Origin of the sequence: Saccharibacillus kuerlensis DSM 22868 (assembly GCF_000378145.1) — a bacterium.
Lineage (GTDB): Bacteria > Bacillota > Bacilli > Paenibacillales > Paenibacillaceae > Saccharibacillus > Saccharibacillus kuerlensis.
The window spans coordinates 1-57,671 of sequence record NZ_KB899294.1 but is presented as its reverse complement, the minus strand read 5'-3'; the positions used below and the strand labels follow the sequence as shown (position 1 = coordinate 57,671).

Sequence of the window (57,671 nt, the reverse complement as noted above, 5' to 3'; positions counted from 1 at the left end):
CCTCCTCTTTTCATATAACGTCGAGATTTTAAATGCTTCGCCTGATATACTTTATAACCTAAAAAGCATGATATAAAGCACGGCTGAAATCAAAAAAAACCGCCACAAAAATTCGTGGCGGTCGGACAGTACGAGCAAGCGGGGGCTTGCCGTAAAGTCCATACTTTGCAGCCCAACTTGACGATGGGTGCGAAGTTCTCGGGGAGAGAGATGTGGGGCCGCTGCAGGGTGGGGGGGAGGGGTTCTGCAGACGCGAAAAGACCGCCACATAGATTTGCGGCGGTCGGACGATCATGGCGAACTTGTCGCTTTAGATTCCTGACTTTGCGTCCCGGTCTTTCGGCCGGTTTGCGTTTCTCATAAGTCGGTTATTTAGTTACCTTGATTATAATGGAATATCCGATTTTCTGTCAATACCTTTATTTTCCGGTAAGCCGTTCAAATGCTTCTTCTACAGAAATCGTTTCTTTGTCCGCTGCTGTCCGGGCTTTGAATTCTACCCGGCCTTCTGCTGCTTCACGGCCGACTACAACGCGGTAAGGAATACCCAATAGATCGGAATCTTTGAACTTCACGCCTGCTCGTTCGTCGCGGTCATCCAGCATAACTTCGATACCTGCAGCCATAAAGCGTGCATAAAGTTCGTTCGCCAGATTCATCTGCGTTTCATCTTTGGCAGAAGCCGGAATAATGTGCACCTTCGCCGGCGCAATCTCTTCAGGCCATACAATGCCGTTATCATCGTAGTGCTGTTCGACCACTGCGGACAGAATACGCGAGATACCGATACCGTAGCATCCCATGATTGCATCCTGACGACGACCTGTTTCGTCAAGGTAAGCCGCACCGAGCTTCTCGCTGTATTTGGTACCCAGCTTGAATACATGCCCAACTTCAATACCTCGGTAGAACTTCAGCGGTCCGCTGCCGTCCGGGCTCATATCGCCTTCCGCCGCATTGCGGAAGTCGCCTACCAGATCCGCTTCGAAATCGCGGCCAGGCTTGACGTTCGCCAGATGGTAATCCGTTTCGTTAGCGCCCGCAATACCGGATTCCATAGCCTGTACTTCGCGGTCAACAAGCAGCTTCACTTTTGCCAATCCAGCCGGTCCCGCAAAACCTACCTCAGCTCCGGTCAGACGTTCGACAGCCGCATTGTCTGCCAATTCGATTCGCTCGCCTCCGAGCGCATTCAGTACTTTCGTTTCATTAAGCTCGCGATCTCCGCGCACGACTACGGCAACCGGCTGATCGTCGACCAGTACCAGCAGCGTCTTCATGAACGCCGATGCTTCGGCTCCGAAATGTGCACACAGCTGATCAATTGTGTGTACGCCCGGTGTATGAACACGGTCCATTGGAGCGATTTCCGCGTCGGATGCAGCAGGAGCTTCCCACCACATTTCGGCTTTCTCCAGGTTGGCTGCGTAAGTGCCGTTCTCGCTTACAACGATCGTATCTTCCCCGATATCAGCCAGTGCCATAAATTCATGGGTCTCCCCTTCGCCGCCGATTGCGCCCGCATCCGCCTGTACCGGACGGAAGTTCAGACCTACGCGCGTGAAAATACGGGTATAGGCATCGTACATCGCACGATACGTTTCATCGAGTTCTTCCCAGCTGCGATCGAAAGAATAAGCATCTTTCATCAGAAATTCGCGGCCCCGCAGCAGTCCGAAGCGCGGACGACGCTCATCCCGGTACTTGGTCTGGATCTGATACAACGTCATTGGAAGCTGTCGGTAAGAGTTGACCTCATCCGCGATCAGCGACGTGATGACCTCTTCATGCGTAGGACCAAGTGCGAATTCACGGCCGTGACGGTCCTTAAGACGAATCAACTCCGGACCGTATACATCGTAGCGGCCCGATTCCTGCCACAGTTCGGCTGGCTGCATGGCTGGCATCAGCAGCTCCTGTGCACCTGCACGATCCATCTCTTCGCGTACGATATCCTGTACCTTTTTCAGCACCCGGAATCCGAGCGGCAGATACGTGTACACGCCGGAAGCGAGCTGACGGATCAGACCCGCGCGCAGCATCAGCTTATGGCTGATCGCCTCGGCATCCGCCGGCGCTTCTCGCAGTGTAGGGATAAGCAGTTTGCTTTGTTTCATGGGAATCTCTCCTCTGAATGAATGGAATGAACAGACGAACCAGGAACGCAAATAAAGACGCATTCGTTAGGGACGAATGCGTCTTCGCGGTACCACCCTGGTTCCCCCGATGCGCCGAATACGAATATCCGGTTCATCAAGGCTCAAAGTCCGTTAACGGGGACGTCCGGCGGCGTATGGAGCGCCGCAGCTCGCGGGATAGGACTTCGCGCGTCTGCCGGAAATCCTCACAGCTCAAGGGATTTCTCTCTGACGGCAGCGTATGCACCGGAAGCTGCTGGCTTCGGCGCTCGCGAGGCATGGCCCCGGTCGTTGCTGTTGATCATTGTCGTTGTGAATCTGTGAGACTGTTGTAACATTGAAAGGCCGGTTTCGTCAAGTTATAGAAGAAAATATAACACTGTATGCTGACCGAATTCTGGTCCATTTACGGGCTCTTAATCGATACCATGCCAGTATCCTTGTCGACACTGAACGGCGCACCTACAGCCTGAGTGAGCAGCCTTACAGGTATATAGCCGATACCTTCATGCAGACGCGGAGCCGCATTTGATGTCACCGTTTGCCCATTAAGCTCAGCTTCTTTTTTCCCCAGGGTAAAGCGGAAGGTACCCTGCGGACCATTCGCTGTGACAGACTTCGACGTTCCGTCCCAGGCCAACTTGTAACCGAGCGAGGTTAGCAGCGGCTTATAAGAGACGTACGTGGTGCCGCTTTCGTTGAATGCCGCCGGGTCGCCTTCGACCCGCTTTCCGTCGAGGAAGAGAGATACCGGATTGATCCGGTTCTGGGGCTTCGCCGCCCAGAGCGCGTAGCCTTCTTCAGCAATCCATAGACCGATTTTCTTGTTGCGGCGCCATTCTTCGGGGAAGGCAGACACTGGAAGATGCGTCTCTCCCCGTTTAATGCCGATCTCCGGCGTGAAGGCCGGACGTCCGAGCCTTTGAATAAACCAGTCCGTATAGCCGCCTCCGCCGTTTGAGTTAAAAGCAGGACTGACCTGTCTATAACCCGTAAAACGGGTAAAAATGTCCGCCAAACGTTTGTCCCGCGAATAGTTGACGGCTGGTGTACGGAAATTCCAAAACAGAATTCGGCCTGCCGAATGATAGGACACTGCGATCTCCGGATCGATTTCGTAGGTGAATGTAACCATCGCTTTATTTTCCAATGTCGTAACCGGAGCCGTTCCTTTATGTCCCATCCAGCGCGGAGAGTAATAGTTATTGACCAGATTGGCCCAATTCGTATCATACTGGCGGTTGGGATCGATTCCCTGCGCATTCGCTTTCCAACGTTTGAAATTGCGGCTGCCTTCATTCATCCGAATCAGCGCTTGATGCACACTGGCCGGAAAACTCTTCAATCCCGTCTGCTGCAGCGTAACACCATCCGGATTCACCATCGGGACGAACCAGATCTTCGTTTTGTCCAAAATGCCCCGGACATCATATCCTTCAAATCGGCGCCCTTCCGTATAAGCGGCGGCGTACTGTTCGATCATATACATATTCAGCGTGGTAGTCAGCCATTCACGTCCATGATGCGAGCCGTTGAAAAAGACGGTGGCACGGCCGGTGCCGAGCCCTACTGCCCAAATCTCGCGTCCGTACAGCGTTCTGCCAATCGACTTGTATTCGACAATATCGGGATACTTGGCCGCAAGCTCGCGGATGTCACGAGTCAGCACTCCATACGAGTACGTTACCGACGGATCGACAATCGTTTTCACAGCTGCCTGAGATTGCCCTGCAGGCCCCAACGTCAGTACGACGAGAATCACGGCCAGCAGCATTATTCCGAACTTTTTCATTACAGCCCCCTGTAAAAATGATGATTGACCTTTGCCCTCTTAATGTTTCCCCTCTCATACTATCATTCTCGTCCCTTCACACCAACTCCTTTTCTTTCTCATTTTTCCCAAAAACTTGACATATCCCAAAGCCTAGTATTACGATACATAGTAATTCTAGGTATAGATAAAAGGAGGACGTTCCAAGGTGAAAGTAAGCAAAGAACTGCTGAAAGGCTCAACCGGCGCGCTGGTGCTGACCGTTCTGTCGAGCAAAAGTATGTACGGTTACGAACTGATCAAGGAGTTGGATAGTCGTTCGGATGGCGTATTCGCGCTTAAAGAAGGCACACTTTACCCTATTCTGCACGCGATGGAGGCCGAGCGTTGGGTAGAATCGCACTGGGAAGAAAGCGGCGGCCGCAAACGCAAATATTACACGGTGACCGACGCCGGACTGAAGCAGCTCAAACAGAAGAAGGAAGAATGGCGGGTTTTCAGCGGCGCGGTTAATTCGGTGCTCGGGGAGGGTCGGGCATGAGCGGATTCGATCGGGAAAAGGACAACCTGGAAGGCTTGGCCGACATACCAGCATCTGACGGCGGCGCAAAAGTCTCCAGCCGCGAGGCGCAGTTGAGCGATACGCAGTCGGAAGATTTGCGGTCAGGAGATCTGCGGTCAAACGATACGCAGGAACGCCGCGAAGCCGACCTTCTCGTCGACGCTTATCTGGACCGCATGTGCGCCCGTGTCAAAGCGAAAGAGCTGCATTCGGAGCTGCGGGAAGAGATGCGCGGGCATATCGAGGAGCTGGCGGCAGGACGGGAAGACTCCGGCGCTTCGCCACTTGAATCCGCATCCTGGGCGCTTGCGCAGATGGGCGATGCAGACGAAGTCGGCGGGACGCTGGGGCAGATTCATCGGCCGAAGTTTAACTGGAAGCTGTTGGTGCCGCTCTCGGCGATTGTAGCGATTGGACTTGCAGTGATTTTCTCTATCGGAACCGCCAGCTGGTACACCTTCTACTCGGATGGAGAAGGCTTGAAATCCCGCCCCCTTTCTTATCTGCATCTGGCGCATGAGCAGCTTTTGTACATATTGATGGGAGCAGCGGTGTGTACCGCATTGATCTTTTTCGATTACAAACGGCTGCAGAAATACTCGCTCGCTCTATACGTAATCACGCTGGGGCTCACACTATTGACTGCGGCTCAAGGATGGACCGATGGAGCCGACGGCCAGGCAGGTTATGGTTACCTGAATCTGGCTGCTTGGAGGATCGAGTGGACAACTCCTTCGCTATATTTGTTCGTCCTGTCGCTGACAGGTCTGCTGACTCGCCAGGATTGGCGCAGCCAATCTCCTTACGCACCGTCCGTGATGCTTCTGATAGGGCTTCTGATTGTACCGGTGCTGCCTTATATCGGGATGCACAAGACCTTGACGGCTGTTTTTTACCTGATGCTTGCTCTGCCCCTGTATGTGAAATTCTGCGGGAGAAGAGAGCATCTGCGGACCTTTCTCCCTGCATCGGCTGTTCTGTCTGCGGGGATTGGCCTGTACCTGCTTCAATCCCATTATTGGGCCGATTGGGCTGCAAGGCGCATCGGTCTGTTCCAATCGGTGTATGCCCCTCAATCGGTCAATCCGGATGTACGTTTCTTGAATGATCGGATCAGCGAAGTCTTGAATGCCTCTGGTCTATGGGGCCATGGCTTCGGTTCATCTTTTGCTCCGATGGCCGATATCTATTCCGATATGGTTTTCATTTATTTTATCTACAGTTTCGGTTGGATCGGCGCCGCCGTTTTTCTAGGCATCTTAAGTTATCTGATCGTTCAGCTGCTTCGGTCAATTCGGCAGGTACGTGACTTGTACGGCAAAACGCTGATCGTTCTATTCTCATCTGCTTTTATCGTTCAAACCCTTTATACGATCGGCGCATCCCTGAACTTACTGCCGTATATCGATGTGCATCTACCTTTTCTCAGTTACGGCAGCTCTTCTATTGTCTACTTCGCCCTCTTCGGCTTGATGCTGGGCATTCATCGGCGCAGAGACATCGTACCGAAGGAACGATTGTCTAACACCAAGAACACTGGAGCTAAAGCGAAAGGAGTGCCTTCATGAGTTCAGATCACACAAAAGCACATAACGAATCGTCCAAGGTCTCATCGGCAGGAAAAGGATTCGAGTTCGAAGCGGACGTCCAGAGTCAGGAACGCCCGGACGCCGATCTCCTCGTCGACGCTTATCTGGATCGCATGTGCGCCCGTATCAAAGCCAAGGAGCTGCATCCCGAGCTGCGGGAAGAGATGCGCGCGCATATCGACGAGCTGGCGGCAGGGCGCGAAGACTCCGGCGCTTCGCCGCTCGAAGCTGCATCCTGGGCGCTTGCGCAGATGGGCGACGCGGACGAAGTCGGCGGGACGCTGGGGCAGGTTCATCGGCCGAAATTCAACTGGAAGCTGCTAGTGCCGCTGACGGCGATTGTGGCGATCGGACTGTTAGCCCTGTTCTCGCTGGCGGCCTCGGGTGATGGCATATTCCAATTCATCAATTTCGGCGAGCAGCAGAGTGTATATTACGGGATGGGGATTGCAGCGCTTATTCTCTTTACCTTTTTCGACTATCGTCTGCTGAAAAAGCATGCGGTTTGGTTGTATACGATCACGATCCTTCTTACAATTCTGTTCTTCACGTTCGGCTCAACTATGATCAATGGAACGCTCGGTTGGGTGAATATCGGTGGCATTACGCTGAACTGGACCTTATGCATGTTCATCCTGTTTTTGCTCGCGTTACCCGGACTATTCGAACGGCTGACTTTAAAAGATGAAAAATGGAACAGCGGACGTCAATGGGTCGCAATCGCTCTAATACTGCTGCCTGTCGCGCTGTATATCTATTTCTCTCTGCTGGCGTGGCTGCTATTATCCCTGTATCTTATCGCCTCTTTGCTGCTTTTTTCGCGAGCTGGAGGTTCCCGAATCTATTTGTACGCGTTGCCTGCCGCGGCAGCGGCTTCGGCGGTAAGCCTTTATTTACGAAATGAATACTGGCAGGATCGAATAATGGCGGTCTTTGCCCCTCATCCTCTGACGCCGGACGCTAATTACGCAAATACCACCATGGCAGCAGCAATCCGGGAAGGCGGCTGGTTGGGACAGGGCTTTGGTTCTTCCGGACAATCGATCACTTATCCCTATGCCGATGCCATTTTCCCTTACCTGACCTACAGCTTCGGATGGATCGCGGCAGGTATCCTGGTGGTCTGCATCGTATGGCTGGTTGTTCTGCTTCTGGGTGCGGTCCGGGCCATTACGGATTATTACGGACGCTCCCTTGCGGCCGGGCTGTCGATTCTGCTGGCCGGGCAATGGATCTACGGAATCGGAGCGTCGCTTGGTCTGCTGCCGTTCACGAAGATCGCGATGCCATTTATCGGCTACGGCGGCAGCACAGCGATCATCAACTGTGCGATCTTCGGCTTGATTCTCGGCATTTACCGGCGTAAGGATATAATTTGGGTTCATAGAGCGGCAGCAGGAACTCAAAGCACGCGCAGCCTGTAAGATTTCTTAATGTCACCTGCGCTTTAACGATTATAAGATTTTCTCTTGAGCTCTGAGCATCTGTATTTGCATAACAAAAGACTCCTCGATATGAGGAGTCTTTTGTTATGTTTATCTAATTCAACACATGTTCTATGTACAGCCACTTCAAGATAAAACTTAAGTGCATAATGCTGAATCCGTACGGCTGCAGATTATCGATCCCGGATAAATACCGCCCGTGTACTTACAAAGAACATTATTCAGTTAACTGCCGGCTTATTATTCGAATCGGCCTGCTCGTTCAGCTTGGCGTACGCTTCCTGACTGATCTCCATGCTGACCTTATGAAGTTCCGATCTCCATTCGACCTTCATGGATATGCCGTCGGTAATCATCGACTGCTCGATCGAGCGCTCCGCCATCGCTTTCGCTGTGGCTTTGAGCTTTTCAGGCGAGACTTCAATCTTGGCTCGCTCCGCATAGAACATCTGCAGCAGCTTCTGCTGCGCCAGTCGTTCTTCCGCCTGTTTCTCGGCCCGACGAGCTTCCAGCTTTCGCTGCTCTGCTTCGCCAAACCGCTCAAGCGCCCCGGCCGGTTCGCCGCTTTGTCCGGATTTACCGACTCTTGGCGCCGGCGCCGCAGATCCGCTCTGCGGAACTGCACGCGCAAGATCCGGATTTATAATATTCGAAGGTCTATAGTTAACCGTCCAGTTCCCCAGATCTCCCTTTGCAAAAGATATTTTTTCCACTTTTAACACCCCTCCCTGTATCAAAATCAACTTGATTACTCTTTATACGTATAACTTCTATTCTGATGACTCTCTATTCTTATAACTTCTATTCTGATAACTCTCTATCTTATACTCTCTATTTTACTACGTAATTAGTCCCAAAATACATACGTCCATCATCCTGTTTAGCTCTCTTTTTCCATCTATTACATCCCCTGCGTAAGTCCGGGTTTTATAGCTGGTTGTGAAGAAGCGGCTCCCCCGTTCCGGGTGCATAGGAATCTTCAGCAGCTTTCCCAAAGAAGTCTGTCAGTCGTCTTGACACCTCTTCCGCCTCGTCATGCTGCACCCAATGAGCTGCCTGTGGATAATGATGAACTTCCACATTCGGCACCAGTTCCGCTGACGGACGTGCCAGTTCCTTCGACAAGTGCGGATCGCGGTCGCCGAACAACACCAGCACCGGCGCCATAACGATCTGCATATCGCTCTTTTTCAGCTCGGAAGGATACCGCATAATTGCCCGATAATAATGAATAGCGGATTCGATAGTACGCGGTCCTTCAAAGGCTTTCACATAATGCTGCAGTTCTTCTTCGGTAAAAGGTTCATTAGGTTCGCTTCGCAAAAGGCCGCGCAGCATGCTAAAACCGCCCGCTCTCATCATCCATTCTGGCAGATTCGGAAGTTGGAAGAAGAAGATATACCAGCTTTTTCGCAGTTGACGAAGCGTCCGCATTCCTTCCAGCATACGTTGGGGATGCGGCATATTGAGTACGGCAAGCCGGCGCACCCGATGCGGATAGCGCATAGCGAAGAACCAAGACACATTTCCTCCCCAATCATGACCCGCCAGCAGAATTTTTTCTTCGCCAAAATGCTCAATCAGTCCGTCAACATCGGCGCACAATTCCTCGATCCGGTAACTCGATATGCCGCTCGGCTTCGACGACTCGTTGTAACCGCGGAGATCCGGTGCCACCACTCGGTAACCCGCATCGATCAATGCCGGAATCTGATTCCGCCATGTATACCAGAAATCCGGAAATCCGTGCAGCAGCAGGACCAGCGGTCCTTCTCCACCTTCCACGTAATGCAGCAGCACTCCGTTCACATCGGCATAACCATGCTTAATTCGGGCTTCCAGCTCGCGTTCTGCCTGCACCTTCATGCGTTCTCCTCCTTTGTCCGAATCGGGATCGTTTCCTTTTATAATCTATAGACGTTCAAGGAAGTTTTTAACCTCTCTTTTCCCTTTATAAGCCTGAATTCTCCTTTTCATTACAATATTGTTACTCTCTAATCCTTGGCGAAAGCTTGTTACCCTGTCCAAAAACCGATATATTCAGAACATGCGTCTGCAAAAAAACCTCATGTAAATCAAGCGGCTTCGCCGGATTTCAGAAAGGAATTCTACATCAATGCGTTTGAAAAACTGGAAAAAAACCGTCGCTCTTTCTCTTGCCGTCGTATGCGTGCTGGGTATCGCAGCTCTTCTGCTCTTCCGGCAGTTGGAACAGAGCCGACTCGTTAACCACGGCGTTCCCGAAGCGCTTATCCCTGTCGTCTCGGCCGACACCATTTCGGAACAGTACGATGTAATTGTTGCCGGCACTGATCCGGAAGGGATCGCTGCCGCTATCTCTGCCGCGCGCAACGGGCTGAACGTACTGCTGGTCGACGGACATGATCGGACCATGCTGGGCGGGCTGATGACAGTCGGCGGACTGAATACGATCGACCTTAACTATTCACCGAAGCAGCCGTTTTTCTTCCCGCAATTTCGACCGGCGAATTATTTAAATAAAGGCCTTTTTCAAGAATGGTACGATCAAGTCGAAGGCTCTTCATTTGATGTAAATGTCGCGGCCAATGTATTTTATAAAATGGTCAAAGCCGAACCCAATATTGATCTGGTAATGGGAACGCGCGCTATGACTCCGATTACCGGTACGCTCGACGGCCGTACGGTCGTCACCGGTATGAACATTACGCTGCAGGATGGAACCGAGCAGAGAGTGCTTGCTTCCGCCCTGATCGATGCAACGCAGAATGCCGATGTGGCCGCCGAAGCGGGAGCCCAGTTTACGCTCGGGCGCGAAGATATCGGCGACACGGACAGCCTTATGGCTTCCACGCTCGTGTTTCGTATGAAAGGCATGACTCAAGAAATCTGGAATAAGCTTGCCAAGCACAATGACACCGGTATTGACCAGATGAGCGTGTGGGGCTATAAGGAAGCCGCGGAATATCCGTCAAGCGATCCGACAAAAGTGAAGATGCGCGGATTGAATATCGGTCGGCAAAATGACGGGACCATCTTGATCAATGCCCTGCTGCTGTTCGGCGTAGACCCGCTTGATCCGGAATCGGTGAAGCGGGGGATGGAAATCGGTACGGCGGAAGCGCCAAAAATCGTCGACTTCCTAAAGCAGCGCTTCCCGGAAATGGCTGCGCTGGAGTATGACGGCGTGGCCAGCGAATTGTACCTGCGGGAATCCCGCCATCTTAAAGCCGAGTACCGCCTGAATCTGGCAGACGTGATGGAGAATCGTTCCCACTGGGACGATATCGCCTACGGTTCGTATCCGGTCGATATTCAGAGCACAAGCGACGGACGAATCGGTACGGTGCTTATGAAGCCGAGCCAGTATGGTGTTCCATTCCGTACGCTCGTGCCGAAGACCGTTGACGGCCTGCTCGTCGTCGGACGTTCGGCCGGGTTCGATACCGTGCCGCACGGCAGTGCACGGACGATTCCCATTGGCATGGCGACTGCCGAAGCGGCCGGAGCCGCAGTCAAGCTCGCGCTGGACTCCGATATGAGTCTGCGCGAATTATCCGGTTCGGAAGAGCGAATCGAAGCGCTCAAGAAGCAGCTCCGTAAGCAGGGCGTGGACTTGTCACGGCCTGATCTTCCGCAGCCGGAATACACGAAGCATAAGCATTATCCCGGTATGCTGATCGCCGCCAATATGTATTTGACGTCCGGCGGATACGAGAACGACGGCTGGGGACTCGACAATGAAGCTAACGTACAGCGCTTCTTCAACGCTGTACGAGCCGTGCGCCTGCTGCACCGGGATTTCTTCCCGGGCGAAATGGAAGGCGTACTGGCCGGCTACGCCGATCCCGCCAAAGAGGATTTGACTCTGGAAATCGCCGCCGGATTGATTGCCAGCGCCATGGACCTGTCTGTACCTGAAGGCAGCGCCTTGGAAACGCTGCTTGCCGACGGCTGGCTGCAGCAGGAGACGCTGAACCTGATCAGCGATCCGAACAAGTTAACGAATGGCGACTATTACTCGCTGTTCGGGGATCTGTCGCGGCATTTCCTGCCGGACGAAACCGCAGAGAACCCGGTTCGATAGAAGCTGCACTTCCTTGAATCCAATCATAAGAAAAAGCTTGGCTCAGTCCTCTTTCGGACTAGGCCAAGCTTTTTTGTGTACCTATTGAATTACAGCTGAATTACAGCTGAATTACAGCGAATCCAGCAGCTGTTTGAAATCGGGATCGAGCTCCAGGGCATTCCAGAGCATTTGCAGCATCTCGGCACGTGTCGCTTCGGCCGTAGGGCGGAATGTTCCGCCTTTGATCAGCCCATACTGCGCCGCTGTATTGATCGCGTCAGCAGCAAAACTTCCTGCCCGATCGAGATCGGTTACCGAAGGCGGGTTTGTCGTAACTGCAGCATTCTGCAGCTCCAGAATACGGGACAAGATCACAACCGCTTCCTGACGGCTTAGGCTTTTGCCCGGCTTGAAGCTGCCGTCGCCGTAACCGTTCAAGATACCGAGTGAAGCGAGCTTACGGATCGAATTGCCGCCCCAATGTCCGTTAATGTCTGTAAATTCAGCCGATTGCGAAGTGTCGGCTTGGAGTCCGAACAGCCTGTCCAGCAGGACCGCAAATTCGGCGCGGCTTACGGCCGCGTTCGGTTTCACCGTTCCGTCTGCGTAACCTTCAATCACACCGAGCTTGGCGAAGCCGTTCAGCACACGCGCTGCCCAGTGACCGTTGGCATCGGAGAAGACGCGCGGAGCCGTGTTACCGGCATTTCCCTGACGCTCCTGCAGATTCTGCAGCAGTCTACCCGCATCTATCGCACGGGAGTTGAATACGCTCGGTGCAGGCGCTGGTTGAGGCACTGCCGGCGCAGGTGCAGGTGTTGAAGGTGCCGGCTGTCCATTTGAAGCCGGCGGGGTCACCGGTGTCGAAGGCGCCGGAGCTGACGGAGCCGGGTTCGACGGTACCGGGAATGTCGGCGCCGGATTCGTCGGCGTAGGCGTCGGATTCGTCGGTTCGGACAACTGGGCTTCCTGCAGCATCGCTGTCAGATAAATCAGCGGCGAATTGTAATTCAGCGCCTGTTCGTTGGTCTCCCAATCGATTGTAGATTCGTTGTAGGCTTTGGCCGGGAATTTGGCCTTGGAGCTGTTCGGCCCGCCTGCCATATAGCCGTTCGGCATTTCGATAATAAAGTCGCGCATGTAAATTTCATGGTGCGTGCTGCGAATACGGTTTTCTCCGTGGCCGGTAATATAGCTGAGCTGAAGCGGATTGATGCCCAGCAGATAATTCAGGTTGCTGGCTGCCGCCTGGATATTGGCTTCGTCGAACGTGCCCAGAATTCGGCTGCCGATCGCCAGACTTACCGGTACGCTTGCCACATTGGAGTTGGCACCCCAATAGAAGTTGTCCTGCGTCGAATTGCGCCATACCGCGTCGTTCAGCGTGGCATCCAGTACTTTGTCCCGCCAAACTTCATATTTCGGAGCAAACCAATCGCGGATTTCCGGATCAACCTGCGATGCACTCAGATAATGGTAGTAGCCGATCATTTCCATACCATTGATCCCGTGCGAGAAGTTTGTCGATTCGAACACGTTTTCGAAATTCTGGTAGTGAGCTTTGACATAATCGCCGTACTTCGCTTCTCCCGTTGCCCGATACAACGCGGCCGCAGCGTAGAAGCGGTCGTTTTTATCGTTGTTGTCATTGTAAGGACCGTCCGGCTGCGCAATGTATTCCGGATGATTCTCCAGAAACGTCCATCCGTCGACCGCCGATTTCAGCAGCGTATTCGAATAGTCTTCAAGTGCCGGGTCCGATTTGAATACGAGCGAAGCGTGAGCAAGAGCACCGACCGTATTGGCGGTCTGAGCGGTTGGAATCACACTCTTATCTCCGGTTCCGTCCATGATGAAACGCTTCGGTTCAGGCTCGCGAATGACGTAAGCGTAAAATCCGCCCGTCTCGGGATCTTGCATTTTCAGGAAGAAGTCCGTCTCGAACTTGATCTCGTCCAGCAGGTCGGAGATCCCGTTCCCGCTTTCCGGGATGTTGAGCTGTCTGTCCGGGAAAGCTGTCGGATACGCCTCGTACGCCCAGAGCAGGTCCGATACCGCGGTTGCCGCGGCCGTCACGTATTTGCCGGTGTCGCCCGCATCCCACCATCCGCCGGATACGTCTTTGGTAATCGAAGGATTGGATTGAAGCGGAAGATTGCTGTCAATCTTGTGCAGGCCTTCGCGCGCAAATTCTCCTGCATGTTCAGCGTCCAGATCGTCGTTGGCACGCTGGTAATAGAAGAATTTCTGGACGTCTGTAAGCAGATCGCCGTATACGTCCGTACCTAATCTGAATGGAACGGACGGTGCAGCAATTCCATCTACGACGATCTCGTATTCGCCCGGTTCCCGCAGCGGCGTAAAGTCGGCTTTCAGTACTTTTTCGCCCGAGGAGGGATCGTAAGCTTTGATCAGAGACAGTGTTCCGTTGTACATGGTCGTACCGTCGGAAGTACGCTTGACCTCGAACGGCGTGCCGACTGTAGCGTTCAGCTCATTGTAATAGCCGCTGACCAGTGCATACTTCTCGCCCTCGTTCAAATAACCGACTTGGTTAACTTTGATCGGTGCAGCCGATATTTCGGTATCCGGCGATACGACTTTGATGTTGGCGATACGGAATGTGACCGAGCTGTCCCCGGCAAGTTTCAAAAGCTGAACCTGACTCGGGTCAAAGAGTGGATCCGAGCCAAAAAGATCTTTGAGCGGAATCGAGTAATGCTGCCATTCCGTCGTAAGAGGCTTGTATTCGCTTACATCTTTGGAGAAGACATCGATATTTGTTTCTTCCGGATTATTGTCGTTGTCTATGTAGAATTCGCCGTTGGCTTGCAGACGTTCATGCACGCCGTCCCGGAAACCGATACGGAACGATTCTCCGCCTTCTATACCGACCGCATCAAATTCCAGCGTACCGTTGGCACCATAACGTGAGAAATCGAAGGTCTGCCAACCGTTGGTCGTGTAATGTGCAATCCAGTTACCGGAAGTCTCGATCTTTTTCCCGGTTTGCTCCTGATACACGTCATCGGTTACGGTAACTTTGTCGCCCCATCCGTAATCGGCGATTACAATATCACGCAGTTTGTTCCAGTCGGGCCCTCCCGGCGGCGCGTACTCTATGGCTTCCTCGGCATGAATCGTCGCGACTGGTCCTACGGCCGGAAAAGCTAGAGAAACCGCCAGCAGTCCACCGACAACTTTAAACAACGTGCGCTTGGTACCGAGAGTCTTGGTTCGTTGATACATGAATGAACATCCCTCCGTTTTATAAGTAAACGCTTTCAATTAACAGCATAGGGGATTTTTCCGATGAATTATACCCCTTAAATCCGAGTTTTTTCACCCTATTTATTAGTCATTCACCAACAGGTTTATTCAGCAAAGGCTTAAAATCCACTAGGGCGTGTACGCAATCTCATCAACTTTTTCGAATAGAAGATGCTTTTAACGCCCAGGTCCGGTTTCCAAGTTTGAATAAAGCCTTTGAACGTAATACGAAGCCGATTATTGGTTCCCATATATGCCGTAATGGGACGCGTTCCAGTAAGGCCCAATAAGTGCTTATATGCAATTATTTTCCGTAAAAGCTCGCCAAATCGTACAATAAGTGCGTAGATGCAACTATTTCACATAAAAGTAAGGTTAGAAACGCGAAAACGCTGAAATAAGTGTATAGGAGCACTTATTTCAGCGAAAGTTAAAAATGTGGAAAAAATAAGTGTACAGGCGCACTTATTTTCTTTTTCCCCTATTACATCTTCAATAAATTCTTTCGGATTTTGCTGAAGCAGCTTTGCATACAGATCCTAAAAAAGCGGTGTCCGGTTTTAAACCGAACCCCGCTTTTCCCGTTCTTCACTTTTCATGATCGAGCCAGCGCCGCCTTCAAATCTTCAAGCAGCTTCCCCGCTCCTACTATTGCGGAGTCGCTGTTGTTGTAAAAAATAGCCGTTCTGACTCCGTCCTGTTCCAGCTTGGGCAGAATTTTCTCCATAAAGGCGTGCAGGTCGAGCGGACGGCTGGTATAACCGTTCCATTCGTCAATCGCGCAGTGCAGCGCAAACTCGTCTTCGGGCCATAAAGGCAGCAGCGCAGATCCGTCCGGCGCCGTGGTCATGGCCCAGCCTTCGTTGTAAAGCCCCCACAGCATCTGCGTATTTGCGGTTTTTTTTACGAAATAGTCGTATCGCAAATCGGCAGGCCGGCTGACGATTGCATTGAATTGTTTTAGATTCATAGGTCCTCCCGTATGGCCGAGTCGCCGGAAATGGTCCGGTTTTCTAATCTATTTACCCATCGCAGGAAAAGTTGACTTTACACGGGCGTCTGATGCCTTAATATTTACATTCCGCTTGTCCAACGGTTAGTTAAATCTCCGGACCTCTTGAAAAATATTAAATATGCTCTTTTTTATTTTTCAATACGAAATGATATTTTTTTGAAAGATTCTGCATGAATTGAAACATGTACTTCCCTACGTAACAACCAACTACAAATCCTAATGTATTTAATATGATATCATCAATATCTACACTTCTTCCCGCTGCAGTAAAAATATCCTCTAATAATTGAATAGATTCTATCGTCAAAGAAATAATCATACCCACTACTATACTTTTTTTCACTTTTCTTAGCTTTCCCCAAATCGCACTTATATAAAGTCCAAAAGGAAGCAAAAGCAAAAAGTTTCCTATTAAAGCTGCTGACAAACTCTTGTAATAACCATGGTTTAGACCAAAAGAAAAAGTATCGTATATCGATTTAAATGGAACTAAGTTAAAAGGGATGTCCTCACCTATAGATTCTTTTCTAGCCAATATTGCTTGTTGATCTACTAAAATAGGGAAAAATACAACACTTATTAAAAGGCATATGTATAAAACAAATACAAATTTAAAAATAAAATGAATCAAGTTAAATTCTTTTTTTAATAAGAAACGAATCAGTTGATAGATACAAAAGATAATTGATACTGCCACATAATTCATAATGTCGAACTCAAGCATTTTCCAACCTCTTTTTAATTCAACTTTTTTTGGAATTCATATCAGGTTTACAATATAGATAATTCTAAATAAGTTGTCAAGACACGTTTTATCCTTTTATTTACTAAGTAGAACAATAAGCAGCGAAGCTGCCTCCGATCCGATCAACGAATCCAAATACTTCGTATAGACTGCAATCCGAGGCAGATATGGCTCTTCCCTATCTATTTCCTGCTCCTCTCTCATACATCAAGTTCCACCAGAATGCGATCGATCCCCTGTTTGTCGTCGTCCGGCGGTATTGGAACCCGTTGACTCATCTCTGCTCCTCCTCTTTATTCACTTCTGCCGGTTCAAACTGTCCATACACCAGCTTCCGGTAAAAAGCGTGCGAAGATAGCAGCTCCGCATGCGTGCCTTCTCCTGTAGCCTGCCCCTTCTCGATGACGACCAGCTTATCCGCTCCACGCACGGTAGAGAGCCGATGCGCGATAACCAGCGTTGTCCGGCTGCGCATTAAGGTATCGAGTGCCTGCTGCACCAGCGCTTCCGATGCGCTGTCCAGATGCGCGGTCGCTTCGTCCAGCAGCAGAATGTCCGGATCGCGCAGAATGGCCCTGGCGATCGCCAATCGCTGCCGCTGACCGCCGGACAGCTTGACGCCGCGTTCGCCGGCCTGTGTTTCCAGACCCTGCGGCAGCGAAGCGATAAACTCTGTCAGATTCGCCAGACGCACCGCTTCTTCTACAGCCGCGTCGTCTGCGTCATCCGTACCGGATAAGCCGTAGATCAGATTCTCGCGGATCGTCCCCACCATAACCGGACTTTCCTGCGAGACATAGGCAATTCGTCCGCGCCATTGACGCAGCGGTATGCCTGATACATGCTCCTCGCCGTACAGCAGGCGGCCCTCTATCGGTTCATAGAAGCGTTCGATCAGCGAGAAGATCGTCGTCTTGCCCGCTCCGCTCGGGCCGACGAATGCCGTTGTCTGTCCGGCTTCGGCCGTGAAGCTCAAGTCCTGCAGAATCGGCTTGTCGGCTGAGTAGCCGAAGCTCACTTTGTCGAACGTTAGCGGGAGTTGGGCGGTACTGCGTTCCAGCACACCTGCCAACACTTCCTCTGCCCTCGCTTCCGATAGCGCTTCGTCGCCAGATTCATGCTTCGCAAGCTCACTGTTCCGGAGAGCAGCTTTCTCGTCATACTTGACTGACGGCCCAGCATCCTGTTTGTGAGGAAGGACGGCCGCTTTTCCTCCGATCCTCTCATCTGTCTCCGCAAGCTCCCGCTCCTCCGGCGTAAGCTCCATAATTTCCTGAATCCGTTCCGTCGCGCCAAGCGCTTTCTGGAATTGGGTGAAGAACGTCGCCAGCTGCGTGAACGGCACAACGATCTGGAACATATACAAAATGATCGCGACCAGTGCACCGGCCGTCAGCGCTCCGCGCGCTACTTGTGCACCTCCATAGCCGATCAGCGCAACGAGAATCAGCAGCATAATCGTCATCATCAGCGGTGACACGATCGACTGAATACGCGCTTCCCGCAGGCCGAATCGCAGCAGCCCAGTGATTCGTTTCTCGCCTTGTTCCATTTCCGCCGGCTCGGCCAGCAAAGCTTTCACCAGCCTAATATCCGCAAGCACCCGGCCCAGATCACCCTGGAACTCGGCTGTTTCCTTCTGCATATCGCGCGAGATCGCGTACATACGGCGGCCTACAGGCCACAGCAGCAGCATCGCCCCCGGAATAGCGAGCAGCGCAAACAGCGTCATTTTCCAATCGATCGTAAGCAGGATAATGACGGCGCCAACAATCGACACGATTCCGGACAGGAACGAAATCACCTGTCCCGTAATAAAGTCGCGCACAATATTCGTATCGTTCGTAACGCGGCTCATCGTCTCGCCCGACGTATTCCGGTCGAAGAACGAGACGGGAAGCTTGAGCACCCGTTTCCACAGGTCCCGCCGCAGTCCCGAGACAATAAACTGTCCTACATAGGACATCGTATACATGGCAAAGCCCGCCATCAGAGCCTGCCCGAGAAACGCCGCCGCCAGCAGCGCAACGGTCCGGCCGGTCAGATTGGCTGCCGAAAACCCGTCAACCATCCGGCTGGTCAGCAGCGGAATCGCCAATGTCACCAGAGTCTCGAACAGCCCCAGAATGACGGCAGCGGCAATCAGCCATCCCTTGGGGCGGTACCGTGCAATCAGCCGCCAAAACGTCCCCCAGCCAGGCGAGGACGCTCCGTTCACTCCTTCGCCGGTCGTCCCTTCGCTGTCCGCTTCCCCCTTCTTTCCGTTTCCCTCTTTTCGCAGTAGGTCAGTGTCCGTTCGTTCTGGCAGTGCCGACTTCGGCTTGACGGGCGCTGTCTTTCCGCTTGTGCTCACCGCGTTCTCCTGCGCTTCCCCGCTTCTACTCATGCATTTCGTCCCCCTTTATCCCTTGATTCATTCCGTCATTCTCCGTCTGTGCCCACATACGCTCCAGATAATGCTCCTCCTCATTCGTGAATAACAGCGGAACATGCAGCGGAGTCTCCGCTTTCATGAATGCCTCCAGTTCCTCCAACTCTTCCGGAGACAGCGGACGGCCCAGCTGTTCCAGCAGCTTGCTCGCCTGTCGATTCAGTCCCGAGGCGATCTTCTGCACTTCCGGGTCTTCAGGCGGGCGGCCCGATTGCATCAATTTTTTTAGGTGTACAACTTGATTCATCATCTCCCGCTCCCTTTTTCTCCGTTCGGATTTCGGGATGCCGTCCATCCAGAATAGGTTAGCAAGCTCCTCCGGCAGACGCTCTTCCATCCGGCGGCGCTGCTCCGCTTCCAACGAGATTGAACGGATCATGAGCAGCAGAATGTCTGTTTCCCAGACTTTCCCTTCCTCGACCTCTGCCAGGTTGAGCGTATCGTCCAGAGCGTCCAGCATCCGGTCGAGCTGCTCCCTTTTCTGCCGCAGCAGCTGCCTTTGGCGTTCAAGCGAGCGCTTGAGCGCTTCGCCCTCCACTTCCAGTTCGCCGGCAATCCGGTCCAGCGGGTAGTCCAGAAATTTGAGCGTCAAAATCTGCTGAAGTCGGATCAGATCGCGTTCGGTATACAGCCTGTGGCCGAGATCGTTGTAGCCCGAAGGCGCAAGCAGTCCTTTTTTGTGATAAAAACGCAGCGTCCGCTCCGTCACTCCCGTCAGTTTGGCGAAAGCGCCGATCGTATAGACGGTCTGCGCTTCGTTCGATACTTTTGGCGAAGATGCTCCGCTATGTTCCATGTTCCACCCACCTTTTCCCATTTATTCTTGGCCTCAGTATAGGGGTTGACGTAACGACATGCACAAGAGGGAATTTGAATGTTCGAAAACTTTTTCTAAACTTTCGCGTCGACTTTGAGCATTCCCTCTATCGTTTGCTGTCATTACGGTTAAAGGTTATCGTTTCGAACTTTTGATACTGATCCGGAAGAGGGCAAGTCCGGAATCGACCAAGGAGGCGTAAGCAGACCATGAGCATGAACTACAGAACGCTTGGTAAAACGGGATTGGACGTATCGGAGATCGGCTACGGAGCATGGGGAATCGGCAATACGGGTTGGCGCGGCGCCGACGACCAAGAATCGTTGAAAGCGCTGCATCGTTCGATTGAGCTGGGACTGAATTTTATCGACACGGCGCTCGGTTACGGAGACGGCCACAGTGAGAAACTGGTTGGACAAGTGGTACGCGAGCGCTCGGAAACGATCTACGTGGCTTCGAAAATTCCGCCAAAAAACGGTCAGTGGCCGGCACAGGCAGGTGTACCGTCGAACGAAGCATTCACCGCCGAACATGTCATTTCTTCAACGGAAACCAGCCTGCGCAATCTGGGCCTGGATGTCATCGACGTCCAGCAGTTCCATGTCTGGTCGGACGAATGGGTCGGACAAGGCGATTGGCTGGAAGGCGTGCAGAAATTGAAGGAGCAGGGCAAAATCCGCCATTTTGGCGTCTCGATCAATGACTACCAGCCCGCCAACGCCATTAAGCTGATCGAGAGCGGTGTCGTCGATACGGTGCAGGTGATTTACAACATTTTCGAACAAACACCGGAAGACGAGCTGCTCCCTGCCTGCCTAGAACATAACGTCGGCGTGATCGTACGCGTGGCGCTCGACGAAGGCGGCCTGACGGGCAGCATTACGCCGGAGACGGAATTTGACGAAGACGATTTCCGCAGCCGTTATTTCCGCGGCGACCGCAAACGCGAGGTGTACGAGCGGGTACAGAAGATCACGCAGGACCTGGGCATCGGAAACGACGAGATCGCCGAGACCGCGCTGCGCTACGTACTGAGCCACCCGGCCGTCTCCACCGTAATCCCTGGCATGCGGTCGATCCGCAACGTTGAGCGCAACATGAAAATTGGCGATGGACAGGGACTGCCGAAGGAGCAGATCGAGAAGCTCAAAGCTCACCGCTGGACCCGAAACTTCTATAGTTAAACGAATGCGCAGTTAAACGAATGTGCAGCAAAACATACGAACACATAAGCCCGCTCTCCGACTGAAGGATTCTCTTCGCGGACAGTGGGCTTTGCTGATTTTCCGGTTCATTCCGCTTTTCCATTCGTTACCTTTTCATCCCCTAAATATTCCATTAGTATTGAATTTAATTAACCAAGAGAGGACTGATGAACATGAAAAACACAACTTCGAACACGACGCATGAGGTGATCGACAACTAAATTCGCGAAAAGAGGAATAGAATGATTTCGGATCAAGAACTGACTATCCGCCCGCTGCAAGAGAAAGACCTGCCTCGCGTGTGGGAGCTTGTCTATAAGGAAGAACAGCCCGAATGGAAAAAGTGGGACGCGCCCTATTATCCGCATGAGTCCATTTCTTACGCAGATTTCCTGCCGACGGGGCAGAAATGGATCGGCAATGACGACTTTTGGGTAATCGAGGTGCAGGGTACGGTGCGCGGCACGGTATCCTATTATTGGGAACACGAGCCTTCCCGCTGGCTGGAGGTCGGCATCGTCTTCCACGAAGCAGGCAGTTGGGGCAGAGGTCTGGGCACGCGCGCTCTGAAGCTGTGGGTCGAGCACTTGTTCAGGACAATGCCGCTGGTGCGAATCGGATACAGCACCTGGTCGGGCAATGCACGCATGATCCGGATTGGCGAGAAGCTGGGTATGCAGATGGAGGCCAGAATTCGTAAAGCACGTTATTACAACGGGCAGTATTACGACTCGATCCGTATGGGCATCTTGAGAGAAGAATGGGAGCAGGCGAACTGAGGCTGAATCCCAGATCCTATAAAAAAGGAGCGAGCCGGAATTCCATTCGGCTTCGCTCCTTTTTTGTATATGCGGATTCGTCGCTCCCTATATCATGTTGTCGACAATTCGGACAATCTTATTCAACGTCAGCAGTCCCTCTGTATCTTCCAGCCGGGCAAAGGTTGTCTCGCCTATACGGCTTGCCGCGTCGAATTCGCCGATCAGACTGTCCAGCAGAATAAAGTAGGCGTTGACGAAGCGCAGGTCAGCCGGATCGAAATGACGGATATACACTTTCAAATCGATCAGTTGGTCCTTCAACTCCCAACTGAAATAAATGTCGGCGCAGGACAGTTCCAGCTCTTCCATCCGAATCACAAATCCTGCAGCCGCTTCCATTCGGGGACGGAATGCAACGATTTTCCAGCGTTCAAGCTTGGGCGCCGCCTCATACAACGAGATTACACTGCCGAACGAATCGACGATCCCGTTGGCTGACAGTACCAATTGCCTTTGTCCGTCTTCGACGCCTTCCGAGATCCCGAACGCCAGATTGTCATCGATCGCCTGCAGCATTCTGCCCAATTCCTCGAATACGCCTTCCTGGTCCTCTTCCAACCGATCGAACCAATCCCGTTCTTTGCTCTCGAATACTCTCCAGAAGCGGTCGGCCGGATCGAGACGGTTCAGCGCAATAATACGGCTGCCGGCCATAGCCTTCGCCTCCCTTCCATACCTGCATTTTATACTCTGTTCCTTTTACATGGCAATCCGGGGACGGCAATACTTCAATCATTTAACGATAAAATGAACCGGTTTCCCTTCCCAATCCACGTAGCCGTAGGCGCCCGTGTCCCGATGCTTCACCAGCATGGTCCGATTCTCGCTGCCGTAAGCTACCTCGAACCGGGGTTGAATTCGATAACTCCCGCCGGCTCCGATATATCCCCATAAGCCATTATTTGCCCGGACCGCGGCCAGACCTTCCGAGTAGTCCCGAGCATCTGTAAATGTCGGATCGATCTTCACCCTGCCGGAAGCATCGATGAATCCCCATAATCCATTCAAACGGAACTTGGCCAACCCTTCACTGAATCGACCGACTTCCTCGTAGCGGGGCTCCACAACTTTATTTCCTTGCTTGTCGATAAATCCCCATTTTTCCCCAAGCAGTACAGCTGCCAGTCCCTCGCTGAAATTCCGTGCGGCATCGTAGACGAATTGAGGCGGCAAAGTCTTTCCCTGCTTATCGACAAATCCCCATTTCCCGCCTTTGGCTGCAACGGCCAGTCCTTCGCTGAAACTGCCACCGTAGCTGAAGCCTCCATCAAGTACCACTGTCCCCTTGGGATCGATAAAGACTGCCCCGCTCTTCTCGTCCGGCCAGACGGAAGCAAGTCCTTCCGAGAACGAGTTGGCCCGATAATAGCCGGCTCCGAGAACGACATCGCCCTGCTTATCGATATAATTCCAATGTTCGCCTATTCCCCCGGCATTCTTGGCATCGTGGTCCATCACAACAGCCAGTCCGCTGCGAAAATCTCCTCCTCCTTTTCCTTCAATCACCATTTGTCCCGTTGCGTCGATATAGCCGGCCTGTTCTCCGATTCTGACAAAGGCCAATCCTTCCGAGAAATGCCGGGCTTCATGATAAGCGGGCTTGAGAACGAGGCGATTGGAGGAATCCGCATAACCGTACTTGCTGCCGACTAGAACGGGACGCCAATCTTGGGTCCGGAAAATATCGGCTGTGCTGGGCCCCTGCTGCGCTGTATCGCTTCTGCAGCCAGCGGCGAGAATCAGCATGAGCGTCAATATCCACAGAAATGTTTTGCATATGGATCGTGCGGGCTGCTTCACTCAAACACCTCCCACGAAAAGTAAAAAATAACCCATTCACTCCTACATGATTCGCTTACTTATTCATACATACCCATTGAGCCAAAAAAAGTTAATCCATAAAAAAGATAGAATAGAAACAGGATTTATTTTTGTCGAATTATGGTACAAAATAGAATTAAACGATAATAAATCGCTTTTTTTCTCTCTTGATACCTAAATAAATAATTCTTTCGACTCTTTTTATAGTAAAATATACTTAACTAACGCAACTTGAGAACCACTTCAAGTAGATAGGAGAGCTTGACAGCATGACAGATCAAAACAAAACCACCGTTCTTTTCCCCTTTATCTCTTTATTCACTCTCGCCTATTTTGCTTGGATTTCAATATGGAAACACAACCCTGATTTATCCAGTTGGGGAGGGACCGTCTTTACCACAGCCGCATGCCTAATTACCCTTGCATGGCTGGCACGCGCTGCAAAACGAAGTTCGGGTGAACGAAGAACCTTTTGGATCTTATTGACCCTCGGCAGCTTCAGCTATTCGTTCGCCGAAATGATATGGCTTTATGAGGACGTTGTACTCGGTACCAAATTACCCTCTCCTGGCTGGACAGACTTTTTTTTCATCCTGCAAATTGTCTGCTATCTGGCCGCTTTTATCTATCCTTTCACTCAATTTGAACGGAGCTACCGGGCTTTCAAACTGCTGTTTGACGTTCTGATCATTATGACGGCAGCAACTGCATTCAGCTGGCACTACCTTATTGGTCCGCTGCTTCAGCCCGGGAAAGCGAGCATTCTGGAGCTTTCCGTTTCTCTGTTTTATCCAATTGGTAACCTCGGCTTGTTGTTTGGAGCAGTCAGCCTATATTGGGGTTCACGTCAGGTCGTCTCGGACAAGCCAATGCTGCTCGTTGTCGGAGGTCTGATCATTCAGGCTATCAGCAATTCCATTTATCTTTACCAGGTTTCCGCAGACAGTTATTTCATGGGCAATCTGGTCGATCCGCTGTTTACGTTAAGCCTCCTGCTGATTGGAGGCGCCGGAGCTCTTCAGACAACCGAGAAAAATGAAAAACCTGCAGGAAAAGAAGAGGAAGATCCGCGGCGGTTTGACCTTGTTCGCCTGTCTCTTCCTTACGTAAACGTCATCGTACTGTTTATCTTCATGATTACCGGCCCCGGCAAATTTGACGCGCTTACAGTTGGCTGCGCGATCTCCATTATGCTCGTGATTACGCGGCAGATGTTTATTCTATTGGAGAACCGGCGTCTGTTGAACAAATTGTACGACAAGACGGAAGAGCTGGAGATTAGCGAGCAGCGCTACCGCTCCTTATTCGATTATCATCCTGATGCCGCCTACTCGCTGGACATGAATGGAAAGTTCGACAGTGTGAATACGACCTGCGCGAATCTGCTCGGCTACAATGCTCGTGAACTGATCGGCTTATCTTACTCCTCGTTTATACAAAAGCAGGACTTTCCGGGATTATCGGACGACTTGAAGCAGCTTCGGGAAGGAATCCCTCTACGGCAGGAGTTTACTGTCAAGAACCGAGCCGGTTTATCGTACGAAGTCAGTATTATCAGCGTTCCGATTCGAGTGAAAGACAAGATCGTCGGTATTTTCGGAATTGGCAGAGATATTACGGAAAACAAGAAGAACGAAGAGCGAATTCGTCATCTGGCGTATCACGATCCGCTTACTGACCTGACCAACCGAGCTGCCTTCGACGAACTGCTGAAAAAAGCTTTGTTCGATGCCCAGCTCTATCAAGAGCAGCTGGCGGTGGCCTTTATCGATCTGGACCGATTCAAGTCCGTCAACGATACACTTGGCCATGATGTCGGCGACAGTCTGCTGCTATCGGTAGCAAACCGACTGAAGGCATGTATGCGTGAAGGCGACACGGTCGCCCGTCAGGGCGGAGACGAGTTCACCCTTATCCTGCGCGAAGTATCCGGTCTCGAAGATGTCAAAGAGCGGGCTCGCCGTATTCTTGAAGAACTCAGCCGCCCGCATAATCTGAACGGCCGCGTGCTGAACAGTACGCCAAGTATCGGGATCGCCCTCTACCCGTCCGATGATAATACTGCTGTCGGCTTGATGAAGAAAGCCGATATCGCCCTGTATCAGGCCAAGGAAGGCGGAAGAGGATGCTACAAGCTGTTCGGAGAATCGGCCCCTTCCATCTTCGACAAGATTTCGTTGGAGAATGATATTGTTGAAGCGATCGCCCGGAATGAGCTTCTGCTCCATTACCAGCCGCAGGTCGATGCGGATACCAACTCGCTGATTGGTGCTGAAGCCTGTCTTCGCTGGAACCGCCCCGGTTTCGGGCTGCTGAAGCCGGACGTATTCATGCAGGCTGCGGAAGCCACAGGCATGAATCTTGCAATCGACGAATGGACGCTGCGTGAAGCCTGCAGACAGGCCAAGATCTGGAGCGACGAAGGGATGCCGGTCAAGATCACAATTAATCTGTCGCCGCACCAGTTCGAACAGGACAGTCTGGCCATGCAGTTACAGCAGATCTTGGAGGAAAGCGGAACAAGTCCTGAACTGATTCAGTTAGAATTGTCCGTATCCGCGATCATCGCTCAGCCCAAAATGCTCGCACCCAAGCTTCAAGAAATCAAAATGCTGGGTATCTCGGTCTCGGTCGATGGCTGCGGAGAAAATTATGCTGCGCTGTCCGCTCTGGAGAATATCCCTATCGATACCCTTAAGCTGGATTCCTCGTTGACTGTGAACCTCGAAAGCGGCCCGGTCAGACAGTCGATCACCGCCTCGATCGCCGGACTCGCCAAGACGCTGCAGCTCCATATTGCGGCCGAAGGGATTGAAAACGAAGAGCAGGCCCTGCTGCTCCGCAGCCTGGCCCGCTTCGGCATGCAGGGTCCCTTGTTCGGAGAAGCCGTACCTCCGGCAGAGATCGCCAGCCTGGCACGACATGCGCTGGGTTCATAAAAAAAGCCTAAACGTCGTCTGCCTAAAAGGCGGATAACGTTTAGGCTTTTTGTGATTTTGAGGGGCTCAAATGATTCGCAGCCATAACGGCATAGTGGTTCCTCCGTTCAATTATGATACCGCCTGTCGCTTTGCTTAATCATTTTCAGGAAAACGTATACAATCGACAATGAAAATAAAGCAACAAACCATTTAAATAGCAAACCCTGATTTTCTAAGTAGAAAGCATTTGCAACATTCATACAAGATACAATAAGACCGATTATAGCCGTTATCATTTGCTTAACAAAGGCTCCAGAATTTCTACCTTTGACAGAATCATAAACTAGTATGCATACCGCGTAGACAAGCAGACTGAAGCCGGCGGCCGAAAAATGAGATAGAAGTCCGAACAAAGCGATTATAATAATCCAAATAATAAGCGCGCTAATCGGGAAAAGGTATTTCGACTTCGTTATGTTCATTGTATAAGCGGCCTCCCTTTTGTTCCTGCTCTCCCTACACCTTATCACCCTTCAGGCATCGGCTTAAATTCCACATCATTTCCCTGCCGGTCGATATAAGAACGTTCTCCAATCTGCTCCCGGATCACATGCATAAGACCATGTCGGGTAGGGAATGCCTCCACGTATTTAAGCTTAATCATCATTTTCTTTTTTTGTCGATAAATTAATTCTACAACCTTAATTCCGTTTAGATCCCTTACTTAATTTGTAATCATAAATATATTTTACTATACTTATGATCACACAGCCTCCTATACCTCTTGAAAAAAGCATATAACACCAAAAAGCCCAACCGGACAGGCTTATGCCTGAACCCGATTGGGCTTCATTTTCGTTTATTCCCCTGCCGAATCTGTACGAACCGCGTAACTCTCGCCATCGACGGTTACTCGTTCGATCGGAGAGTTCTCAGCCGTGACCGACTCTGCGATCTGGAACACCGCTGTGTACAGGTAGTTTGCAGGGTTCGCCGCTTCATACGCGGATCCACTTCCGACTTCAGTGTTTTCGCCTGCTGAAGGATCGGCACTTGAACCGGACGTATCCGTACCGGTTACGGATTCTGTAACGGAATCTGCTTCTCCGGCGGCATCGGTTCCGTTCTCCGAACCGAAAGGCTGATCTCCAGAGAGGCCCCCAGCGGCATCCGGGACAATGCCTGTGCCGGTCAGATCTCCAGCTTCAGCTCCGGGCTCTTCATCGGATGTGCCGACGGTACCCGAATCGGTCTCTGTACCAGAAGCTTCGCCAGTTCCGGCTTCCGCCTCCGCTCCCGCCGGGCTGCCTGTTTCTTCGCCTGCATTTTGGCCAGCTGTTCCCGTGCCATCGCTTGCGCTTGACTCGCCATCGGCTGCGCCGCTATCTGCACCGGTTCCGGCATCCGGACCTTCAATGGAAGAGCCGTCCGTGCCAGTCGAGCCTTCGCCCGGTTCCAGATCGACTGACTGCAGCTCCGGACTTGGTACAGTCTCACTGCCGCCGTTCAACAACTCCAATGTCAGACTGGGCGGTGCTTGCACAAAAGCATTCCGCTCTGCTGCCGTGCGGAAACGGAACTCGATTGTCCCGCTTCCGGATGGCGCAAACACCAGCATTGCAGGATCTGCGCTCTCGACTGTTCCAGGCGTATCCGTTCCATTCTCGGAAGAAGGATCGACTGCCGGAGCAGCCGGTGTCTGAGCCGCCTGCTCCTGTCCGCCTAGAACGCCTGTTGCGTACAGCACGCCGACGGTTCCGCCGCCAACGATCAGCAGAGCGAGCACGCCCATCAGCATCAGCGCCAGTCTGCGGTTTTTGCGCATCCAGCGCACAAGAGGCGGTGCCTGCTGCGCCTGGACTTTGCGGTATACACTGGCCAGAGGAGGCGGCGCGTTATCGAAGTATTCGCGTCGATTGTTCTTATCCCGGAATGCTTCCCGGTCATGAGCCGCAAAATAACGGATAATTTCTGCTTCGTATGCCGGGTCGAACCGTTTCCCTTGAACATACGGCTCCTGCCGGGCCGACCAAGCGAAGAAACGATACACTTCTTCGCGTCCGCCGGACTTCACAGAGTTGATCCGCACCGCATCGACCAAGCGGCGGTAATCGACGTCTTCGCCGCCTCCACTCAGACTGCGTGAGAAAGCCGGCAGCAGACGACTGTAACGTCCTGCCGCAATTTCCGCCGGCAGCAGACGCTTGCCCAGCATCTGGACTTCGTCCATTTCTCTCAGTTCAAGTCCTTCCAGCAGGCCGGCGTCCGGCCGTTCCTGAGTAAACCATAGGTATGCGGCGCGCAGTGCGGCGTATTTGCCGGTGCCGCGAGGGCCGCGGACTTTCCGCTTACGTTCTTCTTCGGTCTCGCCCTCGTACAGGAAGCCGAGTCCCGTCACCTGCTGCAGCGTAACCTTGTTCCATTCCCATTCGTCCAGCAGATACTGGATCGCTTCGTCGGCAAGCGTCACGCACAGCGGGTGCTTCATCAGCTCCTCGCCTGTGCCGTCCATCAGGCCGGCCGTCGGATTGCCGTCGCCGCGCAGCGTCTCTACGACGCTGCGCACAGCGGATACCGGGTCGGCGGAACGGCGCAGCTTGCCGCCGAGCGTTCTCCGCGATACGTCACAGAAATGTTCGTTCTGCAGCAGACCCGGATGATCGTCGGACCATTTCTGCACGAGACGCACCACTTCCGAAGCATCTGCTGCCGCTTCCATCTTTCGATCCAGATACGGTTCGAACAGCATGGAAGCCAGCTGGCGGTTGCCGATCAGCGTAGAGAAGAACATATCCGCAAGTTCCGGATCGCTCTCAATTACCGCAAAGTAAGCCATACCGCCGTCTTTCCGCTTCTGACGCGTGACCATCGGCATCAGTGTCAGCAGATACCGCAGCACCAAAGCCCCTGCTCCTTTGCCGCCAACTCGGAAGTAGCCCAAAATATCGCGCAGAAGTTCCGGCTCCGGCAGACGTCCGGCCATCAGATCCTGCATTTCACGATCAAAGCGCCCCGCCAGTAGTTCAAGCATTCTGGCTTTGATATGCGTTTCGCCCGAGCGGCGTGTCCAGCCAAGCAGCAGTGCGAGAATGCCTCGCCGATCCGATTCGTAAGGCGTCTCGTCTCCCTCTTCGATCATAAACAGTCGGGACAGCTCCAAATATCGTTCCGAGTTCAACTCTTCCGGCGAGCTTCCCAGTGCCTCATCCGCAAAAGCGAAAAACCGCTCCAACCGCTGCGGATCACTCAGACCGTTATGTAGAAAGTCTCCCAATTCCTGAAGGCTTCCGCCTTCCGCTGCATTGATGATCCTTCCCCGGAAGAAGTCGAACAGGAAGTCTTTTTCAATATTCCGATCTCCCGGACGCATAGACCCTTGTTCGACAAACGTCAGATTGACGCCTTTGCGGTTCTGCGGTTCGCGCGAATAGGTCATAAATCCGAGACGACGGCGGAAAGCCGGCGGCAGCGCGGCATACAGCACCTCAAGCAGCCGCAGTGCGCGGGCGCTCAGATCAGCAACCGGCGCATTTAGCGTCACATACACTTTGCGCCGGCCGTTTACCGATTCCATCACGGCCAGCAGCAGCCGCTTGAACGAAGCGCCGTCGAGCTCCAGCTCGTCCAGTTTATCCGCTCCCGTCTTCGGTTTCGGCAGCTTCGTCCGCATCGGCAGGCTTTCCAACTCCGACAGCACAGCTCCATCCGGCGCTTCCGCAGAAAAGTCGTCTTCCCCCGATACATAATCCGCGTACAGGAAATTCATATACTCCGTTTTCAACGACTCCGCTTTTTCCGCCGGAATCACATAGTTATGGGTGAAAAAGGAACTTCGCAAACCCGTGAAGTCCGCCGATTTGTACAGACTGCGTCCCAGCACGACATCGCCGTTCTCAAGCTGCACCAGGTGCACGGAGTCCGGATAAGCCGACTCTTCCTTGACGCCGGAAGCGGTCAGTTCGGCCGGGGCATCGTAAGCGCAGAGCGGATGCAGCGTTTTTTTGACAAATTGATCGTCCAGTCCTGCCGAGCGCGCGATCGTATCATAGCCTTCCGTATCGCGGAAAATGCCGCTTCGAGCGCGGGTGTACATCTGCTGGCCAATTTTTTGCGAGGAGAACTTATTCAACTTTTACTCTCTCCCCTCAATATATTTCAGCTTATACAGCAGCCAAATAAACGGTTCGTCGACCCGGATCGGGCTGACGACACCTTGAATCTTCTGGTCCACCGGATTGCTCCCCAACGCCGATACTGCAAAATAACCGGTTTGGTTGAAATAGACATCCATAGTCCCTTTGAACGGCCGGTCGACTTTCTCGATAAAGCGCCGCACTTCGCCGTCGATGTTGTCGAATTCGGTCAGATCGAAGTAATCGTGATGCTCCAGATTGTTGAAAATGTTGCTGTTCGGGCGTATGTAGTCCCCGTCTTCGTCCGCAATCGCCTTGAGCATATCGCTCTTGGTCAGCACAACCGCGGTCGGAATATCCGTCTTGCCCTTCTCCTGATGCGCAATAAAGTCGCTGAACATGGTCAGAACCACGTCGCGCGGCTCGTCGTACCGATTCGCCAATTCGCCCGGTTTGTCGCCCAGCATGATGCGAATCCGTTCGCGGATCGAGCGGATCTGCAGCGGATCGATCATAAACAGGATGCCCGCGGAATTCTTGATATGGCGGCCGTGCAGATTCAGGTACTCCTGGTCTACCATACCCTCGCCTGCAACATCGAAGAAGACCAGCGTCAGCGGCGGCTTGCTCTCATCCTTGAATACGAATTGGAAAATAAACGGCTCCTGCATCCGCTCCTTCTGCGTAGATGCCAGCAGATCGCCGCGCTCGAACAGCGGATCTTCGTAGTTCATGCGGAACTTGCGGCTGATCTCCGCGTTCAGCGGCATGCAGGCAGCATCGAACCGGTCTGCCGTCGTCTGCTGCAGCGTGTGAATCAGCGATGTCATATAGACAGATTTGCCGACCTGCGAAGCTCCCACGATCGAAATGATATTGCTCGGTACTTTGCCCGCCGTTACCGGCAGTTCGTTGTGGCAGTGCGGACACAGACGCCTGCGCGTCATCTCACCGTAGCGATCGACCAATCCTGTCAGCACGTGATCCGTGTAGACCCGGTGCTCCGGCAGACTGTCCTGCGGACGCAGAATCGCTTCCAGATCGTACAGCGTCCCCAGTCCGAAGCGTTCCCGGTACCGGTTCAGCGCCTCGTCTTCCCGCAGCGCAAAGTCCTCGTCGTCCTCGCGGTGATGCGAGGCACGGAAGACGACATCGTCCGGCGAGAATTTGCTGAAACAGTATGGACAGACGATATCATAAAACAGCGGCCTCGGTTCCGCTTGAGGCTTTCTTTTGAATCGGCTGAAGAAGCTCATTCCCGTTCCCCCTAAGTTTTTTATATCCTATGCCGCAGTTTCATATAGTAGTCCCGCAACTTCATTCAACCCCCCGCAACTTCATCCAATAACCGAAGGCAAATGGATAAGTTCCGGGCGGCGCAGCCGTGGTCTTAAAGCAGCAGCTTATAACGCTGCCTCCCTACCACTTATCCCATGCCCTCTTCCGGCATTGGGATAAGTCCCAATCGACGCAGCCGCCATCATTCAGGCAGCAGCTCGTACAGCTGGCCGTACCTCTTCCCGTCCGTGAAAAACACCCGAACGTAATCGTTCTTCCCTACTTCGATTTCCGGCAGGACGGTGCGCCCGGCCGAAAATGGGGCCGCAAACGGATAAACCGTACCGTCCTGCGGACCAGCAGGATGACTTCCGCTCTTCTTCACGTAGCAGAGCACGTCTTCTGCCAGCGGCACCTCGCAGGAAATCTCGATTCGTACCGTTTTGTAGGCACGAAAGAGCGCCTTCTTCTCCCGGACGGCATAGCGGATCTTGGCCCGACCTGCCGGCGTTTCAATAATATTTTCGCCGTTCGGCTGGCGCACCAACACCGGCTCGCCGGAACCCGGCACAGCAGCGTAAACCGTATAAGCATATCGGCCGATTCCATCCAGACGATCTCGATAACCACCGGCCGCTTTATATTCTTCGCGCGTGTACAGCTTCAGTCCGGACTCATCAAAGCCACCGTCCGGCCCGAATACAGTCGGATCGGAACCGGCTTCCGCGCCTGCTCCAAACGCGCCGGAGCTTGCCGTATCCAACGCACGGCGGCCGATATAGACCGAATCCGTACCGGACGGCCACTGCCACTGCAGCGTACAGACATCGTCGTTAACCCGGCGCGTCAGCTCACGAATAACCGGTAAGTCCGGGCCTGCTTCGGTAAACCGCATTCCGGATCTCCCCCTTCGTTCAAACGTTCGTTGAATATTCGCATGTCCATCTGCCTGATTTGGCGTAAAGACACGGATTTTTGATTTTTGGATCAATCTTCATAGCTTTCCTCATTATAGCACAGCCAGCTGCCCGAATCCCCCGGCCCCGGACGGGGAGAATCCGGTCAAAGGAGCTGTCGTTACCCTGCTAAATCGAACGCTCCTACGATGCTCAATCGACGGCCAAAAGGGCAGTTTGCAGCAGCAATTTTCGTATACGCATGAGAGCCATTCACGTGACCGCAGCAGTTTTCGCATACTTTCTACTTCTTTCTCAGCCTTTCGGAGGTCTGCGACCTTTCGCATACCTGTGACTTTTCCCATCTCTACAGTTTTCGCATATCTGCGGCTTTTCGTATGTCTGCAGCTTCGCATATCTACGTCATTTTGGCCTACCGCTAGCAACCTTTCGCATGATCGCGGTAATCTTCCTCATCAAAAGTCGTAACTTCTTGGCTTATACGAAAAATAGATGCTCATATACAACTAAATAATCGATTTGCCTTTGTTTTTGCGAAATAAGTGCTCTCATACAACTATTTATTGAAAAATGGGGAGTTCTAGTCGAAAAGCGCTCATTTAGTTGTACTGGTGCACTTATTTTGAAATAAAAAGAAAAACAAGCTGGAATAAGTGTATATACGCACTTATTTGCCGAAATGTCTTCCTACATACGCGCATAATCGGCTTTCTCAAAGAAAAGGGACTTTTTCAACGTTAAGCTTTCAGTTCCAGCTTTCAGGCTCGATTTTCATCTCTAAATGAAGCACTCCAGCATCGGGAATGAGGAGTGTAATATTGAAGAACAGGGTTGTGATTTCGAGAATGAAGGTCATTACGCTTTGATATTGAGAATAAAGCCATGACATCGCGGATGAAAGTTGTGATTTCGAGAATAAAGCTCACGACATCGAAGATGAAAACTGTGGCGTCACAGATAAAATTGCTAATTACGAAGAGTAAGCATTCTGCCAGAGTAAGCGCTCTGCCATCGAAGGAAAGCCGTTTTTTGAATTGCATTTCTTGACTGTCAAAAACAGCCCAAAGACTGCCGAAGTACCTCGACAGTCTTTGTCCTTGCATTCAACTTTCATATTTCTGCCTTGCGGCTTGTTCGGCCGTCAGCTTCAGCAACGTACTGCCTGGTCGGATCGTTCGGCAGTCAGCATTAGCTTCAGCATTAGCTTCAGCATTAGCTTCAGCTTCAGCATTAGCTTCAGCTTCAGCTTCAGTATTAGCATCAGCGTTAGCGTTAGCAACAGCTTCAACGTTAGCAACAGCTTCAGCATTATACTACCGGACTGCCAACCTAGAATCCGCTGCTCCGGTCGCCCGGACGATGGCCGAGACCGGCGGAAGGATTTGTCGTGCTCATTCCTTTGCGGCCTCGTTCCCTGCGCTGCTGTTCGCGGATCGGTACGACAAGCGTGAACAGCGCAATAATGAACGCCAGCGCCAAATCCGCCAACAGTCTGACAATCGGTGCACTCAGCGTATCTCCCTGCAATCCGAACTCCAGAATCAGACCGGCGACAAGACCTGCGACCGCTCCGCCGATACCGAAGCTTTTGGCCAGGAAGCGGTTGTCGAACACCAGCCCCAGAGCCAGACCAAGCGCAGTTCCGATCAGCAGAATCAGTACAATATGCAGAATCTGCAGATAAGTGCTGCCTGCAGCTGCACCTGTGCGATCCGTCAGCAGTGTGTGATCGTCCAAGTTGCGATAGATATCCTGGAACGCCAGCGAAATCTGATCGGCGTTGGCGACATCGGTGTACGTGCCGCCGGTCCGGTCCGCAATATCCCGCAGAAGCGGGAAGTCGCCTCCCTCCGCACCCAGTCCGATCGTGTTGACAGGGACTCGTCCGCTGCGATAATCGCTGAGCACCGAGCTCACGTCCGTTTCATTTTCTCCGTCGGACAGCAGAATAACCATAGCACCGCTGGTCGACTCTCCCTGTTCGCGAATATGGCCCATCGTTTCTGTCAATGCCTCAGCAATATCTGTACCATAAATCGCATCTTCAATTCCGTCGATCTTGGTGTAGACCTGCTGCTTTGCCGATTCCGTCGCTATTGAGACGAACGGCTGTACCATCTGCGGTATATCATCGAAAACAAAGACAGAGACCCGTTTTTCGGCATCCATACGCTCAATCAAATCTTTGGCGGCGGAAAACCGCAGATTCTGAGGATCGGTCGTCAGCATACTCTCCGAATTATCGATAACGAGCACAATATCATTGATCCGCTTGGCTTTGCCCAAGTCCAGTTCATACACGTACTCGAACAGCGAACCCAGTGCCAGAAAAGCTGCCAGTGTTGCCGGGACGAGCAGCTTCCACGATAGCCCCGCATAACGTTCCCTCCATGATCTTCCGTTTAACTTCGGCGAAATCATTTCTGCAATCAGACAGCCCAGTCCGATACAGAAAGCGAGAACGCCGAAGTAAATGCCTATGAGCAAAATACTCGACATCTCTCCTTCGTACCGGCTCAGCAGCCATTCCCCGATGCCGAACCCGACTGCTCCGCCGGCGAGCGCCAGCAGCAGAAGAAGCAGATTGATTTTGCGCTGCATCTTTCTTCACTCCCTTCATTAGAACATCTATCTGCTTTCCCATGCCTTTAGATCTCCGGCAGAGTCTTCTCATCAATCGCATGGAACTCGTAACCCGCTTTGATATAAGCGTCATAGTAGACGCGGCCGTTCCGGTAATACATGAGGTCTTCAATATGGAAGCCGCCCATCAGGTTCAGCTTCTCGACGCCGTCGCTGCGGCGTTCGTGGACGTAGCCGACGCGGTAGATCCGCGACGTCTCCTCTTCGTTCAGCGCGTAGCGCATGAACTCGCCGTTCGCGTCGCCGAAGAAGTATTTCTCTTCGTGGCGGTGTTCCTGCGTATAATCAAACAGCCGCAGATTGATCGCCGCCCGCTCCTCCAGCTTACGATAGAGGATACGGAACAGATCTTCCTTGGTCATCGTCTCTCTGTTCTCGTACTCCACGGCTACATTCGCCCGGCGAAGCAGTTCCTCTTCGTATGTCTGCACAAGCGGATCGGCGCCCAGCAGCTCCCGGCTGCACAGTTCCGCCAGCCGTTCCAGCAGACGGCGTTCGCCCGCACTTGCCGGAGGAAGTCCGGCTTCGTTGATCCCGGACAGCACGCCGCCCGGATAGGACAAGCGCCCTGTCCCTGGCGGCGATGAACGATAAGATTCATCCGAAGCCAGACGGGTCGAACCAGCCGAACCGTTTGCGCTCACGACGCTGCTCGCTGCTGCCGAACGGAGCCCTCCTGCTTCGCTCCCCGGTATGCCGCTTCCATAGGCATCCTCCGGACGCTCCGCAATCAGCGCAGCCAGATCGCCTAATCGGCGCTCCTCGAAGTAGTAATCGCGTCCGCGCCGATCTTCGGCGTCTCGCATCAGCGTCTCGACAACGCGCCCGTAGTACGGCATCAGATTCTGTCCGATGTAATCGTCAGCACTCTTCGCACTGTACTCGGCGGCGCGGAGCAGCCGTTCTTCCAGATGCTCCACGCGGCGAATCATCGACTTGTACTGCGCATGCAGTGCCGTCAGCGCATCTTCGTAGCGCCGGTACAGCTCAATTTCCGTTTCCAATCTCAAAATCCGCAGCTTCAGTCCGTACACCTGCTCGAAGAAATATCGCACGAAGTTGCGCACATTCTGACTGTCGCGCAGAAGGGCTTTCTTGAACGGCTGATCTTCCACAATCCCGCCGTACAAACGATCCAGTTCCGCCTTCGTTCCGTCCAGCTCCAACATGGCCTCGCGCATCCGCTCCAGCAGCGCGGCGGGTGCCGCATTTGCGGATTCGGAAGGATCGCTCCAGGCCGCGATCCGGTAAAGTCCGTACCGGGCGTCTTCCTCCGCGGCGCGGGCAGCGTACCGCCTCAGACCGCGTCCGATATCGGCTTCGGCCATCCCGCGCTGCACCTCCGCCTCAAAGTTGCCGCGGAAGAAACTCTCCGCCGCCTTGCCGAACAGCGTTTCTTCCGCCTCGTACAGCGTCATCCGGCGGATCGACGAGTACGAAACGGATGAACTCATAATGCCGTTCATGTCTTCCAGCCGCCCTTCGTCCGGCGCAAGCCGTTCGGCCCGCTCCCTCATATGCGGACGATCCAGTTCCATCCGGGACAGCTGCTCCGCAGCCGGCGTCTCCGGAATCTCCCGCATACGCATATTCAATCCGCGCGCGAAATGATAGAGAACGGCCAGTGCGATCGAACGGTCCGGCCGGGTTACCCGGGAGAAACCGCCGGAAGCCAAGCCGCGCCTGCCGGACTCGTCGGACAACCCGCTCTTGAAGGAAGAATTGTTGTATTCCCCGGCCCCGCTTTTGAGTCCTTCGAGCGGCTGTTCCTCCGCCGATCCGACTTCCCTGCGGCGGTTCTTCAGCAGATGCGCGTGGCAGATAATCTCATAACCTCCGCGCAGGCCGCCCGGCGAAGCGATACCCCGCTCGTTTTTGTCCGACAGGATGTATACCAGATCAAACAGCGGTGAAGGTGCATGGCTCACGTCGATCGTCAGCCGGTTCTCCGTCACTTGAAGAGGCGCGGAGAAACTGTATTCCGGCCGCTGCATCAGATCCAGCTCGCGTAGAAACGATACGCCGACCGAGCTGGAATAGCCGAAAGAATCCGACTGTTCCTGATCGCTCACCAGCACATACAAGTCCGTCTGCACAGACTTGAACGACTGCCCGAACACCGCGCCAGCCAGCAGCGAGATTTCCGGAGTCAGCACGTTCATCACATCGTCCGCATGCACAACGACCGATAGATGCAGCCGATCGAATGAAGTGAACAGCCGCCCGCTTTCGGACAGCATACGGCTGGACCGGCGAAGTGCGCGGTTCAGTTCATACAGATGATCCGCATCCGGGTCCAGAAAGGCCCGGTGCGTCTCCCGCCGCAGTCTGTTCTCCTGCGGGCTTCTTCCTCTGAAAGCATCCCAGCGAAATCTGACCGCCTGCCGATGACGATCCAGTCCATCCTGGGCAAGATCTGCATCCGCAACTTGGAAATACGCGATCCCTTCCGCGTTATCGTATTTGCGGGCATTCAGTTCCGTCAGTGCCAACGCCGCCTCCGACGCCCGGTCGCCGATAAACAGGAAAGCGGCCGGATAATGCAGGCCGCTCCGTCCTTCTGCGAAGCCGGGCAGTGTCTCTTCCCTCGCCGCATACGCGGCGGCGAATTGCTCCAGCAGCTCGTTCATCTTATTTCAACCTTTTGCGCAGATCGTTCAGCTTGGCCGACGTTTCTTGATAGAAGCGGTACGCTTCCTCACCGTTGACCAGCTCCATGCGCTCGTATTCCAGCTGCTGACGCGCTTCAATAAATGTCGTATACAGCTCATCCAGTCTGCCCAGCAGCAGCGATACGTCTTCCGATGCGGTCAGCTCGTTCGAACGGCGGGAAGCTTTGCGCATCAGCGTCTGACGTTCACGCTCGCCCAGCGAACCGAACACCGTGTAGATCTCAAAATGCGGGTAGCTGCGGCTCTTCATCAGGTTGACGAACGGCTCCCAGCTCTCTTCGTCCTCTTCACGATCGTAGACGTACAGGGCGCCTTTCTTGACAATCGTCTCCGTGTAGAGGGCTTCGATATACTGATCCAGCAGCCTTTCCTCGCCGGCATGCTGCGACAGCAGCGACTCCAGCTCGGCCGCTTTGGCCTGAATCATTTCGTATTTCGCCAATTCCTCGCGCACCCGGCGAATCTGCTCCGGCGAACGGATCAAGTTCTCTTTGGCCAGTTCTTCGTTGAAGCTGCCGAAAATGTCTTTTACCGATTCGCGGTCGATTCCTTCATTCAGCAGACGCTTCAGCTCGGCATGCGCTCTTTTGACCTCACCCAGGTTCGGCTTGGCACCCTGAAGCTGCATGTCAAAGCCCGACAGCGCCGCGAACAGATCGAAAGGCCGGGTCGTTACGACGGAATAGCGGCTGCTGGTCGTCTGGTCGGCGTCTTTTTCGATAATGATGCCGAAGCCTCTCGCCCGGACGAACTCCTCGCGAATCCGTTCGTTGTAAGCTCTGACGCGATCGTTGAGGTACACGTCGCCCCACGACTGCTGCGGAATCGGCGACGGCAGGTAAGTCCAGTTTTCGCGCTCCGTCTGCACCAGGTGGCGTCCGACGCCCTCTTTGCCAAGAATGGTACGCTCGTAGTTTTCTTCATAGACTTTGAGCGGCGTATAGACGAACAGCGGCACCCCGTTGCGCGTGTTGAGCCAGAAGATCCGGTTTTTGACGCGGCTTTCTTTGACTGTAAAGTTCGACTTGCCGATCGCGTTCTCCTGATAGTTGCGGATACCTTTGAGGATACCCGGCGCTTCTACAGGTACAGAGACGAAGCCCCACGAAGGGAAATGCAGATTGCCCGAGCTGTTGCTCAAATGGAACACCGGAATCGCTTCCTCATCCAGCTTGCCTGCGATATTGCGCTCGACGAATTTCTCGATCGACTCGTCTTCGCCGAATTTCATCCGCAGGAAATCTTCCATCGACTGGGTGATCAGATCGCCGAATTTGCTTGTCAGGAAATCGGAGATGGAGCCGACGATATCGACTTCCTGCTCCTTGATCCAGCGGTCCGAATGATCGAGCAGTTCCTGGGAGAAGTCTCGGATCAGATCGTCCACGTCGCGGCCTTCCATAATGCTGCCCACGACTTTGGAGATATCCGGCACGCTAACCACATTCCAGTAATACGTCTTGTTTCCTTTGTGGTCCACCTGCTCGTCGCCGCGGGTCAGAATTTCGCCGTTGCGTTCGAAGATGGAGCTGAGCGCGTTCAGAATTTCCGTGAATACGCCGTAGATCCGGTTGTTTTCGCGGTTCAGCAGCTCGTAAAAGTCCTCATAGAATTCGATCATCTGCTCGGTGCGCTCGATATCGGCTCTCAGCCAGTACTCGTTCATTTTGGCTTCAATATAAGCATTCTTTTTCTTATCCCGGGAAATGAGCGCGCTCTTCGCGTCGCCCAGACGCTCGTTCGCCTGCTCCTCCGCCGCTTCAATATCACGCGGAATACGTAGCAGACTCTCACGCAGGTTCTCGATGTACGCTTGAAGCATCTTGAGCATGGAGAAGCCTTTTTCCGTATAAATCAGTCTTGATACGTAGAAAGGACCCTGTTCCGGACTCAGGAAGCTGCGGCGGACCTGTTCGGAGAAACGCTGCATCATCTCGCCCGGCAGTTGTTTCTTCATCTTGATATATTCTTCGCGTGCACGTGTCAGGAACGTCTGCTCCAACTCGGCGTCCATGCTGATGTTCTGCATCTTGACTACATTGGCATAGCTGAGACGTTCGCTGTTCTGATAGCCCGGAATCGGTTCCGGCACTCTCGACTCGAACGTCTTGAGCATGGAATCCGGATCGAGACCCAGCTTCTGTGCAAAGCGTTCGACCTCTTCCTGGTTCGGCGCGTGCTGGAACATTTTCTCCATCTTCTGGAACAGACGGAATGCCAGATAGGTCGTCATTTCCTCGATCGGCAGCACTGCCGACGAAGCGCCGATGATATTGTAATCGTAATTGGCCGGATAGGCTTTGTTCATCTGTGCGATATTCGTGCGGATATTGCTGATATAGTCGTGAATTGCGAACTCTTCGCCGGAAGCTTTTTCCTCGCTCGCCATGAAGTTCGTAATATTCTCTGCCGTCACGTTCATGCAGTAATCGTACGCATTCTCCAGCAGCTTGCCTTCTGTATTCGTTGCGGAGATCAGATGACACAGGTTAAAAGGCGGCAGCGGCGAGTTGACAGTCAGAATACTGCCGTACTGCTGCTTAAACCGCTCTCCGCGCGCGTCGACGTTCATCCAGTAATCCAGCTCTTTGAGCGCGGCATAACCGTTCTTACGGACGTATTCACGCGTATGTTCGCTGAGGCTTTTGTTCGACAGATTGACGTCCGGCGTGAACAGGTAGCCCAGCATGTTGAGTCGGTCGATACCGGCAGAACCGTGATCGCGTTCGACCAATCCGCGGATGATGTATGAAATATCGAGGAACGAGCCGCTGCCCGTACCGCCGGACAGCCCGGTCAGCAGGAAAACGGTCAGTTTCTTGTTTGTACCGACAGACAGTGTCTTAATCTTCTTGTCGATCGCCTGCACAACTTGATTGATCTTGGTGAACAGCAGCAGACGTCCCGCTTGACGTACGCCGGCCGCGCCGCTCATGCCGTCGGTGATGCTGAGTTCCGGCGACAGCCACTCCGTGATGTACGGTTCGAGGATGCTGCGGTTCTGCAGCAGCCCGCCGATTTCGGCGTTGGCGAGCAGAACAAATTCGTTGATCGGATCAAGGCCGATGCCTTTGTAACGCTTGCCACGATCCTGCTCGTTCGTTTCAAACGCGAGGAACTCGACATTGGACGGCTTTTCCATCTTTTTCTTGGAGACTGGATCTTCCGGCAGCTTGAAGCGGCGGTTGATCTGGTATTTGAGACGCAGCAGGGCATCGATGCCCGTGCCGCCGAGGCCGATAATAAGCATCGGATTGTCGATCGTATCGACGCGGATCTTCTCACTGACGATCCCGCCTCCGAGCGAGACGTCGAGCTGCTGGATATGTTCTCTTACAATCGGTTTCATGAAAAGCTCCTTTCGGGATGCGGCCTTTCCGCCATATTGCGGAAGGCCGGGTCGGTAGGATAACAGCGGTATTTTAAGCGAAAAATCAACAGTTTGCAGTCAAAATGAACAGCTTACATGCAGTTGGCTGGACTAGGCTTGCTGGACCAGAAAGTACTGAACCAGAGAGTACTGAATCAAAGATCGCTAGACCAAATATTCCAGACTGATCGTCTTACTGGCTTGGGTTACGGGCACGGTAATCCGGTCGCCGCTTTTCAGCTCCAGACCTTTTGATGTGTCAACGGCCCGGCCGGATTTCTCAATCGGAATGCCTTCAGCGGTGCTGCGCAGCACAATACGATCTTCGGAACCCGGGGTAAAGACGATATTTTCCGTATCCTTCAGCTCGGGAGCGAGTTGAAGGAGCTGATGCAAATTAAGACGCCCTTTGTACGTATTTAGTTTTTTATACTGCGGATAGGACCGTTCGCCGGTGTTGTCGTCGCGAATCTCGATGACCATCTGACCGACGAAGCCTTTGTTCACCTTTTTGAAATAGCGCATCAGGAAGAAAGCAATGGCGGCAAGTGCCAGCAGACCAAGCACGCCGAGAATGACCGGAACAAGCGGGAATTTCTTGTCCGCTTCTGCTCCTGCTCCGCCGGATACCGTCCCGGAAGCGGCGTCGATCGTAATCGGCGCGGATTCGCGGTAGAAGCTGTCGGCTTCCGCACGGACGAGCAGCGTGTACTTATGCGCTTCGGGCAGCTCGTAGCTGCCGTCGAACTGCGTACCGTTCAATGTCATCGGAACGCTGGTCTCGGTACCGGTCTCTTCGTCCTTCGCGACGAGTGACGCCTTCATCGTTCCGTATAATTCCGGCGAATCCAGCTTCTGTCCGGCACTTGTTAAATAAGCGGAAACGTCAACCTTGTCGCCCGCACCATACGAGGAAGCATTAAGCGGAGCGGTCGCCAGCTCGATATCATAGTTGAATACGAGGCTGATGTCGATCTGATCCTGATCCGCTCCTTTTACACTCAGCGTCCAGTCACCTTCCTGCGGCCGAATCAGTTTCAGCAGCGAATACGTTTTGGACGTGGACAGCGCCACGGCATCCGATGGGATCGCAATCTCTGCGCCGCTCGGGTCCTTGAGCTTCAGTTCGACTTGCTGGTCTGAAGTGATCGATACGTTCGCTTCCAGTACATGGGCGTTCGGCACGGCAACCGTCACATCCTGGAAATCTCCACTGCCGGTCAGTGAATCGACCGGTACAATATTCAGCTGTTGATGGCTGGCGAAAATTTCACTGAGGATGCTCGGCAGATCATCGGCAGAATCCGTGACGAACGATTTGCCTCCGGTACTGGATGCGATGTTTTCAAGCTCGTTCTGATTCAACTGTCCGTCGGCATTAAGCCCGATTGTATAGACGGGAATACCGGCGTCCTTTGCTTTTTGCACCGAATCGGCAAGCTGCTGCTGCGACTGTTCCAACGTTTTGGACTTGGTTGTGTTAAGTTCGGTATTGCCGTCGGCCAGCAGGACGATCATCGGTTCGGCATCGGGGCGCGCTCCGCGCTGCAGCATATTTACCGCTTCGGTCACACCGACTGCAGTATCCGTATAAGCTCCGCGGCCCAACTGGCCGATAAAGGTTTTCAACTCGTCTTTGTCGGCTTGAGCTTGGATTTCCAGCAGTGCTTTCTCGCGCTGTACGACATCGGTATAGGAGACAATACCGACCCGGTCGCCTTGTACGGGCAGCATATCGATAAACAGCCTCATCGCTTCGTTGCCCAGCTTCTGCGGGTCGCTCTTCGCCATCGAGTTGCTCGCATCGAGTACAAGTACCGCATCAATCGGTGTAGAGCCGGCCGAAGACGCCGTTCCCGTGGCTCCCGCCGGACGAGCACCTGTAGGGAACACTCCTGCAGTCAGCAGCAGAACCGCCAACAGCGGATAAATCAACCTTCTGATTTTCAGTACCATTTTGGCAAAACCCCTTCTTATTTATCTGATTGCGCATTTTACTCATATGCCGGCATCGATTCCATTTTGCAGCGGAAGCCGACGACACTATCATAGGCCTGTTTTCTGTGAAAATCCTTAATATTTCGTTAATAACTTTTGAAAAGACTGTAATTTCCCTGAATCAACCCTGTTCCTGGGTGGCAGCTTGCCTGCAATCTTGGGTTTGAAAAGATATAATATCTGATGATCGCTTATAGGAAACCCGGTTATTTCCCTTCGCATATCTTCACAACGTCTTGTTGCACCCGGCGCTTTTTCCAGCTATCGTTAACCAAGGAGGCACTGCCCAAATTATAACGTAAAATGTGCAGAGGTTCACGGACTCCTATGACTGAAGACGGCGGGAGCCGCTTTTCCTGTTCGTGACTCCAAAAATCTGCCCAAAATCGGCTTTGGAAAGGAATGTGCAGCAATTGTCCGGTAATTTAATCTATCTCACATACGGAACACTCGGGATTTTGTTTCTTTTTACAACAATCAATTCCCTGCTTTATATCCGCAGCCGCAAAAAAGCTCCTTCAAGGGCTGAACTGGATGAGCGGCTGCTGAATACTTTAAACGATCGGCGTGACCGTCCATGATCAGAAAAAAGGTTGTAAGATTGAAGCCCTATGAACGTACCGAATATGCCTACGATAAGCTGCGGGTCTGCCGCAAATGCAGCTGCTATACAGTATTATCCCAAAATATATGCCCGGCCTGCGGTCGACGCAGATTGTACGACGTACCTTCGACAGCCAGACGTGCCGTCCGGCGCTCCATGTATTCCGAACGGCTCTTTGCCGTCCTGCTGACGCTGCTGGCCATGTTTTTTGCCGGCACTCCCCCGTGGATCGGCATATCGGCCGCAGCCGGCGTACTGCTGACTGCTCTGCTGTGGATGTCCCAGCGGCGCGCGTTCGAGGAACAAGTATGCATCCGCACAGACCAATTGTTCGCCCGTGATAAGGATCGTATACGCCATGGACTTATACAGGACATCCGGGCGGCCGAAGGGCTGCTGGAGCCTGAACCTGCCCACGCTTACGAAATGCTGCGCGAGGTGAATACGCTGCTGCGCAATGATCCGATCCGGAATCTGCAGGCAGAGCTGCTTCAGTCATTCGTCCTGCGCCGCGATATGGATCTGCTGCTAGAGCCGCTGATTATGGACGGTTTCTCTCCGCATCTGGCTGGTTATATTGGCGAAGTCGCCAAGTTGAACCGCGAATTGATCAAAGAGAGCGCAATTCGCTACTGTATTCGATACGAGCCGCAGATCCGCAGCTTGCATCGAGGAGACGAGATTCTGACCGCCGTTGTCGGCGCGGCTGTCCGGATGAAGCGATATATCGAGCTGTATCCGGAGTTTATCCGCCGTTACACGCACAAACTGCCTCAGGATCGGTTGGATCGGCTGCGCGAAGTCCTGTCACAGTATCCTGATAATTTCAGGCCATTGAAGCTGGAAGCGGAAGAAACGTATCGGGTACGATTCTCCGGACACAGCTCCGACAATAGATGATAATGTACAAGCGGCAGGCAAGCGGCAAACAAGCTTCGTAACATCTATAGGACGATGGAAAATGTTCTAACCCTGCGTCGCCTGCCGGTCGCCTGCCGGTCGTCTGCTGGCCCTCTGCTGAATGTACGATGCATGATCGCGCCAGCTGTCATAACGGTAAAAGAATTCCTATCCAGTATCGACCGTCAAGCCTGCTGCTGGCAAACACAAATAAGGATGCTGTTATCACAACAGCGTCCTTTTTTACTGCTCACTTTCTACTGCCGTTCTTTCCTTTTCAGCACGACAAACTATCGAAAAAAGCTTATACTGGCTGAGTATAAGCTTTGTTCAGCCCATTTTGATAACGCTTATTCCCTAACAACCTGCTTCCGATACTTACTCCTCAATCCGCACCGCCGATTCGCATCCAGTCTGGAGGATATCTACTTGAACTACAAGAAAAGACAGCTTTCGGGATTTGGCTCCGTATTTATTATCATGCTTGTGACAGCGGCTCTGTCCGCCGTTTTTCTCTACTTTATTGAACAATCGTCCGATGCCGGTATCGAAGAACGCTATCGTACGGCTCGCCTTATGCTCTGGAGTATTGGAATCCTTGCTCCCGTGCTGCTTGCTGCCGCGATTCTGCTGATGCGGCGAACGATTCGCGGTACGACAAATAAACTTAAAAACATAACCGGAGTTATGCGCAGCGCCGATTTTAATACTTCCGAAAATCTCCCCCGTCTGAATTCGGACAGCGAAGATGAAATCGGCAATATTGCACTTTCCTTCAATGAAATGGCCATTTCGCTGGAAAGTCATAATCGCAGATCGCGCGAGCTTAAGGAAGAACTTGAAGAGCATACATGGATTCAGACGGCGCTGGCCGAATCGTCGGCTCTCTATCAAAATATCGGTTCGATGGAGCAGCTTGCTGCAACGTTCCTGCGCAAGATTGTTCCGTTGAGCGGAGCTGCTTACGCCGTCTTCTACTCGCGCCGAGGCGAAGATGAACTAGTGCGAATCGCCTCCTATTCCGATTATGCCGCCGAGTCGTCGGTCGATACGTTCAAAATAGGTCAAGGACTGGTAGGACGAGCCGCGCTCAGCGGTGAATCGGTTCTGCTTGAAGATCTGCCCGAACATTATCTGCGCATCACTTCCGGATTGGGGGAGGCGGCGCCGCGCAGCTTGTTCATCGTTCCCGTTCAATTCGAACAGCGGGTCGAAGCTGTCGTAGAATTCGCCTCGTTAACAACCTTCACTCCTGTACAGCGGCGGCTGGTCGAGCAGCTGATGAACACGCTTGGCATCGCAATCAATGCTGTCACCGGACGTATGCAGGTGGACAGTCTGCTTCGCGATTCCCAGCTTTCTGCAGAAGAGCTGCAGAGTCAGACCGAAGAATTGCAGGCTCAATCGGAAGAACTGCGTACCCAACAGGAGACGCTGCGCACAGCCAACCGTGAACTGGAAAAAACGAACCTGCAGGTCGAAGAGAAGAACCGACTGCTCGAAGTTGTGCAGCAGGAGCTGATTCGAAGCGCACAGTTCCAGACCGAGTTTCTGGCCAATATGTCGCATGAACTGCGTACACCGCTGAACAGCATTTTGATCTTATCGCAAATCCTGTCCGAGAAGGACAATGAGACACTGACACAGCAGGAGAAAGAATACGCCGCCACGATCTACCGTTCGGGACATGATCTGCTGGGATTGATTGACGATATTCTGGATTTGGCAAAAGCGGAAGCCGGGAAAATGGAAGTGACCGCCGAACCGTATAATCTGACAGAACTTTCGCAGAGTATGAAAGGTCTGTTTGACGAAATTGCGCGAAAAAAAGGCATTCGCTTCGACACAATCTTCGAGCCGGATACGCTTGAACTGCTGTGGACCGATGGCCGCCGTCTTGAGCAAATTGTGAAAAATCTGCTGTCCAATGCAATCAAGTTTACTACGCAGGGTTCCGTCACGCTTCGTATTGCATCCGCAGACCTGCCGAATTCATCGAACGGCGAAGCCGGAGTGAAGATCGAAGTGGCGGATACAGGTATCGGCATCTCCGATGACAAAAAAGATCTGATCTTCGAAGCTTTCCTCCAAGCGGACGGGGCGACAGAACGACGTTATGGCGGTACCGGCTTGGGCTTGTCTATCTGCCGCGAATTTTCGCGTCTGTTGGGCGGAAGTATCGGACTGGAAAGCGCATCCGGACATGGCAGTGTGTTCACTCTGTATCTTCCATCCGACCTGCGGCATGTACATCAGCCTGATGCTGAAGCGACAACCGCTCTTCCTGAACCTTCAACTTCCCTGGCTTCCAACCTGCATCTCCCTCGGGAGCAGGAAGGCGACCGAAAACTGTTCGAAGGTCGGCGTCTGCTGCTTGTCGACGATGATGCGCGCAATATTTATGCAATCTCGGTCGCTCTGGAGAGCAAAGGCGCCGAGGTCGGCATTGCCGAGAACGGGCGCGAAGCGCTTGATGTACTTGAGCGCGATCCCGCTTACGATCTGGTACTGATGGATATCATGATGCCGCTTATGGATGGCTATGAAACGATGAAAGCGATCCGGGCAAAACCGGAGTTTGGCGCGCTGCCGATTATCGTTCTAACGGCCAAAGCCATGAAAGACGAACGCGAAATGTGCCTGGAAGCGGGCGCTTCTGATTACATCAGCAAACCGCTGAATATCGAAAAGCTGTTCTCGCTTATGCGGGTATGGTTAGCCCGATAAATACTCGAATCGTATGAGACCGGGCGCTTGTCTTATACTGAAAAGGTCGGCTGATACCGAAAGGTTGGCTGATACCGTTGTACCGCTCTAGGGGCTGTACGCAAACCTATTTCAGCCAGATCCGAAAAATCTATTGAAGGTGTAAGAGGGAAAAAGAAAAATAAGTGCGCCTATACACTTATTTTTCTCGAATTTTTAACTTTCGCTGGAATAAGTGCTCTCATACACTTATTTCAGCGTTTTTGCGTTTCTAACTGTACTTTCACGTGAAATAGCTGCACCTGCGCACTTATTATGCGATTTGGCGAGCTTTTGCGAAAAATAAGTGCATGTGAGCACTTATTGAGCTTTACGTTGAATTTTGTTTATCGAATTTTATTAGACACTTCTTATTTAGACACGTCTTGTTAGACACTTCTTATTTAGACACGTCTTGTTAGTCACTTCTTAATTAAACGCATCTTGTTGGACGCATCCTATTTATCTTTATCGTTTCCCGTTAGACGAATCTTATTCATCATTTCTTGTTCAACGCATCCCATTACGACGTGTACGCGAACCAATAATCGACTTCGCATTTACGTGCATCGGCTTCATTTAAATCTTTAAATCGGATCGCTCTTCCAAACATAACTCAACTTTCGGTTGAACCCGTCCAAAACTCGAATACGCCTCTATTGTTTGCAAACCGCCTTGTTCCTTAAAATAAGAATCAGACAAGCAAACATCCGAAGGAGCGACCAAAATGAAAGAGCAGTTGGCAAGAAACATCCATAATTATCGCAAGGAAAAAGGCATGACCCAAGAAGAGCTGGCTCAGGCAGTCGGCGTATCTTTCCAAGCCGTGTCAAAGTGGGAAAATGCTCAAAGCCTGCCCGATATCGCTCTGCTTCCGCAGTTGGCTCGAACGCTGGAAACCGGAATAGACAGACTGTTCGGGTATGCTTCATTCGACAGATCCGTTACCATCTATGAACAGGAATATCGGAACTCTGGTTATTACTGGGGTACCGAGCCCAATTCAGCTTGTTACGAAGTATTGAAACGAATACCGCCCGTGCGTCCTCTTAAACTGCTGGATGTCGGCTGCGGCGAAGGCAAGGATGCCGTCTTTTTTGCCCGCAACGGCTATCACGTTACTGCGTTTGATGTGGCCGATGCCGGAATCGAGAAAACAAAACGTCTTGCCGAGCAGGCACGCGTGCATGTCGAAGTGTTCAAAGCGGACATTCTGGATCACCGTTTGGACGAGCATTTCGACATTGTTTTTTCAAGCGGGGTCCTGCATTACATCAGACCGGAACTGCGCAGCGAAATCTTCGAAAACTACAAGGCATTCACAAATGCCGGTGGGCTGCATGTGTTGAACGTATTTGTGGAGAAGCCTTTTATCGCTCCGCCGCCTGAAGACGAGCCGTATGCTTATTCTTGGCATTCCGGCGAGCTGGCCCGGCATTATCATGACTGGCTGCTGGCAGACAGCTCGGAGATCGTATTCGACTGTATGTCTTCCGGAATTCCTCATCGTCATGCGATGAGCAAGCTGATCGCGCAGAAGCCGGATTCGTCGAGCTGACCGGAAGCGAAAAAAAGCGCGGCTTCATTTAGAAGCCGCGCTCAGGCTGTCGATAAAGTCCTATGCACCGAACAGCCGCAGAGGCTCCGAAGGGAATTCGTTCCGGTCGCGTGTTGAAATCGGGAAAACTGGCTGCTTTTACTTCAACCCCATGACTTCCAGTCCGTAAATCCGCGCCGCCGTGTCGCCGCCCTGAGTCGGCTTCTCCACAACAAGCTGTACATATCGAGCGGATGTCAGCGGAATCGCATGCCTGCTCAGCCCGGCCGCATTGTCCGTCACCTGTACGGCATCGGTCCAGTTCTCGCCGTCTTCACTGATTCGCAGCGTGAACGCTCTCGTATTGAACGCCGCCGGTTCTCCGCCTCCCGGAACAGCAAATGCTTTCCCAAATAGGACTCTTTTTCTCTTTTTTTTGCAAATATCGGTTTGAAAAACGGACATGACCTGCTTATAATGGCCTTAACGATCCCCTAAGATCGACTCCGTTTGCAGAAGAACCCGGCATGCCTCCCCATAGTGGCGAGTACCCCCGGCCCTTCTTGACCCCACTCGCCTCCGACCGTTTGACGATTCGTCCAACTACCCAAAGGAGGTCTTTTTCCTGTGTTTTTAACCGAATCCAAACTGCGCTCCCGTCTGCATGAACTGTCCGATTACCGTTACCGTGACCGCATGCCCATTCCTTTTTTCCATTCCCTTGAAGATGCCCGTAAAGAGATCAATCCCGAAATCCCTTCGTCTGCGGACTATACCGGCACGCTGAAGATCGGCGAGAGCTGGAGCGGACGCGACCTGTACTTGTGGCTCTACGCCGAAATGAATATCCCTGCCGAATGGTCCGGACGCCGCATTCTCGGCCGCTTCGATCTGGGCGAGACCGGCGGCGGCAACAATTCCGGCTTCGAGTCTCTCTTCTATCTGCATGGCCAACCTTATCAAGGCGTCGACTCCAACCATCTCGAAGTCTTTTTCAACGAAGATCCGGCCGGGACGACACTTCCGCTGACGCTTCGCCTGTGGTCCGGTCTTGAAGGCGGCGGCGTGCAGCAGAATCAGACTCACGGCATCCGGATTGCGGAAGTCTGCTGGCTCGATGAACCTGCCGACGATTATTATCACACGCTGCTGGCGGTATCCGAGACGGTCGAAGTGCTGGACCCCAACCTTCCGGAACGTTCCCAACTGCTTAAAGCTGCGGACCGCTCGCTGCTGCTTATCGACTGGAGCTCGCCAGGTTCGGACGCCTTCTACGAATCGCTGCGCGAAGCGCGCGACTCTCTCTCGAACGCTATCGACCGTATGGACAAGCATTCGGCGGTCGAGATCACAGCGATCGGGCATACGCATATCGACGTAGCTTGGCTGTGGCGGCTCAAACATACCCGTGAAAAGACCGCCCGTTCCTTCTCGACAGTCATGCGTCTGATGGAGCTGTTTCCCGAGTATACGTTTCTGCAGACGCAGCCCCAGCTCTACGATTACGTAAAAACCGATTATCCCGAACTATACGAGGATATCAAAGCAAGAGCCGCTGAAGGACGTTGGGAAGCCAGCGGTGCCATGTGGCTGGAAGCCGACTGCAACCTGACATCCGGCGAATCGTTGGTGCGGCAGATTCTCGTCGGAACAAAATTTTACCGGGAAGAGTTCGGTGCGGAATGCGATTACCTCTGGCTTCCGGACGTGTTCGGCTACAGTTGGGCGCTGCCGCAGATTCTGAAAAAGTCCGGCATTCACACGTTCATGACGACCAAGATCAGCTGGAATCAGTACAACCGAATGCCGCACGATACGTTTATGTGGCGCGGGATGGACGGAACAGAGATTCTGACCCACTTTATAACGACGACGGAACCGTGGTCCGAGCCGGGTTCCTGGTTCTACACGTATAACGGCAATATTATGCCCAAGACGGTCAAAGGCAGCTGGGACGCCTACCGCGACAAGGAAATGAACCAGAAGCTGCTGTTCTCCTACGGCTACGGCGACGGAGGCGGCGGGGTCAACCGGAACATGCTGGAGATGCGCAGACGGATCGACCGCATGCCTGGGCTGCCAAAAATGAAAACCGGTACAGCCGGCGACTACTTCCGAAAGCTGCGCGAAACGGTGGAAAAGACCGACAGCTACGTACATACGTGGGACGGCGAGCTGTACCTCGAATATCACCGCGGAACGTACACAAGTCAGGCTTACAACAAACGCATGAACCGAAAACTTGAACTTCTGTACCGGGAAAGCGAATGGTTGAACGCATTGAATGCGGTCCTCTCCGGCGATTGGAACCAATATGCAAAAAAAGAACTGGACGAAGGCTGGAAGATTATTCTGCGCAACCAGTTCCATGACATTATCCCGGGCTCGTCGATTCGCGAAGTCTACGAGGACAGCACGATTGAGTACGCTGAAGCCGAACAATTGGGCCTGAAAGCTCGAAGCGGAGCGGAACAAGGTCTACTGACAGGCAGCGCAGACGGCTCTTCTTCGCAGGCAGTGCGGCGCTTCACGGTCTGGAATTCTTCGCCGTGGGCGGAGACCGGAATCGTCGAGATCTCGGCAGCGGGCAGTGCCGTGAATGAAACGGACAGCATCGCGAACGCAGGCGGTGTATGGAAAAATCATCTCGGCGAAACGCTTCGCGCCCAACTGTCGGACGGCGTTTGGCTTGTAGAAGCGACAGACGTTCCTTCGCTGGGTTATGCGGAGCTGACATTCGAGCCGGGCGGTGCAGCGGATCACGCCGATCTGCCGGCGGACACCGGCTTATCCGGAGCGGCAGTGGCGCAAGCGGCGGCACAAAGGTCAGACAGCGAGATCAATGAAGCCAATAAGGTCAATGAAGCGAGCGAAGCCAGTAAAGCCAACGATTCACATCCAGCTTCCTTGATCGAAAACCCTGTGTCTTCTCACTCCGTCTTCACTCTGCGCGAGAATGGTGTCGACACTCCATTCTATGAACTGGACTGGAATGAGCAGGGTCAGCTTACACGCATCTACGACCGCAGGGCGGATCGCGAAGTGCTGGCACACGGACAGCGCGGCAACGTGTTCCAACTGTTCGAAGACAAACCGCTGGCGCATGAAGCGTGGGACGTCGATATTTTCTATCAGCAGAAATCTTGGGAATTGGACAACCTGACCAGCGTGTCTGTGAAGGAGAACGGAATACTGCGCTGCGTGATCGCCTTCGTCTGGGAAACGGCAGCATCGCGGATTGAACAGCAGATGATCGTCTACGCATCCGACCGCAGGATCGACTTCAAGACCAAAGCCGACTGGCACGAACGCCGCGTACTGCTGAAAGCTGCTTTTCCGGTACATGTGCGTGCTACGGAAGCGACGTACGATGTTCAGTACGGCAACGTCAAGCGTCCGACCCACTGGAACACGAGTTGGGACATGGCGCGGTTCGAGACCGTCGGCCATCAATGGGCCGATCTGTCGGACAAAGGCTACGGCGTCAGCCTGCTGAACGACTGCAAGTACGGCTACGACATTAAGGATCACGTGATGCGCCTGTCGCTGATCAAGTGCGCTCAGCATCCGGACACGGAAGCCGACCAAGGAGCGCACGAATTTACGTATTCGCTGCTGCCGCATGAAGGAGACTGGCTGCTTGGCGGTACCGTTCGCAGCGCTTGGGCCCTGAACAATCCGTTCCGTGTGTCGGAAGGCGCTCCGGAACGGTCGGCTCTGTCCATGTTCCGTTTGTCAGTCAGCACCGGCGTGGGCACGGCCTGGCGGCACAGCGGCGTCATCGCCGAGCATACGAACGCAGCGAACTTCAGCACAGAGCGCATGCAAGCAGCAGGCGGTGAACAACATGGCGGTGCCGAGCGCAGCAGGGCAGTGGTTGGTGTATTCGGCGGTGCAGTTGGCGCGTTCGACGCTGCCAAGAACCTCACAGCCATGATCTCGGCTGTAAAGCGCTCGGAGGACGGCGAATTCGTCGTTCTGCGCGTACACGATTTCTCCGGAAGCCGGCAGAAATTGACGCTGGAGAGCGATCTGAGCATCGCTTCATGGCAGGCATGCAATCTGATGGAACAGCCGGAAGGCGAACGCTGGCAGGAACCACAGATTGACTTCGTGCTGGAGCCTTATGAGATCCGTACGTTCCTGATCGATCTGCGCGCATAATCGTTCGGGAAATTGCAGCCCGGGTCCTTATCTCTGATCTATATCCGGCTTCATATTTCGGTTCCGTATACCGAAAGGGGATTTCCTTTTGAACGCCAACGACTTGAACACTAACGAGTTGAACATCAACGATTTGAACGCCAATGACTCCAATATTAACGGTTTAAATACCGACAACAAGCGGCATGCAGCCGGTACCGACGAGGAAAAACTGTGTCTGCTGCAGACGCTCGAAGCAACGGATGCCGACACCGGCTTTATGCACGAAGGTTTTCACGCCGACGATCCGTCCAAGTTTACTCGTCCGTGGTTTGCCTGGGCCAATAGTTTATTCAGCGAATTGGTCACCGGATTGATTCGATCAGGCAAGCTGTGAGGCAGGATCGAAATCGGGCTTAATCCAAATATCTGAAGAAGCGGCACGAGCCGAACAAGCCGCATAAGCTCCATAAGCTCCATAAGCTCCATAAGCTCCATAAGCTCCATCGATTCTGACACGATTCTTCAGATTCCGAAAGCGATTCGTCAGACTCCGGGCGCGACTCATCTCTCTATGAACGAAAGTCACTTTTTCACCTTATCCGCCTTTCAAGATCTGTCATTAAACCCGTCTTTCAAAATCCTTTATTCAAAATCCGTCATTCGAGCAGCTTGAGGAGGCCTTTTATGAACCGCCAAACCGCCTATCTGATCTCGCATACCCATTGGGACCGCGAGTGGTATCTGCCTTACGAACGCCATCATATGCGCCTGATCGAACTGATGGACACGCTGCTGGACACTTTGGAACAGAACCCGGATTACCGCAGTTTCCATCTTGATGGACAGACGATCATTATAGAAGACTACCTGCAGGTGCGCCCCGACAACCGCGAACGACTGGAAAAGCTGATCCGTGACGGGCGCATTGCGATTGGACCCTGGTATGTGCTGCAGGACGAGTTTCTGACAAGCGCCGAAGCGAACGTACGCAATCTGCTGATCGGACATCAGGATGCGGCCCGCTATGGCAGTATTTCCAAGCTGGGTTACTTCCCCGACTCGTTCGGCAATATGGGGCAGGCACCGCAAATGCTGGTACAAGCTGATATCGATACGGCAGTATTCGGTCGCGGCGTAAAGCCGACCGGCTTTGCCAACGCCGTCTACGAATCGGATACCTACGAATCACCGTATTCCGAAATGCATTGGCGCTCGCCGGACGGCTCATCCGTAAATGGCGTGCTGTTCGCCAATTGGTACAGCAACGGCATGGAAGTGCCAATCGATATCAATGCCGCCCGCGAGTACTGGACCGCCAAGCTGGCGGATGCATCCAAATACGCTTCTACACCGCATCTGCTGTTTATGAACGGCTGCGACCATCAGCCGGTCCAGACCGATCTGCCGGAGGCTTTGGAGACGGCACGCAGTCTCTTTCCTGACACAGACTTTAAGCATGTGAGCTTCGACGAGTATCTCGAGGCGCTGCGTCCGGCGCTGCCGGACAATCTCGTAACCGTCGACGGCGAGCTGCGAAGCCAGCGCACTGACGGTTGGGGTACGCTCGTCAATACAGCGTCGGCGCGCATGTATCTCAAGCAGATGAATCAGCAGGGCCAGACCCTGCTGGAACGCGGCGCAGAGCCGCTCGCCCTGCTCGCCCATCTGGCGGGCGGCCGGAAATATCCGCACCACGAGCTGACATACGCGTGGAAAACGCTTATGCAGAATCACCCGCACGACAGCATCTGCGGCTGCAGCGTGGACGAAGTGCACCGCGAAATGGTTACGCGGTTCGAGAAGAGCCGGCATACGGCTGAAGCGATCGTCGACGCCAGCCTGCAGGCGCTGACGCGGCGTATCGACACAGCGAACGCGCCGGGCTGGGACGCGAACGCCGTGCCGTTCGCGGTGTTCAATACGACAGGCTGGACGCGGAGCGGCGTCGTGACGGTCGAGCTGGACATTGCGAGGCTCGGCTTCGGCGAGCGGCCTTCAATTGCCGAAATCACGGCCGAGCTTCAACAGATCGAATTGGAATCTGGCCGCTGCGGCGGGCCGGGAAGCGGCGAATCGGGCGGAGCCGGATCAGGACGCGTACTCGACAGCCGCGGCCGGGAAGTGTATGCCGAGCTGGAAGACCTCGGCGTGCACTTCGGCTACGAGCTGCCGGACGACCGTTTCCGGCAGCCTTATATGGCGCGCAGGGTTCGGCTGACCCTGGAAGCGCGGGAAATAGCGCCGCTCGGTTATGCGGCGTATGCCTGGCTGCCGGCGTCCGGGGCCGGCTTGAGCGTCCAGGAAGGCCGGATCGGCAGTCCCGAAGCCGCAGTTGGCGGCGAAAGAGCTTCGGACGGCTCCGGAGCGGATGGCTCACCGACCGGCACTGCGCCAGATGCCTTCATCGAAGCCGTGCAGCCGCAGAGCGGCCGGGCCAAGCAGGAAGGCGAATTGGCAGCCGCAGCTCCGGGCTCGGCAGCCGACAGCATCAGTTCGGCCGCTTCCCGCTCTGCTGCCGGCACCGTCGGCTTCAATGTTTCCGCGGAATCGGCAGATCATGCGCAGTCTTTGCCGCATGTTTCGGCGGACAATGTCTCCTCTCTCCGCGTCCATGAGCGCGGCATGGCAAACGATTACGTCGCCGTCGAATTCCGGACGGACGGCTCGTACGACCTGACGGACAAAATCACGGGCCGGACTTATTCCGGACTCGGCGTTTACGAAGACTGCGGCGACGTCGGCAACGAATACGTCTTCCGCCAGCCGGAAGGCGAGACGGCTCTGACGACCGCCGGACTGGAAGCTTCAATCTCAGTGGTTGAATCTTCGCCGGTACGCGTCGTGTTCGAGATCATACACGACTGGCAGATTCCGGCCGGTATGGAGAAGAAGTTCGAAGAAGAAAAGCGGTTCCTCGTCCCGTTCACTGAACGCAAATCGCAGCGCGTCTCTTCTCTCGTGCCGCTGCGCATTGTAACGAGGATGACGCTGGAACGGGAATCCAAAGGCCCGACGATCACGGCTTCCTTCGACAATCAGGCGTTCGATCACCGGCTGCGCGTCCTATTTCCGAGCGGCTTGAAAGCGGATCGCCATCTCGCTGATTCGATCTTCGAAGCGGCCGAACGAGATACAAAGCCTGCGCCGGAGTGGATCAATCCGAGCAATGCGCAGCATCAGCACGCTTTTGTCGGCGTTTCGGATGGATCTTTCGGCCTGACCGCTGCTAACAAAGGGCTTAACGAATACGAAGTGCTGCAGGATGACGCGGGCACCCTTGCCGTCACGCTGCTCCGCTCATCGTCTGAACTAGGCGACTGGGGCGTCTTCCCGACGCCGGAGGCGCAGTGTCTCGGCCCGCATACGGCCGAGTTTGCTCTTTTCCCCCATGCCGGAAATACGATTGAATCCGGCACTTACGCCGAAGCTTATCAATATCAAACGCCGTGGTTTGTTACGCAGACCAGCATGCAGAAAGGCCCGCTTCCGGCGTCCGGACAGCTGTTGGAGTGGAGCGGCGACAGTCTCGCCTTCTCCGCCGCCAAGCTGTCCGAGGAGTACGGAGACGTCGTGCTCCGCTGGTACAACCTATCGCAGGCACCCTCAGACTTTGTGCTGCGGCTGAATTTCCCGCATGCGGCCATGTACGAGAGCGATATTCTGGAACGCCGCCGCGAAATGCTGCCAAACGCAGACGGAGAAGACGGCGAACGGACAACAAAAGAGCAGGAAGGAGCGACTTCCCTCTTCTCCTCCGATTCCGCAGAACAAAATCTCTTCCCTGACGCCGAGGCCAAGCCGTCTCGGAAGGGCGTGCTGCGTACTGAAGTTGGGCCTACCAAAATCGTGACTTATGCAGTAAGTTTGAGTTTCAACGAACGGAAATAACCAATTACACTAGGGCATGTACGCAAACTTATCAACTTTTTCGAATAGAAGATACTTTCAACGCCCAAATCCGGTTTCCAAATTTAAATGAAGCCACTGAACGTAAAATACGAAGCCGATCATTGGTTCGCGTATATGCCGGAATGGGACGCGTCTCATAAGATTTCATCCATAAGATTCAACGTAAAGCCCAATAAGTGCCCATATGCAATTATTTTTCGCAAAAGCTCGCCAAATCGTA

General features: G+C 53.3%; 31 protein-coding genes, 1 pseudogene and 1 riboswitch. Of the genes and pseudogenes, 13 read left to right on the top strand and 19 right to left on the bottom strand.

Annotated features, from left to right (window positions below; genetic code table 11):
• Nucleotides 1–275 precede the first annotated feature (275 nt).
• A riboswitch (cyclic di-GMP riboswitch) is annotated at nt 276–363 on the bottom strand.
• A 56-nt stretch (nt 364–419) separates the two neighbouring features.
• Nucleotides 420–2,117 (bottom strand): proline--tRNA ligase, encoded by a 1,698-nt coding sequence (locus F456_RS0115920; protein WP_018978046.1) that lies wholly within the window; start codon nt 2,115–2,117, stop codon nt 420–422.
• Nucleotides 2,118–2,544: 427 nt separating this feature from the next.
• A complete protein-coding gene (locus F456_RS22825) occupies nt 2,545–3,930 on the bottom strand; it encodes a M14 family zinc carboxypeptidase (protein ID WP_018978045.1) in 1,386 nt (461 codons plus the stop codon).
• Between the two features lie 187 nt (nt 3,931–4,117).
• Here F456_RS22825 and F456_RS0115910 point away from each other — a divergent pair, with 187 nt between their 5' ends.
• Genes F456_RS0115910 through F456_RS0115900 form a run of 3 tightly spaced genes read left to right on the top strand, consistent with a single transcriptional unit; the run spans nt 4,118 to nt 7,484 of the window.
• The gene (locus tag F456_RS0115910; RefSeq protein WP_018978044.1) at nt 4,118–4,450 is read left to right on the top strand and encodes a PadR family transcriptional regulator; all 333 of its coding nucleotides are present in this window, start codon (nt 4,118–4,120) and stop codon (nt 4,448–4,450) included.
• The gene (locus F456_RS0115905) at nt 4,447–6,039 is read left to right on the top strand and encodes an FtsW/RodA/SpoVE family cell cycle protein (protein WP_018978043.1); all 1,593 of its coding nucleotides are present in this window, start codon (nt 4,447–4,449) and stop codon (nt 6,037–6,039) included. The genes F456_RS0115910 and F456_RS0115905 overlap by 4 nt, the downstream gene beginning before the upstream one ends.
• Nucleotides 6,036–7,484, top strand: coding sequence for an FtsW/RodA/SpoVE family cell cycle protein (locus F456_RS0115900; protein WP_018978042.1), 1,449 nt, complete (start codon nt 6,036–6,038; stop codon nt 7,482–7,484). The genes F456_RS0115905 and F456_RS0115900 overlap by 4 nt, the downstream gene beginning before the upstream one ends.
• Nucleotides 7,485–7,726: 242 nt before the next feature.
• Here the strand turns inward: F456_RS0115900 and F456_RS0115895 are convergent, their stop codons facing one another.
• Together F456_RS0115895 and F456_RS0115890 are read right to left on the bottom strand one after the other, a co-directional pair.
• Nucleotides 7,727–8,218 carry a hypothetical protein gene (locus tag F456_RS0115895; RefSeq protein ID WP_018978041.1) on the bottom strand — a complete coding sequence of 164 codons (492 nt, stop codon included), beginning with the start codon at nt 8,216–8,218 and terminating at the stop codon, nt 7,727–7,729.
• A gap of 214 nt (nt 8,219–8,432) precedes the next feature.
• On the bottom strand, nt 8,433–9,371 hold the full coding sequence (locus F456_RS0115890) for an alpha/beta fold hydrolase (protein ID WP_018978040.1): 939 nt from the start codon (nt 9,369–9,371) through the stop codon (nt 8,433–8,435).
• Nucleotides 9,372–9,621: 250 nt separating this feature from the next.
• Here F456_RS0115890 and F456_RS0115885 point away from each other — a divergent pair, with 250 nt between their 5' ends.
• The gene (locus F456_RS0115885; RefSeq protein WP_018978039.1) at nt 9,622–11,571 is read left to right on the top strand and encodes an FAD-dependent oxidoreductase; all 1,950 of its coding nucleotides are present in this window, start codon (nt 9,622–9,624) and stop codon (nt 11,569–11,571) included.
• 111 nt (nt 11,572–11,682) lie between these two features.
• Here F456_RS0115885 and F456_RS22820 read toward each other — a convergent pair whose 3' ends face one another.
• The 5 genes from F456_RS22820 to F456_RS0115860 all read right to left on the bottom strand — a co-directional run bounded on the left by F456_RS22820 (nt 11,683) and on the right by F456_RS0115860 (nt 19,810).
• Nucleotides 11,683–14,802, bottom strand: coding sequence for a glycoside hydrolase family 9 protein (locus F456_RS22820; protein WP_018978038.1), 3,120 nt, complete (start codon nt 14,800–14,802; stop codon nt 11,683–11,685).
• A gap of 616 nt (nt 14,803–15,418) precedes the next feature.
• Nucleotides 15,419–15,793: a DUF2750 domain-containing protein gene (locus F456_RS0115875; RefSeq protein ID WP_018978037.1), complete on the bottom strand. Its 375-nt coding sequence runs from the start codon at nt 15,791–15,793 to the stop codon at nt 15,419–15,421.
• A 157-nt stretch (nt 15,794–15,950) separates the two neighbouring features.
• Entirely contained in the window at nt 15,951–16,562 is a 612-nt protein-coding gene (locus F456_RS0115870; protein WP_018978036.1) for a VanZ family protein, read from the bottom strand.
• A 295-nt stretch (nt 16,563–16,857) separates the two neighbouring features.
• A complete protein-coding gene (locus F456_RS23725; protein ID WP_018978035.1) occupies nt 16,858–18,969 on the bottom strand; it encodes an ABC transporter ATP-binding protein in 2,112 nt (703 codons plus the stop codon).
• On the bottom strand, nt 18,962–19,810 hold the full coding sequence (locus F456_RS0115860) for a MerR family transcriptional regulator (protein ID WP_018978034.1): 849 nt from the start codon (nt 19,808–19,810) through the stop codon (nt 18,962–18,964). The genes F456_RS23725 and F456_RS0115860 overlap by 8 nt, the downstream gene beginning before the upstream one ends.
• A gap of 230 nt (nt 19,811–20,040) precedes the next feature.
• On the opposite strand from F456_RS0115860, the gene F456_RS0115855 reads away from it, so the two are divergent.
• Nucleotides 20,041–21,015 (top strand): aldo/keto reductase, encoded by a 975-nt coding sequence (locus tag F456_RS0115855; RefSeq protein WP_018978033.1) that lies wholly within the window; start codon nt 20,041–20,043, stop codon nt 21,013–21,015.
• A 263-nt stretch (nt 21,016–21,278) separates the two neighbouring features.
• Complete coding sequence (locus tag F456_RS0115850; protein WP_018978032.1) at nt 21,279–21,815, top strand: GNAT family N-acetyltransferase; 537 nt, start codon at nt 21,279–21,281, stop codon at nt 21,813–21,815.
• Nucleotides 21,816–21,902: 87 nt separating this feature from the next.
• On the opposite strand, the gene F456_RS0115845 is transcribed toward F456_RS0115850, so the two are convergent.
• Together F456_RS0115845 and F456_RS22810 are read right to left on the bottom strand one after the other, a co-directional pair.
• Nucleotides 21,903–22,511, bottom strand: a complete 609-nt coding sequence (locus F456_RS0115845; protein ID WP_018978031.1) for a hypothetical protein — start codon at nt 22,509–22,511, stop codon at nt 21,903–21,905.
• Between the two features lie 78 nt (nt 22,512–22,589).
• Nucleotides 22,590–23,657, bottom strand: a complete 1,068-nt coding sequence (locus F456_RS22810; protein ID WP_018978030.1) for a WG repeat-containing protein — start codon at nt 23,655–23,657, stop codon at nt 22,590–22,592.
• Between the two features lie 290 nt (nt 23,658–23,947).
• Here F456_RS22810 and F456_RS0115835 point away from each other — a divergent pair, with 290 nt between their 5' ends.
• A complete protein-coding gene (locus tag F456_RS0115835; RefSeq protein ID WP_083923723.1) occupies nt 23,948–26,617 on the top strand; it encodes a DUF4084 domain-containing protein in 2,670 nt (889 codons plus the stop codon).
• An 841-nt stretch (nt 26,618–27,458) separates the two neighbouring features.
• Here the strand turns inward: F456_RS0115835 and F456_RS0115820 are convergent.
• From F456_RS0115820 to F456_RS0115785, 7 genes are all read right to left on the bottom strand, one after another.
• A complete protein-coding gene (locus tag F456_RS0115820; protein WP_018978026.1) occupies nt 27,459–30,728 on the bottom strand; it encodes a GAP1-N2 domain-containing protein in 3,270 nt (1,089 codons plus the stop codon).
• Between the two features lie 3 nt (nt 30,729–30,731).
• Nucleotides 30,732–31,988, bottom strand: coding sequence for a TRAFAC clade GTPase domain-containing protein (locus F456_RS0115815; RefSeq protein ID WP_018978025.1), 1,257 nt, complete (start codon nt 31,986–31,988; stop codon nt 30,732–30,734).
• Nucleotides 31,989–32,212: 224 nt separating this feature from the next.
• The gene (locus F456_RS0115810; RefSeq protein WP_018978024.1) at nt 32,213–32,905 is read right to left on the bottom strand and encodes a hypothetical protein; all 693 of its coding nucleotides are present in this window, start codon (nt 32,903–32,905) and stop codon (nt 32,213–32,215) included.
• Nucleotides 32,906–34,256: 1,351 nt separating this feature from the next.
• Nucleotides 34,257–35,528, bottom strand: coding sequence for a vWA domain-containing protein (locus tag F456_RS0115800; RefSeq protein WP_018978022.1), 1,272 nt, complete (start codon nt 35,526–35,528; stop codon nt 34,257–34,259).
• 47 nt (nt 35,529–35,575) lie between these two features.
• Nucleotides 35,576–38,200 carry a hypothetical protein gene (locus tag F456_RS0115795; protein WP_018978021.1) on the bottom strand — a complete coding sequence of 875 codons (2,625 nt, stop codon included), beginning with the start codon at nt 38,198–38,200 and terminating at the stop codon, nt 35,576–35,578.
• Between the two features lies 1 nt (nt 38,201).
• Nucleotides 38,202–41,591, bottom strand: a complete 3,390-nt coding sequence (locus F456_RS0115790; protein WP_018978020.1) for a tubulin-like doman-containing protein — start codon at nt 41,589–41,591, stop codon at nt 38,202–38,204.
• Between the two features lie 186 nt (nt 41,592–41,777).
• The gene (locus F456_RS0115785) at nt 41,778–43,568 is read right to left on the bottom strand and encodes a vWA domain-containing protein (protein WP_018978019.1); all 1,791 of its coding nucleotides are present in this window, start codon (nt 43,566–43,568) and stop codon (nt 41,778–41,780) included.
• Nucleotides 43,569–44,187: 619 nt separating this feature from the next.
• Between F456_RS0115785 and F456_RS22805 the strand changes: the two genes are divergently transcribed.
• From F456_RS22805 to F456_RS0115765, 3 genes are all read left to right on the top strand, one after another.
• Nucleotides 44,188–45,114: a hypothetical protein gene (locus F456_RS22805; RefSeq protein ID WP_018978017.1), complete on the top strand. Its 927-nt coding sequence runs from the start codon at nt 44,188–44,190 to the stop codon at nt 45,112–45,114.
• Nucleotides 45,115–45,543: 429 nt separating this feature from the next.
• Complete coding sequence (locus F456_RS22800) at nt 45,544–47,841, top strand: ATP-binding protein (RefSeq protein WP_018978016.1); 2,298 nt, start codon at nt 45,544–45,546, stop codon at nt 47,839–47,841.
• Between the two features lie 745 nt (nt 47,842–48,586).
• Nucleotides 48,587–49,417, top strand: a complete 831-nt coding sequence (locus tag F456_RS0115765; protein WP_018978015.1) for a methyltransferase domain-containing protein — start codon at nt 48,587–48,589, stop codon at nt 49,415–49,417.
• Between the two features lie 138 nt (nt 49,418–49,555).
• Here the strand turns inward: F456_RS0115765 and F456_RS0115760 are convergent, their stop codons facing one another.
• Nucleotides 49,556–49,861 carry a discoidin domain-containing protein gene (locus tag F456_RS0115760; RefSeq protein WP_018978014.1) on the bottom strand — a complete coding sequence of 102 codons (306 nt, stop codon included), beginning with the start codon at nt 49,859–49,861 and terminating at the stop codon, nt 49,556–49,558.
• A gap of 162 nt (nt 49,862–50,023) precedes the next feature.
• Between F456_RS0115760 and F456_RS0115755 the strand changes: the two genes are divergently transcribed.
• The 3 genes and pseudogenes from F456_RS0115755 (at nt 50,024) to F456_RS23720 (ending at nt 57,430) form a co-directional block, all read left to right on the top strand.
• The gene (locus F456_RS0115755; RefSeq protein ID WP_018978013.1) at nt 50,024–53,560 is read left to right on the top strand and encodes an alpha-mannosidase; all 3,537 of its coding nucleotides are present in this window, start codon (nt 50,024–50,026) and stop codon (nt 53,558–53,560) included.
• Between the two features lie 190 nt (nt 53,561–53,750).
• Nucleotides 53,751–53,936: pseudogene (locus F456_RS24870) on the top strand (glycoside hydrolase family 125 protein); the annotation flags it as partial.
• 290 nt (nt 53,937–54,226) lie between these two features.
• On the top strand, nt 54,227–57,430 hold the full coding sequence (locus F456_RS23720) for an alpha-mannosidase (protein WP_018978010.1): 3,204 nt from the start codon (nt 54,227–54,229) through the stop codon (nt 57,428–57,430).
• The last annotated feature ends 241 nt before the right edge of the window (nt 57,431–57,671 follow it).

What these genes read in the sequence shown, in the direction of transcription:
- F456_RS0115920 (WP_018978046.1), bottom strand. Translation starts at nt 2,117, where the DNA reads ATGAAACAAAGCAAACTGCTTATCCCTACACTGCGAGAAGCGCCGGCG.
- F456_RS22825 (WP_018978045.1), bottom strand. Translation starts at nt 3,930, where the DNA reads ATGAAAAAGTTCGGAATAATGCTGCTGGCCGTGATTCTCGTCGTACTG.
- F456_RS0115905 (WP_018978043.1), top strand. Translation starts at nt 4,447, where the DNA reads ATGAGCGGATTCGATCGGGAAAAGGACAACCTGGAAGGCTTGGCCGAC.
- F456_RS0115900 (WP_018978042.1), top strand. Translation starts at nt 6,036, where the DNA reads ATGAGTTCAGATCACACAAAAGCACATAACGAATCGTCCAAGGTCTCA.
- F456_RS0115890 (WP_018978040.1), bottom strand. Translation starts at nt 9,371, where the DNA reads ATGAAGGTGCAGGCAGAACGCGAGCTGGAAGCCCGAATTAAGCATGGT.
- F456_RS0115885 (WP_018978039.1), top strand. Translation starts at nt 9,622, where the DNA reads ATGCGTTTGAAAAACTGGAAAAAAACCGTCGCTCTTTCTCTTGCCGTC.
- F456_RS22820 (WP_018978038.1), bottom strand. Translation starts at nt 14,802, where the DNA reads ATGTATCAACGAACCAAGACTCTCGGTACCAAGCGCACGTTGTTTAAA.
- F456_RS0115875 (WP_018978037.1), bottom strand. Translation starts at nt 15,793, where the DNA reads ATGAATCTAAAACAATTCAATGCAATCGTCAGCCGGCCTGCCGATTTG.
- F456_RS0115870 (WP_018978036.1), bottom strand. Translation starts at nt 16,562, where the DNA reads ATGCTTGAGTTCGACATTATGAATTATGTGGCAGTATCAATTATCTTT.
- F456_RS23725 (WP_018978035.1), bottom strand. Translation starts at nt 18,969, where the DNA reads ATGAGTAGAAGCGGGGAAGCGCAGGAGAACGCGGTGAGCACAAGCGGA.
- F456_RS0115860 (WP_018978034.1), bottom strand. Translation starts at nt 19,810, where the DNA reads ATGGAACATAGCGGAGCATCTTCGCCAAAAGTATCGAACGAAGCGCAG.
- F456_RS0115855 (WP_018978033.1), top strand. Translation starts at nt 20,041, where the DNA reads ATGAGCATGAACTACAGAACGCTTGGTAAAACGGGATTGGACGTATCG.
- F456_RS0115850 (WP_018978032.1), top strand. Translation starts at nt 21,279, where the DNA reads ATGATTTCGGATCAAGAACTGACTATCCGCCCGCTGCAAGAGAAAGAC.
- F456_RS0115845 (WP_018978031.1), bottom strand. Translation starts at nt 22,511, where the DNA reads ATGGCCGGCAGCCGTATTATTGCGCTGAACCGTCTCGATCCGGCCGAC.
- F456_RS0115835 (WP_083923723.1), top strand. Translation starts at nt 23,948, where the DNA reads ATGACAGATCAAAACAAAACCACCGTTCTTTTCCCCTTTATCTCTTTA.
- F456_RS0115815 (WP_018978025.1), bottom strand. Translation starts at nt 31,988, where the DNA reads ATGAGCTTCTTCAGCCGATTCAAAAGAAAGCCTCAAGCGGAACCGAGG.
- F456_RS0115810 (WP_018978024.1), bottom strand. Translation starts at nt 32,905, where the DNA reads ATGCGGTTTACCGAAGCAGGCCCGGACTTACCGGTTATTCGTGAGCTG.
- F456_RS0115800 (WP_018978022.1), bottom strand. Translation starts at nt 35,528, where the DNA reads ATGCAGCGCAAAATCAATCTGCTTCTTCTGCTGCTGGCGCTCGCCGGC.
- F456_RS0115795 (WP_018978021.1), bottom strand. Translation starts at nt 38,200, where the DNA reads ATGAACGAGCTGCTGGAGCAATTCGCCGCCGCGTATGCGGCGAGGGAA.
- F456_RS0115790 (WP_018978020.1), bottom strand. Translation starts at nt 41,591, where the DNA reads ATGAAACCGATTGTAAGAGAACATATCCAGCAGCTCGACGTCTCGCTC.
- F456_RS0115785 (WP_018978019.1), bottom strand. Translation starts at nt 43,568, where the DNA reads ATGGTACTGAAAATCAGAAGGTTGATTTATCCGCTGTTGGCGGTTCTG.
- F456_RS22805 (WP_018978017.1), top strand. Translation starts at nt 44,188, where the DNA reads ATGATCAGAAAAAAGGTTGTAAGATTGAAGCCCTATGAACGTACCGAA.
- F456_RS0115765 (WP_018978015.1), top strand. Translation starts at nt 48,587, where the DNA reads ATGAAAGAGCAGTTGGCAAGAAACATCCATAATTATCGCAAGGAAAAA.
- F456_RS0115760 (WP_018978014.1), bottom strand. Translation starts at nt 49,861, where the DNA reads ATGTCCGTTTTTCAAACCGATATTTGCAAAAAAAAGAGAAAAAGAGTC.
- F456_RS23720 (WP_018978010.1), top strand. Translation starts at nt 54,227, where the DNA reads ATGAACCGCCAAACCGCCTATCTGATCTCGCATACCCATTGGGACCGC.